The organism is Aeromonas sp. 160P, assembly GCF_055193095.1.
The window spans coordinates 870,001-927,671 of the sequence record NZ_JBUXKV010000001.1 but is presented as its reverse complement, the minus strand read 5'-3'; the positions used below and the strand labels follow the sequence as shown (position 1 = coordinate 927,671).

Annotated in this window: 44 protein-coding genes, 1 tRNA gene, 3 rRNA genes and 2 pseudogenes (2 of these 50 only partly in view); 13 read left to right on the top strand and 37 right to left on the bottom strand. The window is 56.6% G+C overall.

Annotated features, from left to right (window positions below):
• A protein-coding gene (locus tag ACY8FN_RS04405) for an acyltransferase (protein WP_463099331.1) crosses the window boundary here: on the top strand, nt 1-313 show its end. 662 nt of this gene lie to the left of the window's left edge; 313 of the gene's 975 nt are visible here — the last part of the coding sequence; the start codon falls outside the window, past its left edge; its stop codon occupies nt 311-313.
• Here ACY8FN_RS04405 and ACY8FN_RS04400 read toward each other — a convergent pair.
• Both ACY8FN_RS04400 and ACY8FN_RS04395 read right to left on the bottom strand, forming a co-directional pair.
• Nucleotides 229-741, bottom strand: coding sequence for a 2-thiouracil desulfurase family protein (locus ACY8FN_RS04400; protein WP_463099330.1), 513 nt, complete (start codon nt 739-741; stop codon nt 229-231). The two genes, ACY8FN_RS04405 and ACY8FN_RS04400, sit on opposite strands and share 85 nt — an antisense overlap.
• Nucleotides 738-1,388, bottom strand: coding sequence for an NUDIX hydrolase (locus tag ACY8FN_RS04395; protein ID WP_101345940.1), 651 nt, complete (start codon nt 1,386-1,388; stop codon nt 738-740). The genes ACY8FN_RS04400 and ACY8FN_RS04395 overlap by 4 nt, the downstream gene beginning before the upstream one ends.
• A 74-nt stretch (nt 1,389-1,462) precedes the next feature.
• Between ACY8FN_RS04395 and ACY8FN_RS04390 the strand changes: the two genes are divergently transcribed.
• Both ACY8FN_RS04390 and pncB read left to right on the top strand, forming a co-directional pair.
• On the top strand, nt 1,463-2,098 hold the full coding sequence (locus ACY8FN_RS04390; RefSeq protein ID WP_303842577.1) for a nicotinamidase: 636 nt from the start codon (nt 1,463-1,465) through the stop codon (nt 2,096-2,098).
• Nucleotides 2,099-2,187: 89 nt separating this feature from the next.
• Complete coding sequence (gene pncB / locus ACY8FN_RS04385; protein WP_463099329.1) at nt 2,188-3,366, top strand: nicotinate phosphoribosyltransferase; 1,179 nt, start codon at nt 2,188-2,190, stop codon at nt 3,364-3,366.
• A gap of 71 nt (nt 3,367-3,437) precedes the next feature.
• Here pncB and ACY8FN_RS04380 read toward each other — a convergent pair whose 3' ends face one another.
• From ACY8FN_RS04380 to rph, 9 genes are all read right to left on the bottom strand, one after another.
• Entirely contained in the window at nt 3,438-4,043 is a 606-nt protein-coding gene (locus ACY8FN_RS04380; protein WP_042018045.1) for a thiol:disulfide interchange protein DsbA/DsbL, read from the bottom strand.
• A 229-nt stretch (nt 4,044-4,272) separates the two neighbouring features.
• Nucleotides 4,273-5,262: a serine/threonine protein kinase gene (locus tag ACY8FN_RS04375; protein ID WP_463099328.1), complete on the bottom strand. Its 990-nt coding sequence runs from the start codon at nt 5,260-5,262 to the stop codon at nt 4,273-4,275.
• A gap of 117 nt (nt 5,263-5,379) precedes the next feature.
• On the bottom strand, nt 5,380-6,831 hold the full coding sequence (gene ccoG / locus ACY8FN_RS04370) for a cytochrome c oxidase accessory protein CcoG (protein ID WP_101319568.1): 1,452 nt from the start codon (nt 6,829-6,831) through the stop codon (nt 5,380-5,382).
• Nucleotides 6,832-6,986: 155 nt separating this feature from the next.
• Complete coding sequence (locus tag ACY8FN_RS04365) at nt 6,987-7,250, bottom strand: YihD family protein (RefSeq protein WP_033135400.1); 264 nt, start codon at nt 7,248-7,250, stop codon at nt 6,987-6,989.
• Between the two features lie 30 nt (nt 7,251-7,280).
• Nucleotides 7,281-8,435, bottom strand: coding sequence for a GGDEF domain-containing protein (locus ACY8FN_RS04360; protein ID WP_463099327.1), 1,155 nt, complete (start codon nt 8,433-8,435; stop codon nt 7,281-7,283).
• A 127-nt stretch (nt 8,436-8,562) separates the two neighbouring features.
• Nucleotides 8,563-8,952: a Cu(I)-responsive transcriptional regulator gene (gene cueR, locus ACY8FN_RS04355; protein WP_101319570.1), complete on the bottom strand. Its 390-nt coding sequence runs from the start codon at nt 8,950-8,952 to the stop codon at nt 8,563-8,565.
• On the bottom strand, nt 8,953-11,382 hold the full coding sequence (locus tag ACY8FN_RS04350; protein ID WP_463099326.1) for a heavy metal translocating P-type ATPase: 2,430 nt from the start codon (nt 11,380-11,382) through the stop codon (nt 8,953-8,955).
• A gap of 191 nt (nt 11,383-11,573) precedes the next feature.
• Nucleotides 11,574-12,227 (bottom strand): orotate phosphoribosyltransferase, encoded by a 654-nt coding sequence (pyrE, locus tag ACY8FN_RS04345; RefSeq protein ID WP_463099325.1) that lies wholly within the window; start codon nt 12,225-12,227, stop codon nt 11,574-11,576.
• Between the two features lie 75 nt (nt 12,228-12,302).
• Nucleotides 12,303-13,019: a ribonuclease PH gene (gene rph / locus ACY8FN_RS04340; protein ID WP_101319577.1), complete on the bottom strand. Its 717-nt coding sequence runs from the start codon at nt 13,017-13,019 to the stop codon at nt 12,303-12,305.
• 147 nt (nt 13,020-13,166) lie between these two features.
• On the opposite strand from rph, the gene ACY8FN_RS04335 reads away from it, so the two are divergent.
• Both ACY8FN_RS04335 and ACY8FN_RS04330 read left to right on the top strand, forming a co-directional pair.
• Nucleotides 13,167-14,030, top strand: a complete 864-nt coding sequence (locus ACY8FN_RS04335; RefSeq protein ID WP_068978233.1) for a YicC/YloC family endoribonuclease — start codon at nt 13,167-13,169, stop codon at nt 14,028-14,030.
• A gap of 184 nt (nt 14,031-14,214) precedes the next feature.
• The gene (locus ACY8FN_RS04330) at nt 14,215-15,477 is read left to right on the top strand and encodes a tyrosine-type recombinase/integrase (protein WP_463099324.1); all 1,263 of its coding nucleotides are present in this window, start codon (nt 14,215-14,217) and stop codon (nt 15,475-15,477) included.
• A 35-nt stretch (nt 15,478-15,512) separates the two neighbouring features.
• On the opposite strand, the gene ACY8FN_RS04325 is transcribed toward ACY8FN_RS04330, so the two are convergent.
• From ACY8FN_RS04325 to ACY8FN_RS04310, 4 genes and pseudogenes are all read right to left on the bottom strand, one after another.
• Nucleotides 15,513-15,758, bottom strand: coding sequence for a helix-turn-helix transcriptional regulator (locus ACY8FN_RS04325; protein ID WP_463099323.1), 246 nt, complete (start codon nt 15,756-15,758; stop codon nt 15,513-15,515).
• A gap of 50 nt (nt 15,759-15,808) precedes the next feature.
• The gene (locus tag ACY8FN_RS04320) at nt 15,809-17,470 is read right to left on the bottom strand and encodes a DUF927 domain-containing protein (RefSeq protein ID WP_463099322.1); all 1,662 of its coding nucleotides are present in this window, start codon (nt 17,468-17,470) and stop codon (nt 15,809-15,811) included.
• Between the two features lie 12 nt (nt 17,471-17,482).
• Nucleotides 17,483-17,680, bottom strand: a complete 198-nt coding sequence (locus ACY8FN_RS04315) for a helix-turn-helix transcriptional regulator (RefSeq protein ID WP_201985832.1) — start codon at nt 17,678-17,680, stop codon at nt 17,483-17,485.
• 217 nt (nt 17,681-17,897) lie between these two features.
• Nucleotides 17,898-18,092 (bottom strand): annotated as a pseudogene (locus ACY8FN_RS04310) (hypothetical protein); the annotation flags it as partial.
• A 72-nt stretch (nt 18,093-18,164) separates the two neighbouring features.
• Here ACY8FN_RS04310 and ACY8FN_RS04305 point away from each other — a divergent pair.
• Nucleotides 18,165-19,252 (top strand): IS3 family transposase gene (locus ACY8FN_RS04305; RefSeq protein ID WP_463099321.1). Its coding sequence is split into 2 segments (ribosomal slippage): nt 18,165-18,414 and nt 18,414-19,252, totalling 1,089 coding nucleotides; the frame shifts between segments, so codons are not numbered across the junction.
• Nucleotides 19,253-19,292: 40 nt separating this feature from the next.
• Here the strand turns inward: ACY8FN_RS04305 and ACY8FN_RS04300 are convergent.
• The 10 genes and pseudogenes from ACY8FN_RS04300 to ACY8FN_RS04255 all read right to left on the bottom strand — a co-directional run.
• Nucleotides 19,293-20,315: pseudogene (locus ACY8FN_RS04300) on the bottom strand (IS256 family transposase); the annotation flags it as partial.
• Between the two features lie 205 nt (nt 20,316-20,520).
• The gene (locus tag ACY8FN_RS04295; protein WP_236376646.1) at nt 20,521-22,419 is read right to left on the bottom strand and encodes a DUF262 domain-containing protein; all 1,899 of its coding nucleotides are present in this window, start codon (nt 22,417-22,419) and stop codon (nt 20,521-20,523) included.
• Nucleotides 22,406-23,746, bottom strand: a complete 1,341-nt coding sequence (locus ACY8FN_RS04290) for a DUF262 domain-containing protein (RefSeq protein WP_236376647.1) — start codon at nt 23,744-23,746, stop codon at nt 22,406-22,408. The genes ACY8FN_RS04295 and ACY8FN_RS04290 overlap by 14 nt, the downstream gene beginning before the upstream one ends.
• Before the next feature lie 2 nt (nt 23,747-23,748).
• Nucleotides 23,749-25,497, bottom strand: coding sequence for a restriction endonuclease subunit S (locus ACY8FN_RS04285; RefSeq protein ID WP_463099320.1), 1,749 nt, complete (start codon nt 25,495-25,497; stop codon nt 23,749-23,751).
• Nucleotides 25,497-26,999, bottom strand: a complete 1,503-nt coding sequence (locus tag ACY8FN_RS04280) for an N-6 DNA methylase (protein ID WP_463099319.1) — start codon at nt 26,997-26,999, stop codon at nt 25,497-25,499. The genes ACY8FN_RS04285 and ACY8FN_RS04280 overlap by 1 nt, the downstream gene beginning before the upstream one ends.
• Before the next feature lie 109 nt (nt 27,000-27,108).
• The gene (gene hsdR / locus ACY8FN_RS04275; RefSeq protein WP_463099318.1) at nt 27,109-29,574 is read right to left on the bottom strand and encodes an EcoAI/FtnUII family type I restriction enzme subunit R; all 2,466 of its coding nucleotides are present in this window, start codon (nt 29,572-29,574) and stop codon (nt 27,109-27,111) included.
• Nucleotides 29,575-30,339: 765 nt separating this feature from the next.
• A complete protein-coding gene (locus ACY8FN_RS04270) occupies nt 30,340-30,963 on the bottom strand; it encodes a recombinase family protein (protein ID WP_042878565.1) in 624 nt (207 codons plus the stop codon).
• A gap of 538 nt (nt 30,964-31,501) precedes the next feature.
• Nucleotides 31,502-32,341, bottom strand: coding sequence for a BglG family transcription antiterminator LicT (licT, locus tag ACY8FN_RS04265; RefSeq protein ID WP_463099317.1), 840 nt, complete (start codon nt 32,339-32,341; stop codon nt 31,502-31,504).
• Nucleotides 32,338-33,762, bottom strand: coding sequence for a glycoside hydrolase family 1 protein (locus ACY8FN_RS04260; RefSeq protein WP_463099316.1), 1,425 nt, complete (start codon nt 33,760-33,762; stop codon nt 32,338-32,340). Before ACY8FN_RS04260 ends, licT begins: the two co-directional genes overlap by 4 nt.
• On the bottom strand, nt 33,759-35,639 hold the full coding sequence (locus tag ACY8FN_RS04255) for a beta-glucoside-specific PTS transporter subunit IIABC (RefSeq protein ID WP_463099315.1): 1,881 nt from the start codon (nt 35,637-35,639) through the stop codon (nt 33,759-33,761). Before ACY8FN_RS04255 ends, ACY8FN_RS04260 begins: the two co-directional genes overlap by 4 nt.
• 565 nt (nt 35,640-36,204) lie before the next feature.
• On the opposite strand from ACY8FN_RS04255, the gene ACY8FN_RS04250 reads away from it, so the two are divergent.
• The 4 genes from ACY8FN_RS04250 (at nt 36,205) to ACY8FN_RS04235 (ending at nt 38,584) form a co-directional block, all read left to right on the top strand.
• The gene (locus tag ACY8FN_RS04250; RefSeq protein ID WP_463099314.1) at nt 36,205-36,441 is read left to right on the top strand and encodes a nucleotidyltransferase domain-containing protein; all 237 of its coding nucleotides are present in this window, start codon (nt 36,205-36,207) and stop codon (nt 36,439-36,441) included.
• Between the two features lie 40 nt (nt 36,442-36,481).
• Complete coding sequence (gene hepT / locus ACY8FN_RS04245) at nt 36,482-36,850, top strand: type VII toxin-antitoxin system HepT family RNase toxin (protein ID WP_463101129.1); 369 nt, start codon at nt 36,482-36,484, stop codon at nt 36,848-36,850.
• A gap of 169 nt (nt 36,851-37,019) precedes the next feature.
• Nucleotides 37,020-37,274, top strand: a complete 255-nt coding sequence (locus ACY8FN_RS04240; RefSeq protein ID WP_463099313.1) for a helix-turn-helix domain-containing protein — start codon at nt 37,020-37,022, stop codon at nt 37,272-37,274.
• A complete protein-coding gene (locus ACY8FN_RS04235; protein WP_463099312.1) occupies nt 37,274-38,584 on the top strand; it encodes a type II toxin-antitoxin system HipA family toxin in 1,311 nt (436 codons plus the stop codon). The genes ACY8FN_RS04240 and ACY8FN_RS04235 overlap by 1 nt, the downstream gene beginning before the upstream one ends.
• Before the next feature lie 390 nt (nt 38,585-38,974).
• Here ACY8FN_RS04235 and ACY8FN_RS04230 read toward each other — a convergent pair whose 3' ends face one another.
• The gene (locus ACY8FN_RS04230) at nt 38,975-39,880 is read right to left on the bottom strand and encodes a LysR substrate-binding domain-containing protein (protein ID WP_463099311.1); all 906 of its coding nucleotides are present in this window, start codon (nt 39,878-39,880) and stop codon (nt 38,975-38,977) included.
• A gap of 120 nt (nt 39,881-40,000) precedes the next feature.
• On the opposite strand from ACY8FN_RS04230, the gene ACY8FN_RS04225 reads away from it, so the two are divergent.
• The 3 genes from ACY8FN_RS04225 (at nt 40,001) to ovoA (ending at nt 44,441) form a co-directional block, all read left to right on the top strand.
• Complete coding sequence (locus ACY8FN_RS04225) at nt 40,001-41,128, top strand: S-(hydroxymethyl)glutathione dehydrogenase/class III alcohol dehydrogenase (RefSeq protein WP_463099310.1); 1,128 nt, start codon at nt 40,001-40,003, stop codon at nt 41,126-41,128.
• A 48-nt stretch (nt 41,129-41,176) separates the two neighbouring features.
• Nucleotides 41,177-42,013 carry an S-formylglutathione hydrolase gene (gene fghA, locus ACY8FN_RS04220; protein WP_463099309.1) on the top strand — a complete coding sequence of 279 codons (837 nt, stop codon included), beginning with the start codon at nt 41,177-41,179 and terminating at the stop codon, nt 42,011-42,013.
• A gap of 277 nt (nt 42,014-42,290) precedes the next feature.
• Nucleotides 42,291-44,441 (top strand): 5-histidylcysteine sulfoxide synthase, encoded by a 2,151-nt coding sequence (ovoA, locus tag ACY8FN_RS04215; protein ID WP_463099308.1) that lies wholly within the window; start codon nt 42,291-42,293, stop codon nt 44,439-44,441.
• A 79-nt stretch (nt 44,442-44,520) separates the two neighbouring features.
• On the opposite strand, the gene ACY8FN_RS04210 is transcribed toward ovoA, so the two are convergent.
• The 11 genes from ACY8FN_RS04210 to ACY8FN_RS04160 form a co-directional block, all read right to left on the bottom strand.
• On the bottom strand, nt 44,521-45,471 hold the full coding sequence (locus ACY8FN_RS04210; protein WP_463099307.1) for a bile acid:sodium symporter family protein: 951 nt from the start codon (nt 45,469-45,471) through the stop codon (nt 44,521-44,523).
• Between the two features lie 304 nt (nt 45,472-45,775).
• Nucleotides 45,776-47,221 (bottom strand): amino acid permease, encoded by a 1,446-nt coding sequence (locus tag ACY8FN_RS04205; RefSeq protein WP_463099306.1) that lies wholly within the window; start codon nt 47,219-47,221, stop codon nt 45,776-45,778.
• A gap of 175 nt (nt 47,222-47,396) precedes the next feature.
• The gene (locus ACY8FN_RS04200; RefSeq protein WP_463099305.1) at nt 47,397-47,735 is read right to left on the bottom strand and encodes a tRNA-binding protein; all 339 of its coding nucleotides are present in this window, start codon (nt 47,733-47,735) and stop codon (nt 47,397-47,399) included.
• Nucleotides 47,736-47,848: 113 nt separating this feature from the next.
• Nucleotides 47,849-49,294, bottom strand: a complete 1,446-nt coding sequence (locus ACY8FN_RS04195; protein WP_463099304.1) for an amino acid permease — start codon at nt 49,292-49,294, stop codon at nt 47,849-47,851.
• A gap of 103 nt (nt 49,295-49,397) precedes the next feature.
• The gene (locus ACY8FN_RS04190) at nt 49,398-49,853 is read right to left on the bottom strand and encodes a beta-galactosidase subunit beta (protein WP_463099303.1); all 456 of its coding nucleotides are present in this window, start codon (nt 49,851-49,853) and stop codon (nt 49,398-49,400) included.
• A complete protein-coding gene (gene ebgA / locus ACY8FN_RS04185; protein WP_463099302.1) occupies nt 49,850-52,936 on the bottom strand; it encodes a beta-galactosidase subunit alpha in 3,087 nt (1,028 codons plus the stop codon). The genes ACY8FN_RS04190 and ebgA overlap by 4 nt, the downstream gene beginning before the upstream one ends.
• 311 nt (nt 52,937-53,247) lie before the next feature.
• Nucleotides 53,248-54,213, bottom strand: coding sequence for a transcriptional regulator EbgR (gene ebgR / locus ACY8FN_RS04180; protein ID WP_463099301.1), 966 nt, complete (start codon nt 54,211-54,213; stop codon nt 53,248-53,250).
• 165 nt (nt 54,214-54,378) lie between these two features.
• Nucleotides 54,379-54,493, bottom strand: a 5S ribosomal RNA gene (gene rrf, locus ACY8FN_RS04175).
• Nucleotides 54,494-54,515: 22 nt separating this feature from the next.
• Nucleotides 54,516-54,591 (bottom strand) — tRNA-Thr (locus tag ACY8FN_RS04170).
• A gap of 106 nt (nt 54,592-54,697) precedes the next feature.
• Nucleotides 54,698-54,812, bottom strand: a 5S ribosomal RNA gene (rrf, locus tag ACY8FN_RS04165).
• Nucleotides 54,813-54,918: 106 nt separating this feature from the next.
• A 23S ribosomal RNA gene (locus ACY8FN_RS04160) occupies nt 54,919-57,671 on the bottom strand; it runs 137 nt beyond the window's last position.

The following is a 57,671-nucleotide window of genomic DNA, read 5'->3' as shown; positions in this document are numbered from 1 at the left end:
CAGCCTGATCAACGTCACCATCCGCTATCCGGACAACGCCGGGACCCCGTTCAAGGACTTCCTGATGGGACGGGTAAAGCGCATTCAGGTGCGGATTGAGGAGCTGCCGGTGGATGAGGCGCTGGTTGGCGACTACTTCAATGACAAGCAGTTCAAGCGCGGTTTTCAGGAGTGGCTAAACCAGCGCTGGCAGGAGAAAGACGAGGTGCTGGAGGGGTGGCAGCGCGGTCAGGCGCCGCAGCCGGTTGCTGCCGAAGGGATATCCAACAAAGAGGCATCCACAGAGAGCGCCGAAGCCAACTCAGCCAACTGATCTTCGGAAAAGACTGCAATACCGTGGCGGCGCAACAGTGCAGTGGTCTTGCCCTCGCCCGTCACAGAGACACCTTCAAAGCGGCCGTTATAGATACGGCCGCTGCCACATGAAGGGCTGCCCTCTTTCAGCAGCGCGAAGCGAATGCCCTGCGCCTGACAGATTTCCAGCGCCAGCTCGGCGCCGCGATCAAACTCGGCAGTCACATCCAGCCCGCTCGCCGTCACCACCCGCTCACCCTGCCGCTCAGCAGGAGGCCGCGGGGTCGGCAAACCGCCCGCCACTTCGGGGCAGAAGGCCAGCGCCCGCCCTTCGGCACCCAGCTCGCTCAGCCAGTCGCTGACAATCCCCTTGCTCTGGCCATCGTAACGCACTGGCTGGCCCAGCAAACAGGCGCTCACCAGCACACAAACGGGATTGGTACTCACGCTTCCGCTCCATGCATCACCTGATCGAACATCACGCAGCAGGGACTCTCCAACCGGTAAAGGATGGCGGGGCGCTGTTTGCCGGTGCGCTTGCGGCCGCTGTCCACCAGAATGTCGGCACGATGGATCCGCTTGCGAAACGCGGCCGTGTTCATGGGGGTTTGCAGGATGATTTCGAAGGCGCGCTGCACCTCGGAGAGGGTGAACTCGGGCCCCAGCAGTTGCAGCGGCAAGGTGCTGTAGCGACTCTTGATCCGCAGCCGCTCCAGCCCCTTGGCGATGAGCTGGACATGGTCGAAGGCGAGGCTCAGCCCCGGCAGGTTGCAGAGCGGATGCCAGCAGCCGTGGATCGCTGCCACTTCCGGATCGACCAAGCAGAGATAGACCAGGGTCGTGGACCAGCCGCGGGGATCCCGCTCCAGACTGCCGAGGGTGCAGACCTGCTCGCTGTAGCAGTGACCGAGTCCCCACTCCGCCAGCAGGCGGCGCTGGGCGGCATCCAGATCCCGATCCAGTGCCTCATCGATGCGCAAGCCGGGTAGCTGCCAACTGTGGGCAAAGGGGGGGCGATCACGGGTCTCGAGCAGCAGCTCGAGCCGCTCGTCATGCAACCGCAGCACCACCATATCCAGACTCATTCTCAGCATGCCGATCGCCCTGCTCGCCTTCCATTAATGTTTGGTAGATAATATCACACGAATAGTATGTGCAGGAGCCAATCATGGGAACCGTCGCCAGCCTGGATATTGATGCGCAGAAGGGCTTTACCCCCCTCTGCCCGAACGAACTGCCCGTCGCGGGCGGTGATGATATTGTGGCCGCGCTCAACGCTCAGGCCACCCTCGCCACGCTGCGGATCGGCAGCAAGGACGCTCACCCGGCCAATGCCGACTGGGCCGTCAGTGACCCCGCTGGCATGTTGCTGCCGCTGGATCTGCCCAACGCCGACCTCACCTGGCCGGTGCACTGCGTGCCGGGCAGCAAGGGCTTCGAGCTGCTCGACGGCCTGCCTGCCCCCATCGACTATGACTTCTTCGTCTGGAAGGGGGTCGAGCCGGATCTGCATCCCTACGGCACCTGCTTCCACGACCTGGCCGAACGGCGCAGCACCGGACTCATCGAATTCCTGCAAGCCCGCAAGGTCGGCACAGTGCTGGTCGGCGGCCTCGCCACCGACTACTGTGTCAAAACCAGCGTGCTGCAACTGCGCCGCGCCGGTTTCCGGGTGATCGTCCATCTCGATGCCTGCCGTGGCATTGCTCCCGCGACGGTTGCCAGCGCCCACACCCAGATGATCGAGGCTGGCGCCGAACTGGCCCAGACCCTGATCGATGTACAACGCCTGCTGGACGCCTGATATGCCCCCTATCCTCACCAGCCTGCTCGATACCGGCGCCTGCAATCTACCTATGCGACTGGCGTTCGCCCGCCTGCGGGGAGTCTGATATGCCACCCATACTAACCAGCCTGCTCGACACCGACGCCTACAAACTGCATATGCAGCAGGCGGTGTTCCATCGCTATCCGGATGCCGAGGTGGTGGCCGAGTTTCACAGCCGCAATGAAGAGGATCTGCTGCCCATGATGGGGCAGATCGAGGAGCAACTGCGCCTCGCCGGTTCCCTGCGACTGACCAAACCCGAGCTCGATTTTCTCGCCGAACGTCCCTTCTTCACCCCTGACTACCTCGACCACCTCCGTCGCAAGCCGCTCGATGCCTCTCTGCTCAAGGTGTTCGAGCAGGATGGCCGCATCAATGTGCGGGTCGAAGGGGCCTGGCAGGATGTGATCCTGTGGGAGATCCCGGTGCTCGCCATCATCAGCGAGATGCGTAACCGCTTCCGCTACCCCCAGTTTGGCGTCAGCCACGCGCTGGATCGACTCGACCAGAAGCTCGACAAGCTGGAGCAGGAACTGAGTCCGGAAGAGATGAGCGAATTCAACCTCATCGATTTTGGCACCCGCCGCCGCTTCTCCCATGGGGTGCAAGATGCGGTAGTAGGCCGCCTCAAGGAGCGACTGCCAGCGTTTCGCGGCACCAGCAACTACCTGCTGGCCCAGAAGTACCAGTTATCCGCCGTGGGCACCCAGGCCCACGAGTGGTTCCAGGCCCATCAGCAGCTCGGTTTTCCGCTCGAACACAGCCAACGCGCCGCCCTCACCAGCTGGCTGGAAGAGTTCACCGACCATCTTGGCATCGCCCTGACCGACTGCATCACCATGGATGCCTTCCTGCGTGATTTCGATTTCGAGCTAGCCAGCCGCTATCAGGGGCTGCGCCATGACTCCGGCGATCCCGTGGTGTGGGGTGAGAAGGCCATCAGCCACTACCAGCGCCTCGGTATCGACCCCACCGACAAGACTCTGGTCTTCTCCGATGGGCTCAATCTCGACAAAGCAGTACAGCTGCTGCGTCACTTCCGCGGCCGCATCAATACCAGTTTCGGTATCGGCACCAAGCTCACCTGCGATCTGCCCGGTGTCAGCCCGATGAACATCGTCTTCAAGCTGATGGAGTGCAACGGCGGCCCGGTCGCCAAGATCTCCGACAGCCCGGGCAAGACCCTCTGTCGGGATGCGGAGTTCATCCGCAACCTCAAGCAGGCGTTCCACGTCGGGGTCTGATTCAGACTGCCAGAAAACAAAAAGCCCGCCGGTTCGCACCGGCGGGCTTTTTTATCGACTCAAGGGCGATATCAGTCTTTCTTGGTCAGCAGGAACTGCACCAATTTGTTGAACTGCTCTTGAGATGTGATGGATTCAATCTTAACCATGTACTTGCCGTTCACCAGAAACGCAGGCACACCACGAATGTTGTAGCTCTGCATGTTGCGATCGAACTGGGAGACCATGCCGGAAACCGCGAAGCTGTCGACGGCACCGTCAAACTCCTCGGCCGGAACACCGTTGTCGACAAAAATTTTCTTCACATCGTCACGGCTGGTCGGATACTGGCGCTGTTGCATCTTGCTAAAGATGGCGGGAGTGACCTTGCTCTCTGCATTGAGCAAAGTAGCAACCGCATAGGCACGCTGCATCTCTGGCCCCATCTCGCCACCCATGAAGTTCACCGGGTTCTTCTTGAGGGGCACATCTTTTGGCAAACCAGCCTGCAGTTGCTCAACGATCGGTTCAAACGTCGCGCAATGCGGGCAGAAGTAAGAGAAAAACTCCATCACTTCTGGCTTGGCAGAGGCTGTCTGCTTGACCACATCGTAGTTGACGCCTTCCTTGAATTCGGGGGCGGCGTGAACCATGGGGACCATCAGCATGGCTGCGAGGAAAAATAAAACTTTTTTCATGATGTTTCCTGTTAAGGGATCACTGTGAGGCACGCCCGGCGAACCGAAGCAGTGCCAAGCCTATTGTTTCGCCATGCTGACGTCAATGGTCAGGACCGGAGATCGAGTCACACTTGCCACGCAAGATCCCTTCAATTTCACCAGTTTGGCATCAGGCTCAGCGGTGGCGCCTTCAGTGCCTCCAGCTGATCGTGCCGCAGGTGGGGCGATCTGCTGGCCACCGGATAAGTTACCACCCCGGCATAAGGGTCAACGGCGGTGCCTTCAATGCATCGAGCTGATCGTGCAACGTGGCGATCTGCTGGCGCCAGTAGTGCTCGGTGTTGAACCAGGGAAAGTGACGGGGAAACGCGGGATCTTCCCAGCGTCGCGCCAGCCAGGCCATGTAGTGGACGATCCGCATCGCCCGCAGCGGCTCAATCAGCGCCAATTCCCGCGAATCAAACTCCATGAACTCCTCGTAGCCTGCCAGCAGAGTATCGAGCTGGATCTGCTGCTCGTGACGCTCGCCGCTCAGCATCATCCAGAGATCCTGAATGGCAGGGCCGGTACGGCAGTCATCGAGATCGACAAACATGGGGCCGTCGCGCCACAGAATGTTGCCCGGATGACAGTCGCCATGCAGCGAGATCTGCGCCACATCCAGGGTCATGGCATCGCAAACGTGCTTGATCAGCTCGTCGAGCACCCCGAAAAATTGCTTGGCCAAGCCGCTCGGCAGCCACTCGCCAGACGCCAGCAGCTGACGCGGTTCGTGCAGCATGCTCTCCACATCGAGCCGCACGCGATGGTGAAACGGCTTGCTGGCACCAATCTGATGGATACGGCCAAGATAGCGCCCGACCCACTCCAGCTGATCGAGGTTGTCCACCTCAAACTGGCGACCACCGACGCTCTGCCAGATGGCGAACGGATAGCCCTGATGCTCCAGCAGGGTTTCGCCCGCGAAGGCGATCGGGGCGGCCACCGGGATCTCCGCATCACAAAGCCGGGCAGCATACTCATGCTCTTCGAGGATCTGGGCCCGGCTCCAGCGACCGGGACGGTAGAACTTCACCACATAGCGGCGACGCTCCTCATCCTGAAACTGGTAGACCCGGTTCTCATAGCTGTTGAGTTCGATGAGGCCGGAGTCGAGCCGCAGACCGCTGAGATCGAGCGCGTCCATGATGAGGTCGGGTGTGAGATCGGAATAGTTGAAACGCATGTCATCCACCATAAGAAAGGGGCGCCGTTGCGCCCCATTCTATCACTACTACCCGCTATTACCCTGCTCGCTGGTGACCGGACTTGGGTAACGCCGGTGCCGAGGGCAGTCCACGGCAACCGGCGGACATTACAAGCGGCTGATAAACTTGCTGCCCTGACGCAGGTTGCCCTTGCTGTCATCAGGCGCCGCCCCTTCCCGTTTCAGCACAAACTTGATGTCCAGGGTCGGCCGCTTCAGGTTGTAGGGGTCGACCGCCAGACTGACCGGCAGGGTGTAGATCTCGCCCGCCTTGAGGGTCACTTCACGGGGCCCGAACCACTGATACTCGGGCAAGCCCTCCACATCCAGCTGGTAGGTCTGGGGTTGCAGGGTCTTGTTGAGGATCTTGAGGGTGTAGGTGTTCTCGATCAGCCCCTCGCTGTTCTCACGGAACAGCTGGTTGCGATCCCGCAGGATATCGAGCCCCATCGGCATGATGGACATGGCGTTGTAGACAAACACCCCCAGCATCACCGCCATCACCAGCCCGTAGCCAATCAGCTTGGGTCGCGCCACATGGGTGGAGTCGTTGGCCAGCTTGTGCTCTGTGGTGTAGCTGATCAGCCCTTTCGGATAACCCATCCGCTCCATGGTCTGGTCGCAGGCATCGACGCAGGCGCCGCAGTTGATGCACTCGTACTGCAGACCGTCGCGGATATCGATGCCGGTCGGACAGACCTGCACGCAGAGGTCGCAGTCGATGCAATCCCCCAACCCCAGCGCCTTGGGATCCGCCTTGCGGGAACGGGCGCCACGGGTCTCGCCGCGCTTGCTGTCATAGCCGACGATGAAGGTGTCTTTGTCGAACATGGCGGACTGGAAACGGGCATAAGGGCACATATGGATGCACATGATGGCGCGCATCCAGCCCGCGTTGCCGTAGGTGATCACTGTGAAGAAGAGCACCCAGAACAGTACCCAGCCACCCGCCTGCAGGGTGAAGAAATCAGGTACCAGTTCAGTCACATCCTGAAAATAAGCGACGAAGGTCAGACCGGTTACCAGCGAGATGACCAGCCAGGCCAGATGCTTGGCACCCTTGCGAGCCAGCTTCTCTGCCGACCAGGGACCGGCATCCAGCTTGCGTCGTTTGTTGGCCGCCCCCTCCAGCTTCTCTTCAAACCAGATGAAGGTGAAGGTCCATACCGTCTGCGGACAGAGATAGCCGCACCAGACCCGGCCGAGAAAGGTGGTGACAAAGAACAGGGCAAAAGCGGCAATCATGAAGATCCAGGCCAGCAGGGTCAGATCCTGCGGCCAGATGGTGGCGCCAAAAATATGGAACTGCTGATGGCCAAGATCGAACAGCACCGCCTGACGGCCGTCATAACGCAGCCAGGGCAGCAGCACAAAGAGGGCGACGAAAAACCAGCCCATGGCCTTGCGCACCCGCTGCCATGTTCCGGTCTGGGCCCGCACATAGATACGGTTGCCGGGGTTGAACCTGTCGTCGCTGGCTTTGAACGTGTTGGGATTGTAGGTCCCGGTTACGCCCTTGTCGGTAACGTCCTTGATATCGATTTTGTCGTGGTCGGCCATTGCAAGACATCGCTCCCTTATTTGTTATGGAGCGGATTATATCTTAAACAGCATGCTAATTGTGTGGATTAGATGTATCTAATATTGGCGTTTGATCGCAATTTTCAGCAACAAAAAAGCGCACCACCCCGGGGTGGTGCGCTTCCAACAAAGGTTCACTTGATTCCGCGCGCCTTGAGCAGTGCCTCTTTGAAATCGGGCACATGATCCTTGGCCAGACCGGGGATCATCGCCTGCTTGTCGGATTCCCGCATCTTGAGGTGATAGATCAGCATGTCGTCGGTCAGCTCGGACAGAGGACCTTCAAATCCCGCTTCGTTGGCCAGTTTGGCTACAAACTGCACCAGGCTGAGATCCTGTTCCTTGATCCAGGCAGGCTGCAACAACTCCAGCAGCTCTTCGATACGATGACATTGCATAGACAACCTCTTTAATCTGTCACGTTAAACTCAGGCAACCTTACCCATCAAGGCTACTTCGATTCGATCCCGCCCATTATGCTTGGCCTGATAGAGGGCCGCATCCGCTTTCTGGATCAAATCGGCGATTTTCATGCTGTTATCCGGTATCAGTGTGGCAACACCAAAACTACATGTGACCCGACCGGAGACCAGCGACTTCTGATGAGGAATATCAAGCTCCTTGAGGGCCTGCCGCACATGATCCGCCACCTGCAACGCCCCCTGCATGCCGGTACAGGGCAGTAGCAGAGCAAACTCCTCGCCACCGTAACGGGCCGCCAGATCATCCTCCCGCCGCTCCACCTCGGCCAGCAAGGCGGCCACCTGCTGCAGACAGTCATCTCCCGCTTGATGGCCATAATGGTCATTGAACTGTTTGAAGTAATCCACATCCACCAGCACCAGTGACAGGGGCACCTTGGCCCGATGGCAGCGACGCCAGGTCAGCTCCAGACAGTCATCAAGATGAGCGCGATTGGCGATGCCGGTCAAGCCATCGAGACGAGAGGTGAGGCGCAGATGCTCGGAGACCACCTTCAGCTCGGCCACCAGTTCGGCGTTGGAGAAACGGTGATGGAGCGAGGCGATCTGATCCCGCCGCATCCGCCGCAACAGGGTCGGCAGAAAGACGAACAGATAACCCGCCAGCATGCAGGAGACGATCCGCTCCTGTTCGTTGCCATTGCCCAGCTCGAACAGCATCGCCATGCCCAGCGGCAACACGTCGCCATAGAGGGTGCGACGGCTACCAAACAGCATGATGGCGCTGCCGGTGAGAATGAGGCTGGAGAGCATCATCATGGCGGCCCGGTAGGTATCGGGCAGCGCGTTCATATAAAGCAGCACCCCGAGGGCCCAGGCGATGGAGGTGATGGTGGCGCCGATAAACAGCTCGCGCTCCAGCACCGGCAACGGAATCTGTTGCAGGCGGGATTGCCGCCAGTGCAGGTGCCAACCCCGACAGAGCAGCAGCAACAGCACCCCGGCCAACCAGCCCAGCGCCTCGCTGGCGGGCAGATAGTCATGAAACAGCAGACTCCAACCAAATGCCAACACGCCCAAACAGGGGAGACTGAAGGATGCGTGGGTATAGAGCTGGGCCATGATGGCCTGCTTAACCTGGTGTGTCACACTCTGGGTCAACTGAGTACTCCTGTACAAGAGCCGAGCAGTCTACCACTCCCCCCTGACCAGCAACAATAAAGCGCCGTTTATTAAGAATTTAATCAATCATCGGCGTTTTCTCCGACGCTGGCCAGTGAGTCCTTGCTCACCCCCGCTCCAGCTCGTCGAGGATCGGGCACTCGGGATTTTCGTCACCATGGCAGCAACAGACCAACCCTTCCAGCGAGCTGAGCATCGCCTGCAGACCGCTGATACGGGCCCGCAGATCGACGATCTTCTCCTGTGCCAGCTTCTTCACCTGGGCACTGGTGCGATGCTCGTTGCGATAGAGCGCCAGCAGCTCCTGACACTCCTCCAGATTAAAGCCGGTCTCCCGCGCCCGCTTGACGAAGCGCAGCTCCCGCAGCGAGCCCTCGGTATAGCTGCGATAGCCGTTGTCACTGCGCACTGGCGCCTTGATGAGACCGATACTCTCGTAGTAGCGGATGGTCTTGGCGGTCAGCCCCGTGGCCTTGGCAACCTTGCTGATGTTCATTTATGCCTCCTTACTGATCGGGTTGGATGCTGGCCCGTGCGCCGCCTTGGGCTGCCAGCGTTTCAATAACAGGGAATTGCTCAATACAGTGATGCTGCTCAGGGCCATGGCGGCCCCCGCCAGCTCGGGGCTGAGGTAGCCCAGCGCCGCCAACGGAATGCCGATGATATTGAACACGAAGGCCCAGAACAGATTCTGCTGGATGGTGCGCCAGGTGGCCGCCGAGATATCGATGGCATCGGCCACCAGCCGCGGGTCAGATCGCATCAGCGTGATGGAGGCGGTCTCCATCGCCACATCGGAGCCGGAGCCCATGGCGATGCCCACGTCTGCTGCCGCCAGCGCGGGGGCATCGTTCACCCCGTCCCCCACCATGGCCACCAGCCCGCGGGTTTGCGCCCGCAGCGCCTCGACTTTCTCCACCTTGCCCGCTGGCAGCACCGAGTCAAAGGCTCCGTCCAACCCCAGCTGGGCGGCGATGTGCGCCACCGGCGCTGGCGCATCGCCACTCACCAGCCAGCTGGCGATACCGCGCTGGCGCAGGGTAGCGATCGCTTCCGCACTCTCGGGGCGCAAGGTGTCGGCCAGTGCGGCGATACCGGCCACCACGCCGTCGATGGCGACCCAGACCCGGGTCGCGCCATCGGCGGGCTGTTCATTCTGTTGCGGCGCTTCAATGCCAAGCTGGGCCAGCAGGGAGCTATTACCGATGGCGACCCTGTGGCCAGCCACCTGACCAACAATACCGGCACCGACCCGCACCTCGACGGCTTCCGGCTGGAGTAGCGTTAGCTCTTTGCCGACCGCCTCGCGCATCGCCAGCGCCAGCGGATGTTCGCTCGCCTGTTGCAGGGCGGCGGCCAGACGCAGTTGCTCGGCAGTGCCGCTCCAGCTCGCCAGCACCGGCCGACCCTGGGTCAGGGTGCCGGTCTTGTCGAAGATCAGCGCTTTGATGGCGTGGGCCTTCTGCAGGGTATCCACATCCTTGATCAGAATGCCGTGGCGCGCCGCCACCCCGGTGCCGGTGACGATGGCAGCGGGGGTCGCCAACCCGAGAGCACAAGGGCAGGCGATCACCAGCACAGCCACCGCCGCCAACAGCGCCTGCGCGAAGTCGTTGCTGATGGCGTACCACACCAGCAGGGTAAACAGGGCGATGGCCATCACCACCGGCACAAACACGGCGGAGACCTTGTCCACCAGCTGTTGCAGCGGTGCCTTGCCCATCTGGGCGCTCTCCACCAACGCGATGATCTTGCTGAGGCTGGACTCCTCCCCCACGGTAGTGGCTTCGATCTCCAGCACACCGGAGCGGTTGATGGCGCCGCCCAGCACCTTGTCGCCCGCACTGCGCGGCACTGGCAGGCTCTCGCCGGTGAGGATCGACTCATCCAGCTCGCTGACACCGCTCATAATCCTGCCATCCACCGGCACCCGCTCCCCCACCAGCACCCGCAGCCGATCGCCGCGTAGCACCTCGTCGATGGCCACACTCTGCCAGCGCTCGCCATGCCAGACTGTCGCAGTTTCCGGCCGCAGCGCCATCAGCTCGCGAATGGCGGACTGGGTGCTGCGTCTGGCCCGCGCTTCTAGCAGTTTTCCCAACGAAATCAGGGTAATGATGATGGCGCTCGCCTCGAAGTAGAGCTTGCCGCTGGCGGCCATCCCCAAGTTAAGCAGCAGATAGAGACTGTAGAAGTAGGCGGCACTGGTGCCGGTTGCCACCAGCACATCCATGTTGGCCGCGCGGTTCTTGAGGGCAAGCCAGGCGCCGCGATAGAAGCGGGCACCAATCCAGAACTGCACCGGGGTGGCGAGCAGCAGCTCCAGCCAGGCGGGCAGATGCCAGGGGAACAGCCCGGCCATAGCCAGCATCCCCACCAGCAGCGGCAGAGTGAGCAGGGCGGAGACGATGACCCGGGTTTGCGCCTGACGGGCGCTGGCAGCCTCCTGCACTTCCCGCTCCAGCAACTGCTGGCGACGGCCGCTTGCCGAGCCCTGCGCCAGTTTGGCGCCAAAGCCGAGCGCCTCGATCCGTTCGCGCAGAGCGGCGGGACTCTGGGCGCCCGGCACCAGCACGATACGGGCCTGCTCGATGGAGAAATTGACCTCGGCGGATATCACACCGGGCAGTGCTGCCAGCATCTTGTTCAGTCGCGCCGAACAACCTGCGCAGGTCATGCCGCTGATCTGGAAAGACAGCGTTTCGCGGCCGTAGTCATAACCTTGACTCTTGATGCTGTCGAGCACCCCGGGCAGACGGTCGGGGCTGGCCAGCTCGATGGCCGCCTGCTCCAGCGCGAAGTTGACGGTCGCCGCGACTCCGTCGAGTTTGTTGAGGTTGGCCGCGATGCGGCTGGCGCAGTTGGCGCAGCTCATGCCGCTGAGCGGCAATTGCAGATGAATGAGGTGTTGCTGTTGAGTCGTCATGCTGTTCCTCCCCGGAACCCGTCGGCACCAAAAAACGCCGACCGGCAAACCCTAACCTTTACCTTAAGGGCAAGCTCAAGCAGTTCACAGCCGCTTTTTAAGAATGTGTGGGAAAAACGCGGATAAAAAATGGCGCCACCCTCGGCGAGAGGGGCGCCATCCTGTTTCACTTCATTTCGCTTCGGGGCTTATCAGATGCCGTACTGGGCGCGATAAGCCTTCATGGCCGTCCGTTGTTCTGCCAGCTCCGGCTGCTCGGCCTGCTTCTCCTCCAGATAGGCGATGAGATCGCTCATCTGGATGATGGCGATGATGTGGGCGCCGTAGTCACGCTCTACCTCCTGAATGGCGGAGAGCTCGCCCTTGCCCTTCTCCTGACGGTCCAGCGCGATCAGCACACCCGCCAGCGAGGCGCCGTTGGCCTGGATCAGATCCATGGATTCGCGAATGGCGGTGCCAGCGGTGATCACGTCATCCACCAGCATGATGCGCCCCTTGAGCGGGCTGCCCACCAGATTGCCGCCCTCGCCGTGATCCTTGGCCTCCTTGCGGTTGAAGCACCAGGGCACATCCACATCGTGTTGCTCCACCAGCTGCACGGCGGTGGCGGAGGCGATGGGGATCCCCTTGTAGGCCGGGCCAAACAGCACATCGAACTCGATGTCGGCATCCATCAGGGCGGCGGCATAGAAGCGGCCGAGGCGGGCCAGATCGCGGCCGCTGTTGAACAGACCGGCGTTGAAGAAGTAGGGGCTTTTACGACCGGATTTCAGGGTGAATTCACCGAATTTGAGGACCTGTTTCTCCAGGGCGAACTCGATAAATTGACGCTGGTAGGCTTTCATTCTGGCTCCTTGCTTGGCTTGTCGTTTACTGGTGTGGGGGTATAAAAAAACGCGGCCTGAGCCGCGTTTTTAAAATTATGAAAGTGACTGCTTCTGCAGCTCAATGATCTCGGCAATGCCGCCCTTGGCGAGCCCCAGCATCGCCAGCAGCTCCTCATGGGTGAAGGGCTCGGCCTCCGCGGTGCCCTGCACCTCGATGATCCGACCATCTTCGGTCATCACCACGTTCATGTCGGTCTCGGCGGCGGAGTCTTCGATGTACTCCAGATCACAGATGGCTTCGCCCTGATACATACCGACAGAGACGGCGGCGATCATCTGCTTGAGCGGGCTCTGCTTCAGTTTGCCCTGTGCCACCATCCAGTTCAGCGCATCCACCAACGCCACGCAGGCACCGGTAATCGCAGCAGTACGAGTGCCACCGTCTGCTTGCAGCACGTCACAGTCCACAGTGATGGAGTGCTCACCCAGCGCAGTCAGGTCTACCGCTGCACGAAGGGAGCGGGCGATCAGACGGGAGATCTCCAGAGTACGGCCGCTCTGCTTGCCAGAAGCCGCTTCGCGGTTCATCCGGGAGTGAGTGGAGCGCGGCAGCATGCCGTATTCGGCAGTGACCCAACCCTGACCCTTGCCTTTCAGGAAGCGCGGAACGCTGGTGTCGACGCTGGCGGTGCAGAGCACGCGAGTGTTACCGAACTCCACCAGCACTGAGCCTTCTGCATGTTTGGTGAAATTGCGGGTAATGGTAACCGGGCGAAGTTGCGCGGCACTGCGATCGCTGGGACGTGACATGGAATGGACCTCTGGGCTGGCTCAAATTGGCGAAGGAGTATAAGTCATTAGGCCCCAAATATCAGCCGCTAAAACCACGGCATCGGCTGACGAGCAGGGCCGGGCTGAGTATACTGGCCGCACACTTCATCAAGCCCGGAACAATCAATGATTCACAGCATGACCGCCTACGCCCGCAAGGAATTCAAGGGCGACTGGGGCACAGCCGTTTGGGAAATTCGTTCGGTAAACCAGCGCTATCTGGAAACCTACATTCGCCTGCCGGAGCAACTGCGCAGCCTGGAACCGGTACTGCGTGAGCGTTTCCGCGCCAAGCTGCAGCGCGGCAAGGTGGAGTGCAACCTGCGTTTCGAAGCCGCTCAAGCCGCTGCCAGCCAGCTGCACATCAATGAAGAGCTGGCCAAGCTGATCATCGACAGCGCCAACTGGGTAATGAAAGAAGCGGGCCAGGGCCAGCTCAACCCGGTCGACGTGCTGCGCTGGCCGGGTGTCATGGCCGCCGCCGAACAGGACATGGACGCGGTCGCCACCGAGCTGCTCGGCGGGTTCGATCAGACCATGGAAGATTTCCTCGCCTCCCGCGCCAGCGAGGGTGCCAACCTCAAGAACCTGATCCAGCAGCGTCTGGATGGTATTCAGGTAGAAGTGAAGAAGGTGCGCGTCCACCTGCCGCAGATCATCGAGTGGCAACGCCAGAAGCTCACCGACCGTCTGGCCGAAGCCAAGGTGGAGCTGGATCCGGCCCGCATCGAGCAGGAGATCGTGATGCTGGCCCAGAAGATCGACGTGGCCGAAGAGCTGGATCGTCTGGAGATGCACATCAGCGAGACCATCAAGATCATGAAGAAAGGTGGCGCCTGTGGCCGTCGTCTCGACTTCATGATGCAAGAGTTCAACCGCGAGTCGAACACCCTGGGCTCCAAGTCCATCAACGCCGAAGTGACCCAATCCGCCGTCGAGCTGAAGGTCCTGATCGAGCAGATGCGGGAACAAATTCAAAATATTGAATGATGGTTTTCTTTATCCATGCAGGATAAAAATAACATTAAAATCAAAGGCTTTTCTTGTTTTGAAAATCACAACATTCATCCAAACGCATTTTAGTTTGGGTAGTGGTGGGTAGTAGATTGGGGAGTTCAATCTCGCTATAGTTTTGCTAGCGAAATTGTACTCCCCAATTTTTTAAGGCTGGAAAATGGGCAAGCTGTACGACAAAACAGTCAAAAAACTGATCAAGGAAAAATCCGCCGTCCGGCATGCCGATGGTAACGGGCTATACCTGATGACCCCTGCTCGCGGTGAAGCTTATTGGATGCTGCGCTACACCACGCCCACGACAAAACTTCGGCGAGAGTACACCATAGGTCAGGTATCCGACTGGTCTCTGGCAGATGCCCGGGACGAAGCGGCCAAGCTGCGGCTGGCCATCAAGCGCGATGGTGCTGACCCGGTTCAGGTTCGCCTCAAGATCAACAGGAACCCGTTCAAGACACTGAATGACCTCTTTGAGGATTATCACCAGTTACGCAAACGCGAAATTGCCTCATATGAAAAAGAGCGCAGCCTCTATGAGCGCGAGATCGCCGGGCGCATCGGTCATCTTGAACTAGATAAAATCAGGCCGCTGGATATCAGTGAAATCCTGCGCGATATCACCAACGGATATGGCGGGAAACCACCAAGGCCGACCATTTCGAATGATGTGATGCGTATGCTCAAACGTACCTTTGAACATGGTATGAAGCTGGATGTCACTCGCTTTAATCCTGCCAGTCCATTCCGCCCCAGAGATGCGGGTGGGCCAGAGCGGGCCGCCAACTACCCAATGACAGAACCGGAGGTGATCGAGTTTTTCACCAAGCTTCGTGCGATCCCGGCCCAGTTCAGTCGTGAAAACTATCTGGCCTGTGCCCTACTGATCGCTACCTGCACCAGAAAAATGGAACTGCTGGCTGCGCCATGGAGCGAGTTTGATCTGGAGCAGAAGGTTTGGCATCTCCCCAAAGAGCGCACCAAAAAGCGCACGTCTATCGACATTCCACTCAGTGAACCTGCCATGTCCTGGCTGAAAGAGCTGAAAATTCGTAGCTGTGGCAGTGAGTGGGTTTTCCCGGCCAGGAGGATCAGCAAGCAGGCTCGAACACCCCATGTCTGCGAAAACACTCTGAATCATGCAATCAAAAAGTTGTTCGAACAGAACTTCTTCTCGTTTGATAAACGACGCGTTCATGACCTGCGCGGTACCGCGAGGACAATGCTCGGCAAAATGGGATTTGATGATGCCCTCGCCAAACGCTGCTTGAACCAGCAAGCGGGGAGTCGTGTTGATGAAATCTACAACCGCCATGCCTACTTTGCAGAGCGCACAGAGGCACACATAAAACTCGCTGAATGGTTGGCCCCCATCGTCAATGGCCCGGTCAACTACACTGGTGCCAAGCTTGATGAAGTCAGTTAATACAAGAGCCCCATAACAGGGGCTCAACTCTACCTCTAGGCAGCCTTGCGTTGCTCAATCCACCACAGCAGATCAGACAGTCGCCATGCAACACAGTGGATGCTCAATCTCACCCGCTTTGGCGCCAGCCCCTCCCGCTCCATCTTCCACCACAGCGTTCGAGTAACGCCAGTAATGGCTCGACGATCCGCTTCTCGGACCAGCCGCTCACATTGGCCAGAGCACTGAAGCACCTGAGCCCTTATTTCATCACTCGGAGCCGCAAATAGAGATTTATCCATGGTATGACACCTCAAAACAGCGCTGGGAAAAATGGGAAAGTGGGAAACATTCATTCATCGCCGTCCAACTCCTGCATTCCCGCATAAATGCGATCCGGCCATAGGGCAAAGAAGCGATAGAATTTCCCTTGAATCATGATCTTCACTGTCGCCCGTTCCGGTTCATTGGTAGCTAACCACTCTCGCTGCAGCAGCGGCATTACCTCCCGCATGTACTGGCCAGGCAAACCCAATTGCTGCAGAAACTGATTTTTATCGATCAGCCACTGCCGCTCGCCACTGACCTCGCGGGTATATCCCAGCGACGAAACGGTGCGATGTTGATCTAATGCCTGCAATCCCCTCTCCCATTTCGGCAACAGCTCTTTCAAACGAGCCAACACCTGATGCTCTTCCAGGTTCATCACATGGCCTCTGGCAGCCAGCCATTGCTGCCACACTGCTCGTACAGATGCGATGGATTCCTCCTCTTCCCAGGGCACCAGATAATTGCGTGATGCCAACCCCAAGGCCGTTGCAACCAGCGCAAATCGCCTTAGCACTCTGACAACCTGGGAGGACATTTGACTTGTACGCCAGAGATCGGTGAGTCGCTGGGTCTCCCCTGAAACATAGCGAGCCAACTCATCGGTGGATGTCAGCAGATATATCCACTCTTTAAACAGGCTTCCGTGATATTGGCCTGTCTGAAGCTTTATGTGATCGGCAAACTGCTGTGAGCTCTGAAGGTTGTGCAATTCATCAAATGCACCATACCTGCCAAAGGTCGGAATCTCGATCAATCGGGTCTGCTGACCGGCCAACGGCCTTTTGCCCAACGACGCAAAAATCTCAGACAGGTATATCTCCCCAGAGCTCAACGCCTGTGTGCGCCAATGGGTTGATCTGGCGAGACTACCATTCTCCGTGGCGCGCAGCTTGCTCGCCCCGGATACAAGGTGGTAGATGATGACATCCACGTCCTCAGGCTTAGCCATACCGATCTCATCCAGTGGCAGCAGCATGTCATGCTGTTCGGCGGCCACTGCCGCTAGGCCATTGGCGGTAGCAATCCACCCTCTCACAAACTGATGTCCTGCATAGACTGATGCGGCGACCGCCAACAGGGTCGTTTTCCCTGTGGATGAATGGCCCACCAGATGAAATAAGCCGCTTTCCAAACCCGCGGGATACAGAAGAGGAGCCATCAGGGCCACGCCCACAGCAAAAATCATCATCGGATTACCGATACAGTGTTCACCGATATTTGCCTGCCACTGAGCCAATGAACCTGAACATTGCGGCCTTACGTCACCCAGCTGGCCAGCATAAAAATAGGGTTCCCCAGCCGAACCCACAGACCAATCCGGTGTGACAAATACCCGTTCATGCCACCCTGTGCGTTCCACACAGATACCGGTGGGTGCCTTTGCCATTTCTCGAATCAAATAGAGCTGCAGGCGAGGCCAGCTCTGTGGATATGGTTCCAACCAATAACCCGCATCGACCAGTTTTTCGCGGATTTGTCGCGACTGCTCCCCATAGAGCACTCGGTTGAAAATCACTTCCTGCTGCACCACACCATCCAGATTTCGCCACTGGATCAAGGCGCCAAATCCCCTTTGATATGAGGCGTCCCGTGTTCTGGCCGACACCCGGATCCAACTACCAACACGTAACCATCGGTCCCGGTCCAGGCACTCCAATCCATCATCCGTCAATCGAAACTCCATCCCGCCTCCCTATCACAGCTCAGCCATCCAGCGACGCACGTCGGCGGCTCGGAATCGCACAGCTTTTCCAACTGGATTGGGTTTGATCGGGTGGGGAAAGCGCCCAGCTTTTACATATCGGCGCAATGTCGGCTGAGACAGTCTAGTGACCGCACAAACCTCCTCATAGGTAAGAAGATTGTCGGTCGTGAACTGAAAATGAGCATTCATATGTCCTCCCATAACATCGTGATGTGTCATGAGCGATCATAAGATGCAGACTCGTTCAGCCTCGCCTCTGTAACTGCCCGTTTTGGGCACTTACAGCGTTTTCTGGAAAATTTTTCGGATGTGAAATTTAAGATGGAAACAGGAAGGGGGTTGGTAGAGCCAGATGAAATGGAAAAAATTTGAGCCTGTAAATAATTCTGTGTAACTGCCCACTCCATTACAGGTGACCGTTCAGGCGATCACCGAACTCGATAATAAAGCGATTCAGGGCCGGCTTCCAATTCTGGATCGGCATGGTCCATTTCTTGGAGGCCTGCTGTATCGCGAGAAACGCCACTTTGAGCGCCGACTCATCGGTCGGGAAGAGCTTCCGTTGTTTGGTCGCTTTGCGCAGCACGCTGTTCAGTGACTCGGTAATCCCCCCGAAAACCTGGGGTGCTCATAAGTAGAATTTTCTCGTATCTTGAACGCAGGAGGTTCTAACATGAAAACATCACGCTTTAGCGATGCCCAAATCATCGCCATCCTCAAACAGGCCGAGTCTGGCTCACCCGTCCCTGAACTCTGCCGCGAGCATGGCATCAGTTCCGCGACCTTTTACAAGTGGCGCGCCAAATTCGGTGGCATGGATGCCTCTCTCATGGCTCGCCTCAAAGAGCTGGAGGAGGAAAACCGCCGCCTCAAGAAGATGTATGCCGAGGAGCGCCTCAAAGCCGAGATTATCGCCGAGGCCATAGCAAAAAAGTGGTGACGCCATCTGCCCGCAGGGAGATGGCTATCAAAGCCGTGTCGCTCTTTGCCATTTCTATCCGGCTAGCCTGCAACATCTTCAAGGTCAGCGAAGGCTGTTATCGCTATCAACCCATGCTCGCCGATGAAAACCAGCTTATTGCGGATTGGTTGCTGCGTATCACCAACAGCCAGCGGAACTGGGGCTTTGGCCTCTGCTTCCTCTACCTGCGTAACGTCAAAGGGTTTGCTTGGAACCACAAGCGGGTCTACCGGATCTATCGGGAGCTTGAACTGAACTTGCGCATCAAGCCCAAGAAGCGACTGGTACGTGAAAAGCCACAGGCTCTGGCCGTGCCTGCCCAGCCTAACCACTGCTGGTCGATGGATTTTATGCACGATCAACTGAGCGATGGCCGGTCAGTGCGACTGTTTAATGTGATCGATGATTTTAACCGCGAGGCGCTGTGCATTGAGGTCGATTTTTCATTGCCCGCTTCACGGATCAAGCGCGCACTGGAACAGGTGATTGAGTGGCGTGGCAAACCGGCGATGATCCGGTGCGATAATGGACCAGAATATATCAGCGAAGTGCTCAAGGCGTGGGCGGCGAAACAGGAGATCACCTTGGGGTATATCCAACCAGGCAATCCTCAGCAGAACGCGTACATAGAGCGGTTTAACAGAACGGTACGTTACGATTGGTTGGCTCATCATCTGTTTGGCACGCTGGAGGAGCTCCAAGAGTTTGCAACCCAATGGCTGTGGGTTTATAACCATGAGCGGCCCAATATGGCGCTGGATGGTTATACCCCGAAGCAGCATCTGGCAAAGGCTGCATGACCTCTACTTTTGAATGCCCCTAAAAATGGGGGGATTACCACTCGATCGCATTGGTGGTGTAGATCACCTTCCGGATCGCGGGGGGATAATCGAACAGCGTGATCAGATTAACCCAGTGACTCTGCCAGGAACGCGCTATCTGCGGGTACTGGCTATCCCAGCGTTCGCCGAAGGCCGCCAGCGCCTGCTTAGCCTCACGCTCCGTCGCAGACTGGTAGATCTGCTTCAGTTCAGCCGTCACCGCCTTGTAGTCCTTCCAGGAGACGTAGCGCAACGAGTTGCGGACCATGTGGACGATACACAGTTGCACCTTGGTTTGAGGATATTCCACGGCAATGGCATCAGGGAAGCCCTTGAGACCATCCACACACGCGATCAGGATGTCTTCCAGGCCGCGGTTCTTCAGCTCGGTCAGGACCGACAGCCAGAACTTTGCCCCTTCGGTCTCGGCCAGCCACAGGCCCAACAGCTCCTTGTGCCCCTCCATATTGATGCCCAGTGCCAGATAGAGCGACTTGTTGATCACCCGCTGGTTCGCGCGGATCTTCAGCACAATGCAGTCCAGATAGACGATGGGATAGAGCGGATCCAGCGGCCGGTTTTGCCATTCGTGGACCTGCTCGATGACGCGTTCGGTCACCTTCGATACCAGCCCCGCCGAGATGTCGGCGTCATACATCTCTTTGAACGCGTCCACTATATCCCGCGTACTCAAGCCCTTGGCGTAGAGGGCGAGGATCTGGTCGTCCATCTGGGTCAGGCGTGACTGCCCCTTGCGGACAAACTGAGGCTCGAAGGAGGCGTTACGGTCACGAGGCGCCTGGATGGTGACCTCTCCATGGTGGCCTTTTAGGCGCTTGGTGGAATAGCCATTGCGATTGTTGCCGGTCCCGCGGCCTTGTGGGGCGTGTTTCTCGTAGCCCAGATGCTCGTCCATCTCGGCATTGAGCGCGGTCTCCACGGTGAGCTTGATCAGCTGTTGGGTGAGTGTGCCGAGATCTTTTTCAGATTTGATGTCTTTGGCCAGCTCAGCGGCCAGTGCTTTGAGTTTGTCTTGGTCCATTTGCTTACCCACGAAGGTATCCTTTTGAAAAAGTTACTTATTCGTGGGCGGTTACACAATTGGATTTACAGGCTCAAAAATTTCACATGTGAAATTTTGGCGAGAGTTCAGTTAATACCTAAACAGGTGCAATCGCAGCAAGGTTGCACCTGTTCGTGACGAAAATCATGGAGCTTGCTCAGCAAGTACGGACATTGCAGATATATCAACGCCCTCGAAGTAACGTCAACATCGCACATTCATGGCTTTCTATGTTGTTGATGCCTTGCCCCTCCGGCCCCCACTCGTCATAGCTCATCATGATGGCTTGTTTCAAGCTCTCAGCACGGTTGCTATCACGATAAAAGGCTTTTTTATCTGCTGGGGAATAGTTACTAAGTCTCGAGTTGCTGCTTGGCGAGATAAGGCACAGGTTGCCAAACCGATGGACATCATCCCCCATTTTGTTTGCACCGGAGGGATCTGTTTGCGGAAAATAGTGCTCAACCGACGTTCGACTCGGTGAAAATTGGAAGCCATCAAAGTGCTTCTTAATCTCGGGATTATTAATCCCCTTACCATCGAATGATTGGCCAGCAGCAAGCTCACGCCACAAACGATAATCGAGCAAATTGAACACAAAGTTCTGTACACCGGTACCACGATGTAAAGCCTCGGCATTGAATTGTTCCTTTTCACCACAAATTTCAGTCAAGAATTCATGGCTGAGCTGCTCAAGCTCACTGAGATAAGTAGCTCCATCAACGTTCAGCTCGTCCAACGCCAGAGCATTCAAAATGGCTAGCGAACGATTGAGCCATCGCTTATACACATAGGCAGGATGCGAGACATGGAACATCGACAAGATCATCACCAGTTGTTCGTTAACATCCGAGCGTTCATCTTTGTCGAAGGAGTTGTTATAGCTAAAACTTGAATTCCGATCTCTGTCATAATACTCAAGTGTCAGCAGGCTCCACTTCTCATCCTGATCGCGCTTGATAATGTAGCGGTCAAATAGCGCTCTAAATTTCAGCAGATTAAAGGCAAATAGAATGATCTTCTCCCTATCACTTTTTATGATTTCAAACGCTTGAAGTAACTTTTTGTCATCTAGGGAGACTGCGTCATCCACAGTTACTTTTAGCACATGCAGTAGGAAGTTGGAAAAATCGATGATCGAGTCAAACCGCTGTTTCTTTGCTTTTTCATCATCGCCATCACGCTGATGAAAGCGCCGCTTCTTGATAATACTCAGAAGAGTAGGCTTATCGTCCGTGTCACAATTGGTGTCTATCGCACATTTGATCGACTCAAAATCTGCAGGAAATCCTAACCACTTTTCGCCAAATAACGCTTTGCGAGCCTCCGAGCTAAAGCCCAGTTGTACATAGCGACTCATATCGGCACAAGCATCCCATATTGCAGAAAAGCAGTTTCTTGCTGCAGCTTCACCGTTAAAAACTGACATCAAATTCGCTTTCAACACCTCGTGCTTTTCTAGCTGTTCTCCCCGGTTATTCATGATCTCAAAATAGTGATTGAGGTCGGTATCTTGTGGCACAGCAACTCGCAAAATCGTGACGTTCTTGAGCAGATGCTGGCAAAATTTGGAGATATCTATGGCTTGGGTCTTAAAGTAGCGTTCTATAATGGTAAACGCCGCTCTGATTGAGGGCTCCTCTGGTGCATCACTCTGAACTGGTTGATATAGGTTTTGCAGCGTTCTCGCTGATTTAGGACGACTGTCGAAATCAAGGTTAAGGTTGAGCGGGGTCAAATCCTGCTGACTGCAGTCAGCAATCTGTTTTAAATACGCCAATAAAATCGACAGCGTGGTGTGCCGTTGTTGACCGTCTATGGTTTCATAAACCGTCGTTCTATTATGCAAGCCATCATTATTGTCACGAACATACACCACCAAGCTGCCTAAAAAGTATTTAGACTCTTCTGGCTTGTCTGCATTATCGGCGGCTTGAGCAGCATCCGCTATATCTCGAACCAGCTGCTCTATCTCTGATGCACCCCAAGCGTAGTTACGCTGATAAATGGGAATGACATAATGACTATTGTCACCAAATAACTCTTCGATAGTCAGCAAGGCTAAATCGTTACTCGGTGGCATGAGCATCTCCCAGCATTTTAGCGATTGAGTCTTCTACAGGTTTAGCATTTTTGAAGCGAATATTCTCACAACGCGGTGGTTGAAAATTTAGTACTTGTTGTGGGTGAACAGCTTTGCCGAGAACTCTTAATAACCCCCAGGGTTCACGCGCATAACCATCAACGCTATCCATGCCGATTTTTTGATATTGCAGCCGTAAGTAGTAACTCCAGCAAAAACAGACTCTTGCTGCTTTATCTAACTCTTTCTCGCCAAACTTGTCGTAATAAGCCATCACCGCACACATAAAGAGATTTTTTATATACATATCCCCTTTGCGTGAACTGCCAGCATAATTGGTGTATTTTGTTAAAAACTCGCCAAGTCGCGCGTTGTCACGTTCAAACAGAGTGTGATGAAGGGCTTTGTAGTGCTGGATATACTCAAAAAAGCGCTTTCCGTTAATCATTACTTGATCAACTTGAAACGGATAAGGTTTGCTTTGCTTATCCCACTTCCTGGCAAGATCAGTATTGTAATGCTCAATAGCGAAATCCAGAGCGAGCATAGACTGTATATAGTGATAATCCGCTGTGGCCAGGTTAACGCCTTTGAACACCTCAAGATTATGGCGACTAAACTGAACGCCATAATCACCATCCAACCATCGGCGCAGACGGAACAAGAACTCGCCCATAATAATGTGAAGGTTAGCGGACTCATCATCTGGACTGACCCCTTGCTCCCACAGGCTGACGTGATGTAGTCGTTCGGCTTGCTTTGTAGCATCCATCATTTCGCGCAAATGGTATGCCTTTAGCAAATCATGGGGGGCAAGTGCCTTGCCTCTGGCATTTTGCGAGTCGAAAAACTGAAAAGCTTCGCTCAAATCATCGAGCGTCACTTCGATCAGTTCACACTTGTTAAGCACAAAGTGCAGCAGTGATTTACGTTCGTCATCCTTTAGCCCCACAAGGCGGTTTTCAATGACTTTGGCATTATGTTCAAGGTTGTTGATGCTGATCCTTGACGCAAAAGCGTGTTCCAATAGCGGAGTTGAAAACTCACAACTATGGTCAAGTAATGAACAAAGCAAAGTTAAGGTCAGCAGGCGCTGCTGACCATCAACAATATTAAGTTCACCTTTATAAGATGGCTTTAACGCATCCCTGTGCAACACCACGGTTCCAAGGCGGTAGCACTGTTTACTACGATGGGTTAACACATCATCGATCAATTGATTGACGTGTTTTTGTTGCCATTTGTAGGGGCGTTGATATGAGGGGATCTCGAGGTGCTGCTCAAGCAGCGCCCCGACCTTTTTAACTTGATAGTATACGGAGCCCATGATTAAAAGGCCTGCTCAACAAGCGAGTCAACCAATTTAAGCTGGGTCTGCTGGCTGGTTTGCAGACGGGATTTAAGTTGGTCGCAGAGGGCCATTAATCTGTCAACCATCAATATAACTCGAGACTGTTCTTGTGGTGGAGGTAACATTATTGGCAACTTGTTAAGAATGCCATGATTTAAGTTAACCATTGTGCTACCAACTGAGCTTCCAGATAAATACCCCCTAACCCATTTGCTTTGGAACATCAACAAGATATATTGCCGATTCACCTCAGCACTAAATTTCAGTACAAAACTACCTGTTCCGCAGAGCCAATTACTTTCTCGTTCTGTTACCAATGCACAACGCCCCATCTCGCCACGACGGGCCATAACAACATCACCACTTTTAATTCGGTAGCCATCTAATTGATTGGCTTTAGACATAGAAACCGTTATTTCTTTGTCTTCAATTATTTTACCATTAACCATATGTGACGGATTAATAAGAGGAATACCGTCAGAAATATATTCTGATGCGCTGATCATTGATCCAAAAGGACCTGTTGCAACCTCAGTAGATAAATTTGAGAAACGGCACCATTCCCATCCCTGCGGTAGCTCAAACGGCTTTTCGTTTTCACTAATCGCAGGTAGCGGTTTCTCTTTTTTGATTTTCTTCTCTTTGACCAGCCGCGCCTTTTCGGCAGCGATGCGTTCCAGCAGGGCTGAGGCGGGTTCATCGCTCGGGTCTTGCGGCACCAGTTTGCCCATCACCGCCAGTTGCAGGATGGTCTGTTTCAGGGCGTCGATGCTGGCCTCAGTGGTAAAGAGGGTATCGAAATGAGTGCTTAGCCGCGCCCAGCTTTGCGCCAACTCGTCGGCATCGGCACAGTCTGTCAGCGTAGCGAGCAGGGTCTCCACCAGCGTCTGATGGGCCGCCAGCTGTGATTCGCTGCGCAGCTCCAGCTGGTCGCAGAGGGCCATCAACTCATCTACCTTGGCAACGATGCGGTGCTGTTCTGCTAAAGGGGGCAATGGATGGACACTTTTTATTGCATCTTCCGTCCCCAATCTCGGCATTTTAACACCATACATTAGTGAGTTAACGTAACGCTGAAATGCAGGTGATTTAAGTAAGTATTTAAGATATGCAGGATGTAATCCATCACCTGGTACAATTGGTACAATTTCTGTAGTACATACACCATCAAGGTCAGCAATAATAACCTTGTTCAAATATGGCCGAAGCTTACCGTAAAGAACATCTCCACATTTAAATGTAGATTTATTGGACTTCGACTCTCTTTCCGCATAAAAAGCACGATAGAGAAGTTGGGATGTGTCTTTCTCTATATCCTCCAAGTCTAATAACCAAACGTCACCTTTGATATTATCAGGTTCAATGTTTGGTCGCCCATTATAATCAGCGATATCATTTAACCGTACCCAACCCCATGTAGTCGGCAGCTCAAAATATTGCTCTTCCTCGCTAATTTCTGGCAAGGCCTTGGGCTTTTTAATTTTGCCCTCTTTCACCAACTGCGCTTTTTCGGCGGTAATCCGTTCCAACAGCACGGAGGCCGGTTCATCACTGGGGTCTTGTGGCACCAATTTGCCGCGCACGGCCAGCTCCAGGATCAGCTCACGCAGCTTTTTGATACCAGTAAGTTCCAGCTTGCTGTTGCTGCCGCGCCCGGCACTGCTTTTGGGGCGCACCGCCGCAGTCCAGAGATCCAGGTGGTCGGTAATCAGATTCTCGATCGCCATTATGCCTGCCCCCCTTGCTTGGCCGCACCTTTGCCCAAGGCGTCGCCAAGAATGGCTTTTAGCTGGTCACGCAGGGTCTGGATCTCGGCCTGCTCTGTGGCATAGCGCGCCAGCAGCTCGTCGGGGTCATGGCTTATCTGCTCGCCGACATGGGGGTTTTTGATATCGAGGTTAAAGTTGCGCTCAATAATGGTGTCGATACTGACCTTCCAGGCTTGTTCGTTCTCAACCCGGGCAGCAAAGCCGTCCGCCTCATCGCCCCACCAGGCGATCTCGGCTTCAAACTCCTCGAACTTCATCGGCTTGGTCTTGCTGTAGCTCTTCACCCCAGCCGGATAGGGGTGCTCGTAGAACCAGACATCCTTGGTGGGCTGGCCCTTGGTGAAGAAGAGGATATTGGTCTTGATGCCGGTATAGGGGGCAAACACGCCGTTGGGCAGCCGCACTATGGTGTGCAGGTTGCATTCGCTGGTGAGCAGTTGCTTGATCTTGGTTTTGACCCCTTCGCCAAACAGGGTGCCGTCGGGCAGCACCACGGCGGCGCGACCGCCCTTGCCATTTGTTGCTGGGGCAAGGACTTCGATAATCAGCTGCAGGAACAGGTCGGCAGTTTCGCGGGTGCGCAGATCGGCCGGGAAGTTCTGCTCGATGCCATCCTCTTCGGTGCCGCCAAAGGGTGGGTTGGTGAGGATCACATCGATATCGCTATCCCAGCTCGACAGCGGCTTGTCGAGGGTGTTGCCGTGGCGGATCTGCACCGGCACCTCGATGCCGTGCAGCAGCATATTGGTGGTGCAAAGGAGGTGCGGCAGCTGTTTCTTCTCGACCCCCAGGATCTGCTGTTGCAGGGTCTGATGGTCGGCTGAGGTCTCGACATAGTGCTCTTTGACATGATCGAAGGCACAAGCGAGAAAGCCGCCGGTGCCGCAGGCCGGGTCCATGATCCGCTCGCCTAGCTTGGGGTCGATGCGGTTGACCATAAAGCGGGTAACTGCGCGGGGGGTGTAGAACTCGCCCGCGTTACCGGCACTTTGCAGGTCGCGCAGGATCTGCTCGTAGATGTCGCCAAACAGGTGGCGCTCGCTGCTGTCGGTAAAGTCGATCTCGTTGAGCTTGTTGATCACCTGCTTGAGCAGGGTGCCGTTTTTCATGTAGTTGAAGGCATCGCTAAATGCCTCTTTCACCACATAGCCACGAGGGTTGAGATCGATATTGGCAGGCTGGTTTTTCAGGCTGTCGAACAGATCGTTGTTAACGAAATCGAGCAGGGCATCACCGGTCAGCCCTTCGCTATCGGCCGCCCAGTTGCGCCACAGGAAGCGCTCAGGGATAGGGCTGCGGTAGTTATCCTGCTCAAACTCCAGCTCCTCTTCCTGGGCGTCGAACACTTTCAAAAACAGCAGCCAGGAGAGCTGGCCGAGGCGCTGGGCATCGCCGTCGATACCGGCGTCCTTGCGCATGATGTCCTGAATGGATTTGATGACTGAGCTGATGGATGACATGGGATTCTCTGCTTTTTACAAAAATGGTGACGAATAGAGGGGCGAATGCGTCTAAAACAAGCGGCCATCATTGGAATGGCCGCATGGTAGTTCAGAAGTAGTCAGGTCGTCAGGCGCTCTGCTGCTCACGGTAAATTTCTTGTTCCAGTTCGGTGATGGCCTGCTCGAACTGTTTGGCGCCACCAAACCCCTTCTTGGCTAACTCCAGCGGGCGACCCAACTCGGTAAAGGGGGCGACTTTTAGCGCATCCTTGGTCTCAATCTCGGTCACCCCCTGATCGGCATACTTGTCGAGCAGGCTGCTAAGCACCTGCTGGGCGGTGTCGTTGTACTTGGTGAAGTAGTTGCGCTTTTTGACGTTGTTGGCCCGCTCGCGGCGGGTCAGTGGCGGCTGATCGTATACCACGTGGCAGATAAGGTCGAACGGGTCGAGCTCCTTACCCACTTCCTGCTCCAACACCTCCCACAGCACGCCCGCCTGAGCCAATTCATCCATGATGGCTTGCTTGCGTTCGGCGGCTTGCCAGCGTTTGGTGAACGCATCGAGGGTGGCAAACTCTTTGAGCAGGGTCTTCTTGGTGTACTCCTTGAAGGATTCGGTCACCAACTTGCCATCGGCATCGTAATACTGCACCCGCTCGGCGATGACGCTGACCGCCACGCCGTTGACATAATACTTGCTGACCCCGGGCTCGGGGCCACCCAGCGGGCCTGTGCCCTGACATCCTGCGCCACTCTGGCCACCATCACTACCGGTTGTGTAACTGCCGGGTTGTTCATCTACCCCGGGGACAAACGGATCGTCATTGTCGCCGGGTTCATCGGTTGGCAGCGGATCGGCATCGCCGATGATATCGCCCATGCCTTCATCCGGATTGTTGATGTCTGCCGGTTTGACCACCATGACGCGTTCCGGCTCGCCGTCGAAACGGGGATCGGCAAACAGCTCGGTGGCCTTCTTGAAATCGAGAATGGTGAACCAGAGCTTGCCGTGCTTGTCGTCGATACGGGTGCCACGGCCGATGATTTGCTTGAACTTGGTCATGGACTGGATGTTTTGGTCCAGCACCACCAGCTTGCAGGTCTTGGCATCGACGCCAGTGGTCATCAGCTCGGAGGTAGTTGCGATGACCGGATAGGGCTTTTTCGGCTCAATGAAGTTCTCAAGCTGCCCCTTACCCAACTCATCATCGCCGGTGATTTTCATCACATAGCGATCGTCTTTGGCCATCTGATCCGGGTTGAGGTTTACCAAGGCACGGCGCATTCGGTCGGCATGATCGATGTCGTTGCAAAACACGATGGTCTTGGCCATCGGGTCGGTTTTCTTGAGGTAGTTGGTGATGGTCTCGGCCACCAGCTGGGTACGCTCGTCAATCACCAGAGTGCGGTCAAAATCCTTCTGGTTATAGATACGGTCTTCAATCAGGTTGCCCTGTTTGTCCATCTGCCCTTTGGTAGGACGCCACCCCTGCAGATCCACATCGATATCGACCCGCACCACCTTGTAGGGGGCAAGAAAGCCATCTTCGATCCCCTCTTTGAGGGAGTAGGTATAAACAGGCTCACCGAAGTAATCGGTGTTGGAGACGGTTTCGGTCTCTTTGGGCGTGGCGGTGAGACCAATCTGGGTGGCCGATGAGAAGTATTCGAGGATCTCGCGCCAGGCGCTGTCTTCGGCGGCACTGCCCCGATGGCACTCATCCACCACGATCAGATCGAAGAAACCGGGTGAGACCTGCTTGAAGGCTTTCTGTGACTCTTCCGGCCCGGTCAGCGCCTGATAGAGGGCAAGGTGGATCTCATAGGCAGGATCGACAGTACGCCCGGTGACCTTGGCCATAGCCGAGCCAAAGGGCTGAAAATCATTACGCTTGGTTTGTTCCACCAGCGCATTCCGATCGGCCAGAAACAGGATGCGCTTCTTGGCGCCCGCCTTCCACAAACGCCAGATGATCTGAAATGCGGTGTAGGTCTTGCCGGTGCCGGTGGCCATCACCAGCAATACCCGATCCTCACCTTTCGAGATGGCTTCTACGGTCTTGTTGATGGCCTGCAGCTGGTAATAGCGGGGAGATTTGCCGCTGCCATCCGAGTAATAGTCCTGACTGATGACAGGCAACTGTGCCTGGGTGTAACCCTTCCAGGTACAGAGTTTGTCCCAAAGCTGACCCGGGCTGGGGAAATCCTCCAGCGCGATCTCGGATTCCAGCTTGGCCGGATTGGTCTTGTCATGAAATACGAAGCCATCGCCGTTGCTTGCGAACACGAACGGCACATCCAGCAGGCGGGCATAATCGAGCCCCTGCTGCATCCCCTTGCCAATCTCATGCTTGTTGGCTTTGGCCTCGATCACCGCCAGTGGCAATCCCAGCTTGTGATAGAGCACGACATCGGCCGATTTGACCTTTTTGCGTGCCGCCATCTGGCCGCGCACCACCACTTTGCCATCCCGCAGCTTCACCTCTTGGCGGACCTGAGTCAGGTCATCCCACCCCGCCGCCTTGATGGCAGGCAGCAGGTATTTCGAGATGATGTCGGCTTCGGTGAGGGTTGCTTTGTTGATCTCGGCCATGAGAACTCTTCCGGTCGGGGGACAATATTGCTCAAGATTCTCTCATAAAATCAGCCGGGTTTTATTGATTTCAGACTCATAAAGCAACATGGGGTGCAGCTCTTGATGGCATGCCTTCGGGTCAAGGATACGTCTGGCAATGGCATAACTAGGTCGTAGTGAATGCTTGTTGAAGGGCATCGCTTGAGTTAGTCCCATAGCCAGTTAGCCGGCTTGGCTCCCTCTGAATGCACAGGCCAAGATTCCAGATAGATAGGAATCCGTCCCCCATATTTCAGCACACCAAGGTCCATCATCCCTTCAAACAAGATGACCAATATTCCAGATAGAAAAACGGCACGAAGTTTCCAGATAGATAGGAAGTCTTCGATCAGGATTCCACATAACTCGTTCTGAACAGGCATTCCACTATGTGGAAAATTCGCACCACTTTTCCAGATAGATAGTTATGTGGAAAGAAACTGGACGGGAACTGGCTGGGAATAACAGTGTTCATTCCATGGCTCCACATCCTGCGTGATTCCACGCAATCATGTTTGTCATGAGTGAACAAACTTCAATACTTTCAGTGCGTTGTTGATTTTTCCTGAGCAGAGTCCATGGTGATATGGATTTTTGTCACACGATCACCTGATTGCGAGGTCATCACCATGAACAGCATCGTCATCCTGAGCATCTTGTTTGCATTCCTGATAGGCTTTGGCGCCTTTGCTGCATGGCTGTATATCGAAAAGCGTCGTATGGGTGCTTCGGATAAATGACCCGCTATTTTGCTGAACGTACCTCTTTTGCCACGCACGAAATCAGATGGCGGGAGCAACCCAACATCTCCTGGATCACCGAGTAGCTGTGTCCGGTGCTCAACAACTGTGCGATGTGCTGACGCTTCTTTTCATCTTTCTGGCGACCGCGATATTTCCCCTCATCCCTGGCCTTGGCAATACCCTGCTGTTGCCTGCGTCGGCGATCTTCGTAGTCTTTGCGAGCGACGGCTGCCAGCATATCCAGCAGCATGCCATTTACAGCCTGCAAGATGGCGCTGGTGAACTCGGAGCGGCTGTCCCCCTGTAACGCCACCCAGGAAGTCGGAAGCTCCGGAGAAACGATGGAGAGCTGTTTCTGAGCCAGCAACTGCTTCAATGTTTGCCAATCCGTCTGATTGAGACGAGCCAGACGATCAATCTGTTCTACCAGCACAATGTCACGATCTGCAGCATCGCGGATCAGCCGCATAAGCTCAGGCCTGTCCAACGTCGCACCAGACTCATTCTCCACATAGAAACTGGCTATCTGATGGCCATGCTCTGCAGCAAAACCAATCAGCAGCTCTCGTGCCCGCTCAGCATCCTGCTCCACTGTCGATGCACGTAAGTACGCCCGTATGAACATTGAACCCCCATAAGTCTGTTTAAACTGGTTCCGAATTATTGGTTCAATATAAGTGGTTTCAATATGGTTTTCGAGAGGGTATTAGGTGGTTTTTATGGGGTATACCTTTTTGGAACCATCGCACGGCATCCAAACACGACCTTTCGGTAGCATGTTGATCTGAAGAAACAAACTCTAGTTGGACTACGCCACCGGCGTTGTTGAATAACAGAATTTTCCACTGGCTAAAAGCGACACGGGCCTAAACGTCGCACTTGGAAGCCGCACTCCAGTGTCACGGCTATGGTGGTGCACAGAAAGTTCTGCTGATTTTAATCATTGAAACTGCGCAGATATGCGTTTTTTCAACAACGCCTACGCCACCAAAAGATCTCTTTTTGATGGTCTTTGGGTGGTGTATATAGACTACGTGGATTAGCTAGGGATGCATGGTTTAGATAGCCAGCAAAAATATTAAATTCAGACGTCCATCTAAATAATAATTCCGAAAGATCAATTACTTTTTTGGGGCATTAGGGATCTAACCACCATCATTCACTTACACATCAAGACCGGCAATCCTCACCAGATGGACGGTTAGCCACAGCAGCTCGTTCCCGCCGAGGGTGATATCGAGCTGGGCTTTGACGTAATCGCGGATCAGCAGCGCGCAGCGGTAAGCATCCGGATACTCCTTAATCACCTGCACCAGCAGAAAACTGTCCCGCGCCCCGTCCAATTCCCCCTCCTGTAAACGCTGGAGGAAAAACTGCATATGGACCAGAAAACGCGAGTAGTTAATCGATTCTGTGTCTATCTGCTGCTTAAAGTGATACTGCACGATATTAAAAATATCCTTCAGCATTTTCACCGACTGCATGGTCTGCGCCACGTTGTCGCCCTCGCTCTGGCCGTTTACCAGATGAAAGGCGATATTTCCGGCTTCCTCTTCCGGTAGTTCAATACCGTACTGCTGGCGAATAATCGTCACTGACTCGCTGGCGACGCGAAACTGCTGCGGATAAAAGCGCCTGACTTCCGGCAGCAGGCGGTTTTGAATGGCGATACCTTTGCGGCTGCGTTCGATGGCAAAGGTCAGGTGGTCAGCAAGGGTAAAGAAAATCTGCTCGCGAACCTTGCTGGCAAGCTGCATATTGGCGCGGGAAATAATCATCGCGGCCATTTCGATAACCTCGTCCGAAATAGCAGAGAGCGCTTCGAGATAGCCGCTGTGCGCGCCAAGCGCCTGGATCACGAACAGCTTCTCAATCTTCTCCGGGGCAATCTCATCCCCGGGCCTGCTGCTGAAACCAATGCCTTTCCCCATGACGATAACCTCCCTGTTATCGTCATCCATAGAGAGTACCAGACTATTATTGAGCACCTTCTGAACAATCATCTCTGAGACTCGTCGTGGTTGCCGTTTTGCGCGATGAAATCCTTATACCACCAGAAACTGCGTTTGCGGATCCTTTGCAGACTCTTCAGGTCATCCTCGCCGCGATCGACATAAATAAAGCCGTAGCGCTTGGCGTATCCCTGATGCGTGCTGACCACGTCAATCGCCGCCCATGGGCAGTAACCAATCAGCTCGACGCCGTCGGCAATCGCCAGCCGCATTTGCTCAATGTGCGCCTGCAAGAAGGCGATACGGTAATCGTCATTTACCGTCCCGTCATGCTCCAGCTTATCCGGCGCCCCCATGCCGTTTTCGCTAATCAGAATCGGCAGACCGTAGCGCTCGCACACTTTACGCAGCGTCAGGCGCAGCCCCACCGGGTCGACCACCCAGCCATAGGGGGTTTTGCCGACCCACGGGTTTTCCGCCGGGCGATAAACCCCCTCTTCGCCCAGCATAATTTGCTGGTCGCCCGCGCGGGGCGCAACATCCGCACCGTCACCCCGGCTGGCAGCAATGGTGGCGGTCGAGTAGTAGTTAATGGCGATAAAGTCCGGCCGTCCCTGCTGCAAAATCAGCGCATCCTCTGGCTGAACTTCCGGCGCGAGGCCGCGATCCTGCATGTAAGCCCACGCAAGGGCGTTATAGCGGCCATGCGCCGCAATATCCAAAAAGCTCCAGCAGCGTAGCGTTTCCCAGTTATGCGCGGCGATAGCGTCCTCCGGTTTACAGCTTTCGGCGTACATCGAGGTGGTATTTATCGCAGGGCCGATACGTAGTCCAGGAAACTCGCGGTGGCACAGGGCGAAGATCTGCGCCTGGGCCAGCATCATATGGTGATTTTGCTGGTACAGCGACTTCTTGTCCGGTAGTTCGCGATCCGCGGGCACGCCAATCGCCCCGGGATGCAGGATCATGGTGTTCTGCTCGTTAATCGTCAGCCATAGCGGGACTTTATCGGCAAACTCGCTGAACAGCAGCCGGGCATAGTGGACGAACGCCTCTCCGGTTTTGCGGCTCCGCCAGCCGCCCTTTAGCTCCAGCGCCCAGGGCAGGTCGAAGTGGTACAGCGTAACGATTGGCGTTATCCCGTAACGTGTCAGGGCGTCGATCAGTCGGTGGTAAAAGGCCAGCCCGCCCGGATTCACCGGGCCGTCGCCGTCCGGGATCACCCGCGACCAGGCCACCGAAAAGCGGTAAGCCTTCAGCCCCATTTGCGCCATCAGCTCGACGTCCTCCTCCACGCGATTATAGTGGTCGCTGGCGATGCGGAAGTCCGCCGTTCCCGGTGGATGGCTGAGCATATCGACCACCGAAGGTCCTTTACCGTCTTCATCCCACGCACCCTCAACCTGATAGGCCGAGGTGGACGCGCCCCATAAAAAACCGTCTGGGAATCGGGCCTGCTGTTGATAGATCATGCTTGCACCTCCTTAGCAGATTGCACCATCAGCGGCTCGCCGTAATCAACCTGAGCGGCGGCGGTCAGGCGCAGAGAATGTTGCTCATCGCCGTTGACCACAATCACCGGAGTAATCAGGTCGTATCCGGCCTGCTCGATAGCGGGAATATCAAAGCGGATCAGCTCTTGTCCGGCCTCCACCTTATCACCCACCTTCAGCGCCGAGCTAAAGTGCTGGCCGTTAAGATTGACGGTATCGATACCGATATGGATCAGTAGCTCAAGACCGCTGGCGCTCTGCAGGCCAACTGCGTGGCAGGAGGGCAGAAACATCATCACTGTGCCGCTAAATGGCGCACGCAGTACCCCTTCCTGCGGATGGATCGCCAAGCCCTCGCCCAGCAGACCGCCGGAAAATACGTCATCATTCACTTCGCTTAGCGCCACCACCTGGCCGCGTAGCGGGCTTAAAACAGCAATCTCGCCCTCGCTTTTCGGGCTGACGACTGGTGGCGAAATCTCACCAACCTCTTCTTGATCATCAGGGATATCTTTAAAAGCGATAAACCAGGTCAGGGAAAAGGTCACCACGATGGAAATCGCGCAGGTCACCAGCGCATGGACGATGTTCATCGGATTTTCACCGATAAACGCTGGCAGCCCAGCCAAACCAGGCGAGACAAACGCGTAGCGCACCAGACCGCTAAACCCGGCGTACATCCCGGCGCAGCCGCCGCCGACCATTGCGGCAATCATCACACGGCGGAACTTGAGCAGCACCCCGTACAACGCCGGTTCGGTGATCCCCAACAGAGCGGTAAAGCCCGAAGAAGAAGCCAGTTGGCGCAGGTTGCTATTTTTGGTTTTTAACGCCACACACAGCGTCGCTGCGCCCATCGCCACGTTTGATGCCAGCATCCCCGGTCCGTTAATCATCTCGTAACCGCTTTTACTCAGCTGACCGGTAGCAATCGGCGTCATTGCCCAGGCTGTGCCGGTAATAATCAGGAAGGGCTGCAGAGTGCCCATCAGCATCGGGATTAACCAGCTGGCGTAGCTGTCAATGGCGGCCGCGCCCGCAGCGACCAGATCGTTAAGCAAAATGCCCGCAGGGCCAACAACCACCAGTGCCAGCGGCGCGGTGATCAGCAGAATCAGCATCGGCTTGACGAAAAACTTAATAATCGATGGCGAAACCTTTTCGGCAAAGCGCTCAACCCACGACATTAGCCACACCGTTAAAATGATTGGCAGAACCGACCCTGCGTAGTCGGAAAGCTGAACGTTGATACCGACAAAATCGACCGTTTTACCGGCCGCTAACATCTGGCCGATGCCCGGATGCAGCAGCACACCAGCAAGGGTCATCGCCAAAATCGGGTTACATTCAAACTTCAGCGATGCCCCATAGGCCAGCAGTACCGGCAGGAAGAAGAAGGCGGCATCAGCAATAATATTGAGCAGTTGATAGGTTGAGCTAGCTTCGCTTATCAGCCCCGCGAGCTTGAGAATGGCCAGCAGCGCTTTAATCATCCCCGCGCCGGTAATCGCCGGGATCACTGGGGTGAAGGTGGTCGAAATAACACTGATAATGTGCGCTACGATGCCGGTCGGTTTAGCGTTTTTGTCACTGCCTGCCAGACCTTGCTTCTCCGGCAACGCTTTATTGAGCAGGCGATAAACCTGCTGCACCTCATTACCGATAACGATCTGGAACTGGCCGCCTTTCTCGACCACGCTGATCACCCCGGGGATAGCGCCAATCTGCGCATCGTTAACCTTTGCGCGGTTATTGAACTCCATGCGCAACCGGGTCGCGCAATGGGTGAGCATACGGATATTCTCCGCACCGCCCACAGAGTGGAGGATTTTGTCTGCTGTTTCTTTATAGTTCATAGTGTTCCTCGGTGTTGAGGCAAAAAAAAAGACCAAAACAGAGACGCTCCCCTTTACGGGAGAGCATTTCTATTTTGGTCTTGCCTGCTTTCGCAGTAACACGCCATCATAAAAATGGGTTACTTGGGCGTATTGTCTAAACAGTTATGGAATACTTCAATCGCATCTGAACAAAAATGTGAGCAAAGTTGCGTAAATTCTCCAGTCAATATTACCCAAGCCATGTTGGCGCCATATCGTTACCTGATTCACCATAACCCTCAGCCAGCATCAAGAGCCTTTCTGGCATCGGAGGGTTTGCACATGACCCAATTCGACTGTAGTGGCATAGTGAACTTGGCCACCTGATTAGCGGCGATATTCTCACCCCATAGACTGACAGATTCCCCCCCTGTTTTGGCTGGCTCGATGAAGCCCATTGGAAGTTACGTAAAAAAGCCCAACCATGTGGCACCATACTAACCAGTACTCTGTCTCGAACGACCAAATGGCCGCACCAAATATGAAACCTGACAGCGATGTTCTTCACCAGCTGATCGCCCTCGCCAACGACTAGGATCTGGCGGTGGCCTTTGATCCGGTCAAACAGAGCGGCCCCCTGGGTGCTGCACTGGAAAACCGGTTGCGGCCCGAACTGCTGGCGCTGGAGTGGCAACGAGCTCTGGGGCTGGCGGCAGGGAAACTCTCGATCGTCGATATCAATCAGGCCCCGATCCCGCTGGCTTTTGCGGTAATCGATGCCAATCGTCCTCTCTATAGCCATGATGAGGGACGACGCTTGCAGGAGGAGGTGCAGAGATGAGCGATAACGCCTATATCGGCGCTTTGCGCATCAGGCCGAACTGTCAGAGATCCTGGCTATTCTGGCGCAGCATGCGCTTTCCAATCTGGAGTACCGCGCCGCCGAGCGAATCCTGCAGGTTTCTATCGAAGCGTGTATTGGAGTGGCAAAACACTGGGCCAAAACGCTGGCAAGTCATACCCCACAGGATGCCTATCAGGCATTCGAAATCCTGGCCCAGCGTGGTGAGCTATCCCCCGACACCTTGATCGGCTGGCGCAAGATTAGTGGCCTTCGCAATGCGCTGGTGCACGACTATCTGAATATTGACCCCGAGATCATCCGTAGCGTCATTGCTCAAGGCTACAGCAACCAGCTGTTCACGTTTGCAGAGCAAGGTCTCGACAGGTTGGCTGCCCATATTGATTGAAACTTCGACATCATCTACCTGTTTGCTGTTCTCTTACCCGCTATAAGGGATAAATGTTAAATACCGCCTATGGCGTGTAAATGATATTTACCCCCTATAACAGGTAAACATTGATATACCTGCCACAGCGTGTAAATTGAAAGAACGCACGCGACCAGGTAGTCGAATCATGAAAGTAACCAGCGCCAAGCAGTTCAGCGCCTGTATCAAGGATGCCAGGCTTTCTCAAAAGCTCTCTCAAGGCAAAGTGGCCGAGAAAGTGGGAATTAGGCAAGACACTGTCTCCAGCTTCGAGCTCAACCCTGAGTCCACCAAGCTGGAGACCCTGTTCAAGATCCTCGCAGCACTCGAATTGTCACTGGATATCAAACCCCGCAATGAGTCATCCGATAGCCCTGCGTCAGGCTGGAAGGAGGAGTGGTAATGGCCAATCTGGCTGTCTACATGAACGGCTATCGGGTGGGCACATTCACCAAAACTACCAGCGGCGCCCATCAGTTTCAGTACCATGAGTCCTGGCTGGCACAGTCAGGTTGCCGTCCCATCTCACTCTCCATGCCATTGCGCCATCAGGCCTACCGGGGCGATGAAGCCTATAACTTCTTCGATAACCTGCTGCCAGATAATACGGAGGTGAGGAACAGGGTTGTTGCACGCTATCAAGCGGCATCAACCCAGCCCTTCGATCTGCTCAGTTGCATTGGCCAGGATAGCGTAGGGGCATTACAGCTGGTTACCGAAGGAGACGATGTTCCAGATGTCAGGCGAATCGACTACAGGACCCTTTCCGATGACGAACTGGAACAGATCCTGACCAGCTACAAATCAGGAATCCCTTTGGGTATGGTCAGGGAGCAAGAGGAGTTTCGGATCTCTATCGCCGGGGCGCAAGAAAAGACTGCGCTGCTCTATCTCGATGGCAGTTGGTACTTGCCACTCAACGCAACACCGACAACCCACATTATCAAACTCCCCATAGGCAAGATTGAAAGCCACTCCTACTCGATAGACCTCTCCCAGAGCGTAGAAAACGAATATATCTGCACTCTGATTGCCAAGGAGTTTGGTCTACCCGTACCTCACTGCTTCATGATGCAGGTTGGCCAAGTAAAAGCACTGGCTGTGGAACGCTTTGACAGACGTTACGCTGCCGATCGCAGTTGGATCATGCGGCTTCCTCAAGAGGATTTCTGTCAGGTATTGAATGTTCCGTCAGCACGAAAGTACGAGAGCCATGGAGGACCGGGGATCACTGACATCATGAAAACCTTGCTGGGCTCTGCGACACCAGAACAGGATCGCTACCTGTTCATGAAATCTCAGGTACTGTTCTGGCTGCTGGCAGCAACCGATGGCCATGCAAAGAATTTCTCGGTCTTTATTGAACCGGAAGGGCGTTTTCGCCTGACCCCTTTTTACGACATTCTCTCCATGTACCCCGCATTTGGTGGTCGAGGTCTACACCCACGCGATGCAAAGCTGGCCATGGGCCTGACCGCGACCAAGGGCAAGAAATATGCGATAGAGCAGATATTTCCTCGCCATTTCTATCAGACTGCCAAAGCGGTTGGATTTGAGAAGGTGCAAATGGAAATGATCCTAAACGAAATGGCAAGTAGTCTGGATGAAGTGATCTCGGCCGTCCGTCAGCAGTTACCAGATACATTTCCCGCCCAGATTGCGGACTCGATTCTGGATGGACTCAGCACCAGAGCGCAGCGTTTAACTCGGTAGTCAACCAAGTGAAATGAATCCTGGCCAGAGACAAAATATAAGCACCAACCATTACCACCTCACATCCAGGCCCAGTTTTCCCTGTTTCCCACTTTTCCCACCTCTACTTGGCCAGCGTGGGGATGGTTCAGCATAAACAGGGGCTATCACCATTGCCTGGGTAGTACTTTGGGTAGTTTTTTCTAAAAAAATAATAAAAATCACATCATGCCTATGATTTTTATAGTTATTTACAATCCATCATGTAATCAAATTCAAAACATCGAGTGATGGGTCGCTGACTATCCGGTTGTTACCTGCAAAAGAGCCCTTGATTCCTCAAGGGCTCTTTTATTTTCAAGCCATCGCACCTGTCGCCCGCCGCCGGTGAGTCAACGGGCGAGGAGCGCCCTAGCCTATCGGCATCACCAGCACAGGTTGGTGAGGGTCGCTCAGCCGCTCGGCCAGATAGTCCACCAGCAGCCGCACCTTGGGGGAGAGGTGGCGATTGTGAGGATAGAGGGCCCAGATCCCCTCCGCCGGGGCCCGCAACTCAGGCAACAGCTCGATCAATTCGCCACGGGCCAGATGGTCGCTCACGTAGTAGTCCGGCAGCTGGATGATGCCGATCCCCTTGAGCGCCGCATCCAGCAGGGCGTGGCCGCTGTTGCACTGCAACAGGCCGCGCACCCGCACGCTGTGGGGGCGACCATCCAGAGTGAAGTGCCACTCGTCGCTGTTGCCCACCAGACAGGTGTGACGGGTCAGCTCGGAGAGGCTGTTGGGCATGCCGTGACGGGCGGTGTAAGCCGGTGAGGCGCAGACATAGGGCACCCGCTGCGCCAGCTTGCGCGCCACCAGCGTCGAATCCTTGAGATGGCCGAGCCGCAGCGCCAGATCGTAGCCTTCGTGCACCAAATCCAGCAGCTGGTTGGTGAGGTTGAGGGTTACCTCCAGCTGGGGGAAACGCACCATGAAGTCGTTTACCAGTGGGGCGATGCGGCTCTCGCCGTAGGAGACGGGGGCCGTGATGCGCAGCGACCCTTGCGGCACCGCCTGATGACGCCCCACCGCCAGCTCCGCCTCGTAGAGGTTATCGAGCAACTGACGGCAGTGGCGATAGTAGATCTCGCCAAGCTCGGTGAGCCGCACCTGACGGGTGGTGCGCAGCAGCAGCTTGGCCTGCAGCCGATCCTCCAGCTGTGCCACCTGACGGCTCACTTGCGCCACCGACACCCCCAGCTTGCGCGCCGCTGGGGTAAACCCCCCCTGCTCCGCCACGCTGACAAATTCACAGATCCCTTCCCAGCCGAACATTATTACCTATGTGTAAAAGTGATTTGAGATTTACCCTCATTATCACCAAATCGGCGGGAAACTACACTGAATGTCCGAACTCATCTCTGTTCACCCTGCTCAACAAGAAGGATGTCATTCATGGCACAGGTTCAAAGCATCAAGTGTAAAGCCGCCATCGCCTGGGGCCCGGGTCAGCCCCTCTCCATCGAAGAGGTCGACGTCATGCCGCCGCAAGCAGGCGAGGTGCGGGTGCGCATCGTCGCCACCGGCGTCTGCCACACCGATGCCTTCACCCTCTCCGGTGAGGATCCGGAAGGAGTCTTCCCCTGCATTCTCGGTCACGAGGGGGGCGGCATTGTCGAATCGGTCGGCGAGGGCGTCACCAGCGTCAAGGTGGGCGATCACGTGATCCCGCTCTACACCCCCGAGTGCGGCGAGTGCAAATTCTGCAAATCCGGCAAGACCAACCTGTGCCAGAAGATCCGCGCCACCCAGGGCAAGGGGCTGATGCCGGACGGTACCACCCGCTTCTCGAAAGATGGCCAGCCCATCTATCACTACATGGGCACCTCCACCTTCAGCGAATACACGGTACTGCCGGAGATCTCCATCGCCAAGGTGGACCCGGCCGCCCCACTGGAAGAGGTCTGCCTGCTCGGCTGCGGCGTCACCACCGGTATCGGCGCCGTGATGAACACCGCCAAGGTGAAGGAAGGTGAGAGCGTCGCCATCTTCGGTCTGGGCGGCATCGGCCTCTCGGCGGTGATCGGTGCCCGTCTGGCCAAGGCCGGTCGCATCATCGCCATCGACATCAACGAGAGCAAGTTCGAACTGGCCCGCAAGCTGGGCGCCACCGACTGCATCAACCCGAACGATTACGACAAACCGATTCAGGAGGTGATCGTCGAGCTAACCGACGGCGGCGTCGACTTCTCCATAGAGTGCATAGGCAACGTCAAGGTGATGCGCGCGGCGCTGGAGTGCTGCCACAAGGGTTGGGGCGAGTCGATCATTATCGGCGTCGCCGGAGCCGGTCAGGAGATCAGCACCCGTCCGTTCCAGCTGGTGACCGGCCGTGTCTGGCGTGGCAGCGCCTTCGGCGGGGTACGCGGTCGCAGCGAGCTGCCGAGCTATGTGCAGCGCTATATGCAGGGGGAGTTCCGCCTCGATGACTTCATCACCCACACCATGCCGCTGGAACAGATCAACGAGGCGTTCGATCTGATGCACGAAGGCAAGAGCATCCGCACCGTCATCCACTACTGAGCATGATCACCCCGCCCGCCATTGTGGGCGGGGTGCAGGAGTCCTTCGATGAATCTGGAGATTATCAGCGGCAACAAGAGCTTCGGCGGCTGGCACAAGCGCTATAGCCACGTCTCCGAGGTGCTGGGTTGCGAGATGCGCTTCGCCATCTATCTACCGCCTCAGGCTTTCACCGGCCAGAAGGTGCCCGTGCTCTACTGGCTCAGCGGCCTCACCTGCACCGATGAGAACTTCATGCAGAAGGCGGGGGCCCAGCGTATCGCCGCCGAGCTGGGCATAGCACTGGTAGCGCCGGACACCAGCCCCCGCGGCGACGGCGTAGCGGACGACCCTGGTTATGACCTCGGCATGGGAGCAGGCTTTTACGTCAATGCCAGCCAGAGCCCCTGGCAAGCGCACTACCAGATGTATGACTACGTCACCCGCGAGCTGCCCGATGTGATAGAGACCCACTTCCCGGTCTCGACCCGACGCGCCATCAGTGGCCACTCCATGGGGGGGCACGGTGCGCTGATCGCCGCGTTGCGGGAGCCCGGTCGCTATCGTTCGGTCTCGGCGTTCAGCCCGATCTGCCATCCAAGCCGCAGCCCCTGGGGCCAGAAGGCACTCGGGGCGTATCTCGGCAGCAATCCCTTGCTGTGGCAGGAGTGGGATGCCTGCCAGCTGCTGCGCCACCAGCCGGTCACGCCGCTGCCCACCCTGGTGGATGTGGGGCTGGATGATCCCTTCCTTGCCGAGCAACTGCACATCGATGCGCTGACAGAAGCGGCCGCCAGCAAGGGGTGGCCGCTGGAGCTTAACCGCCACGAGGGCTATGACCACAGCTACTACTTCGTGGCGAGCTTTATCGAGGCGCACCTGCGCTTTCACGCCCGCCACCTCTGATCAACCCAGGCCCGTCACGGGCCTGTTTGCTTGCCAGATATGATGAACGGGGCGGTTCAGCAGCCAACTCGACTCATCTCGCCACTTTACTCACCCCTCTCCGCATGCCGGGTTGGCGGGTCGTCCTGCGGCTCACTATGCTGACAATCCGTGTAATTTTTTGATTGCCGTACCGGTCTGTTGAGCCAATAGTGGTGCCTCGTGCGTACCAAGCTCTCCATAGCGGTAATGTCTTACCACTGTCTTGTCAGTCCTCACTGCCAAAAGGAATCAGAGCGTGACACAAGCAAGCCCTCACCATGCCACTGCCATCGGTCTGCCTGCATCGACCCGCACCCCGCTGCTGACCGGCAGCGATCCCGAGCAGAAACGGCGCGAGTTGCTCAGCTACTTCTGCCAGACCTTCGATCTCTACGATTCGCTGTTTGACTGCCTGGCTGACGAACGTGCCTGGTTCACCAAGGCGATCCCGCTGCGCCACCCGCTGATCTTTTACTACGGTCACACCGCCGCCTTCTTCATCAACAAGCTGCTGGCAGCCCGCCTGATCGACCAACGGCTAAATGCCCGCATCGAGGCCATGGTCGCCATCGGTGTAGACGAGATGAGCTGGGACGATCTGGACGAGACCCACTACGACTGGCCCAAGGTCACCGAGCTGCGCAGCTATCGGGCCAAAGTCCGTGCGCTGGTTTGCGACTTCATCCGGCAGATGCCAATCACCCTGCCCATCGACTGGCAGAGCCCGGCCTGGGTGATCCTGATGGGAATAGAGCACGAGCGCATCCACCTCGAGACCTCCAGCGTACTGATCCGCCAGTTGCCGCTGGCCTGGGTGCGGCAGCAGCCTTATTGGCCCGCCTGTACCGAAGCCCGCCACCGGATTGATCAGGTGCCCGCCAACAGCCTGCTGCCGGTGGCTGGCGGCAAGGTGCGCCTTGGCAAGCAGGACGCCACCTACGGTTGGGACAACGAATATGGCGAGCGCCACATCGAGCTGGCCCCGTTTCAGGCCAGCCGCATGCTGGTGAGCAATGCCGAGTACCTCGCCTTCGTGCAGGCGGGTGGCTATGGCCAGCAACAGTGGTGGGATGAGGAGGGGTGGAGCTGGCGCCAGTATGCCAAGGCGCAGATGCCCACCTTCTGGGTCGGTGACCCCACCGAACCAGCGCAACTGCAACTGCGGCTGATGACCGAACAGGTGAGCATGCCCTGGGACTGGCCGGTCGAGGTCAATCAGCTGGAAGCGGCCGCCTTCTGCCGCTGGAAAGCGGCCCAGAGCGGACTGCCCATCCAGCTGCCGAGCGAGGGGGAGTGGGCCCTGCTGCGCAATCAACTGACGGGCGATCAACCGAACTGGACGGAGGCTCCCGGCAATATCAATCTGGCTCGCTTTGCCTCCCCCTGTGCGGTAGATGCCTGCCCGCAAGGGGAGTTCTTCGATCTGGTGGGCAATGTCTGGCAGTGGACCAGCTCCGCCATCGATGGCTTCGACGGCTTTCGCATCCATCCGCTCTACGATGACTTCTCCACCCCCACCTTTGATGGCAAGCACACCCTCATCAAGGGCGGCAGCTGGATCAGCACCGGCAACGAGGCGCTCAAATCATCCCGTTACGCCTTCCGGCGTCACTTCTTCCAGCATGCGGGTTTCCGCTATCTGGTCTCCCGTTATCAGGAACCCGTTATCGTGAATCCTTATGAAACCGACACCCTGGTCGCACAGTACATCGACTTCCAGTACGGCCCGAGCCACTTCGGGGTAGCCAACTACGCCAAAACGCTTGCTGATCTTGCTGGCGATCTGTGCAGCAACCACCAGCGGGCGCTGGATATCGGCTGTGCCACCGGCCGCGCCAGCTTCGAGCTGGCCCGCCACTTCCAGCATGTGGACGGGGTGGACTACTCGGCCCGCTTCATCGATGTGGCGCAGGCCCTCGCCAGCCAGGAGAGCTTCCGCTATGCCATCCCGCAGGAGGGGGAACTGGTGGCGTATTGCGAGGCGCGGCTGTCGAGCCATGGTCTGGGTGCCAGCGAGATTGAACGCATCCACTTCAGTCAGGGGGATGCCTGCAACCTCAAGCCCAAGTACGACCACTACGATCTGGTGCTCGCCGCCAACCTGATCGACCGGCTACGCGAACCTGCCCGCTTCTTGCGCGATATTGCCCCGCGACTGCGCAGCGGCGGCCTGCTGGTGCTCACCAGCCCCTACACCTGGCTGGCGGAATATACCCCGCCCGCCAACTGGCTCGGCGGCATTCGTGAAAACGGCGAAGCGCTCACCACCTATCAGGCGCTGCAACGGCTGCTGGCGGCGGAGTTCGAGGAGCACTGCCCGCCGCGGGATGTACCTTTCGTCATCCGCGAGACCGCCCGCAAATACCAGCACACGGTGGCGCAGCTGACCGTCTGGCGCAAACGCTAGCACGCCGGTCGGCATGCAGATGAGAAGAGGGAGGCCCACCGGCCTCCCTCTTGTTATGGCAGTAAAAACGGCACGAATATCAATGCCCCTGCTCATGGTAACGGCGGGCCAGCACGGCGCAGACCATCAGCTGGATCTGGTGGAAGATCATCAGCGGCAGCACCATCACCCCGACGCTGGCGGCGGGGAACATGACGTTGGCCATCGGCACCCCGTTGGCGAGGCTCTTCTTGGAGCCGCAGAAGACGATGGTGATCTCGTCCGCCTTATTGAACCCGAGGCGACGGCTGATCCAGACGTTCCAACAGAGCACCAGCGCCAGCAAGACGCAGCTCAACAGCACGATACTGGCCAGATCGTACCAACTTACTTGACGCCAAATCCCCTGCACCACCGCCTCGCTAAAAGCCACATAGACCACCAGCAGGATGGAGCTCTGATCCAGCTTGCCGATCAGCGGACGGTGGCTGTCGACCCAACGACCGATGATCGGGCGCGACAGATGGCCCAGCACGAACGGCAGCATCAGCTGCACCATGATCGCCTGAATGGAGTGCCAGGTGTCGATCCCCTCCCCCTGCACGTGGATCATCATCCCCACCAGCACCGGCGAGAGGAAGATACCGAGGATGCTGGATGCCGAGGCACTGCACACCGCCGCCGACACATTGCCTCCCGCCATCGAAGTAAAGGCGATGGCCGACTGCACAGTGGCAGGCAAAGCGCAGAGGTAGAGGAAGCCGAGGTAGATAGCCGGGCTCAGCCAGCTCGGCACCAGCGGGGTGAGCAGCAGCCCGAGCAGCGGGAATAGAACGAAGGTGCTGAGCATCACCACCAGATGGAGCCGCCAGTGGCCGAGGCCCGCCAGCAGGTTCTGGCGCGACAGCTTGGCGCCATGCATGAAGAAAAGCAGTGCCACCGCCAGCTTGGTCAGCAAACCAAACCTGACGGCCACCTGCCCCTCGCAGGGAAAGAGGGAGGCCAGGGTGACCACAGCAATCAGCACAACAGTAAAGGGATCCAGACGCACAGGGGGTCTCCATCAGCGGGCATCCTGCCTTCGTGGCGGAAGGTCAGGAGCGGGGAGGACAAGAAACACAACAGGAGGTGTCTGGCACCTCCCGTTGAAACGAACCTCCAGCTTACCCCGATATCGAAGAGGCGCAACGTTGAGTGGCGTTGCACGGCGGTTAATTGTTAATCAATGCTTAACGCCTTTGCTTTATCGAATAGCGGAAGTTGACGATCCGCAGGCCCAATAACGCCAAACCGGCGAAATGGGGATAAAAAAACGGGCGACCCAGGCCGCCCGTCTCGTTTTTTCGCTCCGCCGATTAGCTCTGACTGGCCAGCTTGCCGTTGCCGCTTTTCTTGTCATTGCCGCCGAGCTTGCGGGCCTGACGCTTCTCGAAGCGGGAGATCCACCAGTAGGCCAGCGCCGAGAACACCGCGGTCATAAAGACGTTGATGAAGAAGGCGCGCACCAGATCCACCCCGCTCGGGAAGGCGGAGGCGCTCATGCTCACCACGAAGATGGCGATCAGCACCGACACCACCGCCATGCCGAACTTGCGCGAGCCCATACGGAAGTCGCGGGGGGTATCGTCATGTTTCCAGCGGAACACGAAGTAGGCCACCATGATGAAGATCGGCGGCAACATGGCGGTACCGGCGGTGAGGTTGATGGCGGTGTTCATCATCTGCTGCACCGACTCGGAGCCAAAACCGTTGACCACCAGCATCACGAACACGAACACAAACTGCCACCAGGCGGCGCGCACCGGCACCCCGTGCTTGTTGAGGCGGGTGGTCTTGTCGCCATAGACACCCTGCGGGATCTCGGAGAAGTGGATTTTCACCGGCGCCGAGGTCCACATCATCATGGAGCCGAACATGGCGATGAACAGCACGATACCGACCGCGCGGCCCACCAACGTCTCGGAAAGACCGAAGTACTGGGCCATGCCGGTGAAGATCTCCACCATGCCACCGGCATAGGTGAGGCTTTCACGCGGCACGAACACGTTCACCAGCAGGGAACCCAGCGCATACATGGCACCGATGAGAATACCGGCAGAGATAATCACCTTGATAAAGGACTTCTGGCCGCCCTTCACGTCATTGAGATAGGCCGCCGCGGTTTCAGCACCGCCCGCCGCCTGGAAGATCCAGCACATGATGCCAAGGGTCGCCCAGTTGATGGTGGGGGTCATGGCTGCCATGGTGATGGGTTGAGCCGCCACATGGTCACCGCCGAGCGCAGTCAGGGCACCCAACACATAGATGGCGAACAGGGCAAACACGCCGTAGGCCACCAGCTCGGCAATCTTGCCGAGCCAGGTCGCCCCCTTGGTGGAGATATGGGTCGCCGCCGCAAACAGCACGATGGAGATGATCGACGTCACCATGGGAGAGAAGCTGTACTCATAGCCCAGCATGGCGTAAGAGGCGTAGGCGATGACGTTGGGCAGCAACGAGATAAACCAGAACAGGTTAACGAACCAGTAGAGGAAGGAGCCCAGATAGGCCATCCGGGTACCGAGCGGTTTTTTCAGCCAGTCGTACATCCCCGACTCGGAATCTTTGTTGGCCGAGACAAACTCGGCAATGATGAAGACGAACGGCACAAAATAGACGAGCGTAGCCAAGAGGAAGATGGGGGCAGAACTGAGCCCCAGCTCGATGTTGTTGTTGACGATGTTGCGCACGTTGAACACGGCGGCAAAGGTCATCGACAACAGGGCAAACTTGCCGATGGTGCCGCGTACTGATTCAGACATGATGTCCTCCGGTGGATTCACGCCCCTTCACACGGGGGCGCTTTGACTCTGAATGTGTTCGGCGCCTACCAGCTGGCCGCGCCGTTTACTCTCTTGTTATGGTCAAACTGGCCGCTCGTGGCGGCTCTTCGCACACACAGGCGCAGCCCTGCTGCACCTGTGTTCAATCCGTGGATCAGACGATCGGGGTGCCCGGCGCCATCGGCACCCGCGGCTGCAGCAGTACGCTCTGGCTCTCGTCCAGAGTCTCGGCGCAGAGCAACATGCACTCGGATCGCTCGCCGCGCATCTTGGTCGGCTTGAGGTTGGTCAGCACCACCACCTCGCTGCCCAGCAACTCCTCTTCGCTGTAGTAGGGCACCAGACTGGTGACGGTCTGCAACGGCCGCTCGCCGCCCACGTCGATCTGGACGATATAGAGTTTGTCGGCCCCGGGGTGGCGCACCACCTCCAGCACCTTGCCCACCTTCATCTCGACCCGTTTGAATTCGGCAAACTCGATCGTCTCGCTCATTCCTTTCTCCTTGTGTTCGGTTCTTGTGCTCAATGGTGCAACGGGTAACGGGTGGCCGCAGCCACCCGGTTGATCTCTCTTGGCCACGGGGGCCGGTTTGGTCAGGGTTATCGTCAGGATGCCCGGACAGAAATCTGGCTGGTCGGCATGGCCTCTTTTACTCGCGCGTCAGCACTCAGGGAGGCTTCGTAGCGGTTGTACTTCCACCAGGCGAAGCCAAGGAAGATCACGATCCCGCCGACGTTGTAGAAGATGATGGTCATGATGTCGGCGCCGGTCGGGAAGGTGGAGGCGAGGAAGCCCACCGAGAAGATGGCGATCAGCACCGAGACCACGGCGATACCGGTGGTGCGCGAGCCCATCTTGAAATCCCGTGGCAAGTGATCCAGCTTCAGGCGCAGATTGAGGTAGGCCAGCATGATGAACAGCGGCGGCAGCATGGAGGCGGCAGCGGTCATGTTGATGACGGTATTCATCAGCTCTTGCGCGGTGTTGGAGCCCAGGGTCGGGATCACCATCAGCGGAAATACGATCAGGTACTGGATCCAGGCTGCACGGGCGGGCACGCCGTTCTCGTTCAGCTCGACCGTCTTCTTGCCGAAGATGCCAGCCGGGATCTCGGAGAAGAAGATCTTCACCGGAGTGGCGGTCCACATCAGCAGGGAACCGAACATGGCGGTGAAGGAGACCAGCCCCACGAAGCGGTTCATAAACACGGCGGGCAGACCGAAATGGGCAGCCAACCCCTCGAACACCTGTACCGAGCCGCCAGTGAAATGCAGGGTATCGCTCGGCACGAACACGTTGATCAGCAGGGAGGCGATGGAATAAAGCACCCCGATAAAGAGCCCGGCGATGATGATCACCTTCACGAACGACTTGGAGCCCCCTTTCACGTCATTGACGTAGACAGCGACCGACTCGGCGCCACCGGCCGCCATAAAGATCCAGGTGGTGATGCCGAGGAAGGCCCAGCTGAAATCGGGGATCATGGCCTCTACCGTGATGGGGTCGGCCGGTTGTACACCACCGACTAACGCCACACCTGCCAGCAGAATGTAGGAAAGAGTCAGCAGCAACATCAGGGACGAGGTCACCGATGTGATGGGGCCGAGCATCTTGGCGCCGTTGGTGGAGACATAGGTGGCAAAGGCAAACAGCACCATGCTCAGACCCGTGGTGGCCAGCGGGGTGAAAATGTATTCGTAGCCCAAAAAGGCATAGGAGGCGTAGGCGATGACCCGCGGCAGCAGCGAGGTGAAGAAGAACAGGTTCACGAACCAGTAGGTGTAGGCGGAGATAAAGGCCCAGCGCCCGCCGAGGGAGCTCTTCACCCAGGCATACACCCCCGCTTCGGAGTTTTTATTCAGTGACACAAATTCCGCAATGATCAGGCAGAACGGAATGAAGTAAAAAATGGTGGCCAGAAAGAACATCGGGGCCGAGGCCAGACCGATCTCGATGTTGTTGTTGATGACGTTGTTGAAGCTGAATACCGCCGCAAAGGTGAGCGACAGCAGACCAAACTTGCCTATCGTATTCCGTTTGGAATCAGACATGGTGCATCTCCAGACCTGTAGTTATTGCAGCGAAAGGACGGGGCATGGGTTGTAGGGTGAGCCCCGCCCTTCCGGCTTTTATCAGTGCAGAACCAGCGGCGTGTTATTTGTTCTTGAAGTAGCCGCCTTCGACGGTGACCTTGATGATCACCTTGCGTACCGGGCTGTCGCCTGTGAACCGGTAAGCCTCGTCGTTCTCGAAGATCACCACCTGACCGTTGCCGACCTTCTGGCGTTCGCGCACCTCACCGGCCAGCCACTCGCGATCCGTGGTGTCGTCATAGGCCTGCTCGACCCGCAGCTCGTTCTTGGCAGCCCACTCCACCGTCTCTGCCCCTTCCAGGTAGTAGTGGACGTCGAAGTAGCGACGCTGCCCCTCGAACAGTGAGGTGGCCGGGCTGGCCCCCTCCTGCAAGCGGTAGGTGAGAGAGTCACCGATGGAGTGGCAGATGCCGGGCTTGAGATTCGGCAGGTTGTTGATGGCCTCCACGCAGCGGCCCCACTTCTTGCCCTCCCGGTAGATGTTTTTGAACAGGGTCAGGTTGTCCAGGGTGATCATGCGAGGTTCCTCCCGCCGTTGATGGTGAGATCGAGCCCGGCCAGTGCAGCCGGATTGAGGTTGCCGCGGGCGATGGGCAGCAGGGTCAGGCCGAAGCTGAACGGCTCGAAGCGCACCCGCCAGGAGTCCAGCACCTCGGAGCCCCAGGAGTTGGAGCCGAGCCCCAGCACCTTGTGATCCAGATTGAGGGTGAGATAACCGCTAGGCTGCAGCTCGTTGATGTGCTGCGCCCCGTGGATATGCTCCCAGCTGTAGGGCCAGACGCTCAGGTTGATGGGGGCATCGGGTCGCACGTAGAGACCTGCACCGTGACGGTTGGTCAGGGTCGCCCAGCGCACCTGCTGGCGGTTGCCGTTGTCCTGCGGGAAGGGGTAGTGCTCCCACATCTCGCCCACTGTGCTGTTGAAGCGGTCGATCCAGTTGCTCTGGCGGCTGTCCTGATAGTTCTCGCCCGGACCCATGCCGTAGTAGTGCACCCGGTCGAGATCCTGACGAATACCCAGCTCGAAGCCGATCTTGGGAATGATGTCGTCATAGCCGCCGTAGGGCTGACCGGACAGTGCCACATGCAGCTGGCCGTTCGGGCTCAGGGTGTAGACGTAGCGGCAGCGCATGCCGAAGTCGAACACCGGCGGCGCGATCAGGCTCTCGACCGTTACCTCGACCGCCTCACCCAGCTGGCGCCAGCTCAGAGCGCGGAAGTGCTCCTGCATGATCTGCAGGTGGTTCGGGTGCCACAGGCTCTCGTACTCCTGCTTGTGGTTGTCGATCATCGGCTTGAAGAAAGTGAGGCGCGGCGAGCGCTCGATGAGCTCATTGCCATCCTGCTGCCAACTCACCAGCTTGCCGTCGAGGCGCGAGAAGCGCAGAGCGAAGCCGCTGCCGCTCAAGGTCAAGTCGAGGCGCTCGTCGGCAATCTGCAGCGCAGTAGCGTTGGGATTGGCAAAGGGCTGCAGCTGGCGAGTCGATGCCTTCAGCTGGAACTGGTACTGGCCCAACTCGTGCTCCGCCGCGCTGTAACGGGTGGCGGTGGCCTTGATGACCCGCAGCTGGACGAAGGTTTCCCGCCCATCGAGAGAAGGGAGCTCAAGCTGCAGTTCGGTGGTGGCACCGGGGGCAACCCCTTCCAGCCGGATTTGCTGGCTGGCCAGCAGTTCGCCCTCGGCCTTCACTTCGACCAGCAGGCGGATGTCGTCGAGATTGGAGAACCAGTAGCGGTTTTCCAGCTCAAGCCGACCGCTCGCCAGATCCAAGGCCCGCACCTTGACCGGGCAGATCACCTGCTTGTATTCGCGCAGGCCCGGCCCCGGGGTCTGATCCGGATAGATGAGGCCATCCATGCAGAAGTTGTAGTTGTTGGGGTAGTCGCCGTAGTCGCCGCCGTATTTGTAGACGGGGCGCCCCTGCTCATCCTGATCCAGAATGCCGTGATCGCACCACTCCCAGATGTAGTGACCCTGAATGTGGGGATGACGGTCGAACACCTGCTGGTATTCGCTCAGGCCACCCGGACCGTTGCCCATGGCGTGGGCGTATTCACAGATAATGCGCGGCTTCTCCATCGGGAACTCGCCGAAGCAATTCATCTGGGAGACGCGCGAATACATGGTGCTGACCACATCCACCACCTCGGCATCGCGATCCTCTTCGTAGTGCACCAGTCGGGTCGGGTCGATCGCCTTGCAGCGCTGGTACATGGCTCGGATGTTGCAGCCGTAGCCGGACTCGTTGCCCAGCGACCAGATGATGATGGAGGGGTGGTTCTTCTGGGCGTGTACGTGGCGCTCGATGCGATCCACGAACACCGGTTCCCAGAAGGTGTCATCGGTGATGCGACTGAGATCGCCGACGTTGGCAAAACCGTGGGTCTCCACGTCGGTCTCCGCCATCACGAACAGACCGTACTGGTCGCACAGCTCGTAGAAGCGCGGGTCATTCGGGTAGTGGGCGGTGCGCACCGAGTTGAGGTTGTGCTGCTTCATCAGCACGATATCGCGCTCCACCCGATCCATGCCGACCGCACGGCTCTTGAGGTGATCGTTGTCGTGGCGGTTCACCCCGTGCAGCTTGAGATAGTGGCCGTTGACGTAGAAGAGGCCATCCTTAACCTTGATCTCACGCACCCCGACCCGCTGCGGGATCACTTCCAGCAGCTCGCCCTGACCGTTGTAGAGGGAGAGTTGCAGCTGATAGAGGTAAGGGTCTTCGGCGCTCCACAGGTGAGGGTTGGCCAGATCCAGCGTGAAGCGGCAATCACACTTGCCGTCGATGGCGAGATGGTTGAGCGAACCGCTGGCGATCTCGCTGCCCTGATCCAGCAGCGACCAGACCAGACGGTGATCACGGGCAGCCGCCCCCAGATTCTCCAGTTGGATATCGCAGCTCAGGGTAGCGCTCTGGCCGGCAATCTGATTGTCATCGGCCAGCGCGGTGCGAATGAAAAAGTCCTGCACATGGGCGGCCGGTTTGCCTACCAGATAGACGTCGCGGAAGATCCCCGCCATCCACCACATGTCCTGATCTTCGATATAGGTGGAGTCGGCCCACTGCATCACCCGCACCGACAGCAGGTTCTCGCCGATATTGGCGTAGGCGCTGATATCGAACTCGGCGGTGAGGCGGCTGCCCTTGCTGAAACCGACGTAGTGGCCGTTCACATAGACCTCGAAGTAGGTCTCCACCCCGTCAAACTTGATGATCACCTGCTCACCGTCCCAGGCCGGGCTCAGCGTGAAGCTGCGCTGATAGGCGCCGGTGGGGTTGTTGGTCGGCACGAAGGGCACGTCGATGGGGAAGGGAAAACCTTCGTCGGTGTACTGCAGATTGCCATGCCCTTCCATCTGCCACATGTTGGGCACGGTGATCTGGCCCCACTCGCTCATGGGGCTGTGATAGAAGGCCTCAGGCACCTGCAGGGGGTGCGCAAAGTAGTGGAACTGCCACTGGCCGCTCAAGGAGAGAAAGCGGCGGCTCAGCTCGCGCTGCATAGTGGCCGCCAGCGCGTGGTCGGCATAAGAGAAGAAGTAGGCGCGCGGAGCCAGCCTGTTTTCACCAACGAATTGAACGTTTTCCCAGTTATTCACATGTCCTCCCGGAACAAGGCAACTTTGACTGGGTAAACTCTAGATAAACATTTACTAAATATCAGCGAATGATTGGTAAACTTTTAACCAGATCACATCCGGTGACCCACTTTGTGAGCTATCTCAGATTACTGGCTTAAAGCGCACAGACAAGAACAGATATGGCACGGTTATTGATATATTTAACTATGTTCTGATGGTAATTCACTGATTATAAAGGGGTTTATTTGATAGATGTGGGGAATGTAGGCGGGGTTGGCTACATCATGAATACCATGATGTAGCCAAGATAACGCAGGATTTTAGTAAAACTAACGAGTTGTGCCACGCAGAGTCAGATGACTCGGCACCAGTACCCGGAGGGGAATGTCACGCTCGTCACGCAGCCGTTCGACCAGCAGATTGACCCCCTGGGAGCCCATCAACTCGGAGTGGATCCGCACCGTGGAGAGCGGCGGGAAGGTAAACTTGGCGGTCGGGATATCATTGACGCTGATCAGCTCGATCTGCTGGGGAATCGCCAATCCCTTCTCGTGAATGGCACGCAGCACCCCGATAGCAATGGAGTCGGAGGCGACGAACAGCGCCTTGGGCCAATCTCCCGCCAGCATCTCTTTGGCCAAGCGGTAGCCGGAGGCACTGGAGAAGTCACCGCGATAGAGATCGCTCTCCTGCACGACCCCCAACCGCTGGCCATAATCCATAAAGGCCAGCTCACGCAGATCCGGGTTCTCATCCTGCCCACCGATATAGCCGATGCGCTGGTGCCCCTGTGCAATAAAGTAATCAACCACTTGCTGGCTGATCAGGGCGAGATCCACATCGACCGAGTCAAACTCCTCCATGGCGCGGGAATCGACAAAGACCAGCATGTTGGAGCAGGTTCGCAGCTGCGCCAGACGCTCGGCAGAGAGGCTCCCCACCACCAGGATACCATCCACCGCGGTCAGCTCGCGTCCTTCGCCACAGTTGTAGAGGTGGGTCAGTTCGATATTGAGGCGGGCACTCTGGGTCTCGATGCCATAACGGATGGCAAGATAGTAGGGATCATTGACCTCGGTACTCTGCGGGTAGGAGTAGACCACCAGAAAGTGCAGTTTGCTCTTGTGAACCCCCTTGCGGGCGCTGCTGGTCTTGTACTCCAGCCGTTCGGCAATCTCGAAGATCCGCTGCCTGGTCTCTTCCTTGACGCTCAGGGTGGGATCCTCGTTCAGTACCCGGGATACCGTGGCGAGCGAAACCCCCGCCTCCTGTGCTATTTCCTTCAACGTAGCCATCAATACCTCTCTGGCAGCATCACTTGTTAATCGGTAACGGCTAAAGAGTAACGGGCAATCCCTTGATAGCCCAGCGTTTTTACTAAAATGCCGGCAGCAGAGCGGATTTTTGGAACGCAGAAATGCAAAAAGGCCTCCCGAATGGGAGGCCTCTTCTAAATAGGTGCCTGACAGTGTCCTACTCTCGCATGGCGAATGCCACACTACCATCGGCGCTACCGCGTTTCACTTCTGAGTTCGGCATGGGATCAGGTGGTTCCACGGCGCTATTGCCGTCAGGCAAAAGCTTTATTACTTAATACTGGTGCTGATACCCAGAGTCGAACTGGGGACCTCATCCTTACCAAGGATGCGCTCTACCAACTGAGCCATATCAGCACACTAACCGGTAAAGAACACACTGTGTGCGTTATCTAAATCTTCCGTCCAACACAACCTTACGTTGTGTCGCGACCAACTACATCGCTGTAGTTGCTTAATTAAAGCCTGGCAGTGTCCTACTCTCGCATGGCGAATGCCACACTACCATCGGCGCTACCGCGTTTCACTTCTGAGTTCGGCATGGGATCAGGTGGTTCCACGGCGCTATGGCCGCCAGGCAAATTCTTAATCTAGAAAGCTGACGTGAATAACGACTGGGTCATTATCACTGAATTAGTAGTTCGTTCATTCGCTACAAGGCCAGAAACACTTCTTGGGTGTTGTATGGTTAAGCCTCACGGGTAATTAGTATGGGTTAGCTCAACACGTCGCCGCGCTTACACACCCCACCTATCAACGTTGTGGTCTCCAACGGCCCTTTAGGACCCTCAAGGGGTCAGGGATGACTCATCTCAGGGCTCGCTTCCCGCTTAGATGCTTTCAGCGGTTATCGATTCCGAACTTAGCTACCGGGCAGTGCCACTGGCGTGACAACCCGAACACCAGAGGTTCGTTCACTCCGGTCCTCTCGTACTAGGAGCAACTCCCTTCAATCATCCAACGCCCACGGCAGATAGGGACCGAACTGTCTCACGACGTTCTGAACCCAGCTCGCGTACCACTTTAAATGGCGAACAGCCATACCCTTGGGACCGACTTCAGCCCCAGGATGTGATGAGCCGACATCGAGGTGCCAAACACCGCCGTCGATATGAACTCTTGGGCGGTATCAGCCTGTTATCCCCGGAGTACCTTTTATCCGTTGAGCGATGGCCCTTCCATTCAGAACCACCGGATCACTATGACCTACTTTCGTACCTGCTCGACCTGTCCGTCTCGCAGTTAAGCTGGCTTATGCCATTGCACTAACCTCCTGATGTCCGACCAGGATTAGCCAACCTTCGTGCTCCTCCGTTACTCTTTGGGAGGAGACCGCCCCAGTCAAACTACCCACCAGGCACTGTCCGCGAGCCCGATTCAGGGCCCTGCGTTAGAACATCAAACATACAAGGGTGGTATTTCAAGGACGGCTCCAGCGCAACTGGCGTCACGCCTTCAAAGCCTCCCACCTATCCTACACATGTAGGTTCAATGTTCAGTGCCAAGCTGTAGTAAAGGTTCACGGGGTCTTTCCGTCTAGCCGCGGGTACACCGCATCTTCACGGCGAATTCGATTTCACTGAGTCTCGGGTGGAGACAGCATGGCCATGGTTACACCATTCGTGCAGGTCGGAACTTACCCGACAAGGAATTTCGCTACCTTAGGACCGTTATAGTTACGGCCGCCGTTTACCGGGGCTTCGATCAAGAGCTTCGCTTGCGCTAACCCCATCAATTAACCTTCCGGCACCGGGCAGGTGTCACACCCTATACGTCCACTTTCGTGTTTGCAGAGTGCTGTGTTTTTGATAAACAGTCCCAGCCATCTGGTCACTGCGACTCCCAACTGCTCCATCCGCAAGGGACTTCACTGTCAAGAGCGAACCTTCTCCCGAAGTTACGGTTCTATTTTGCCTAGTTCCTTCACCCGAGTTCTCTCAAGCGCCTTGGTATTCTCTACCCGACCACCTGTGTCGGTTTGGGGTACGATGACTTGTAATCTGAAGCTTAGAGGCTTTTCCTGGAAGCATGGCATCAATGGCTTCCGCACCGTAGTGCGTTCGTCTCGTGTCTCAGCGTTGTATCTCCGGATTTGCCTAGAAATACCGCCTACGCACTTTCACCAGGACAACCGTCGCCTGGCCCACCTAGCCTTCTCCGTCCCCCCATCGCAATTACAAGTCGTGCAGGAATATTAACCTGCTTCCCATCGATTACGCCTTTCGGCCTCACCTTAGGGGTCGACTCACCCTGCCCCGATTAACGTTGGACAGGAACCCTTGGTCTTCCGGCGAGGAGGTTTTTCACCCCCTTTATCGTTACTTACGTCAGCATTCGCACTTCTGATATCTCCAGCATACCTCTCGATACACCTTCGCAGACTTACAGAACGCTCCCCTACCACTCACACATAAGTGTGAATCCGCAGCTTCGGTGCCTGGTTTGAGCCCCGTTACATCTTCCGCGCAGGCCGACTCGACTAGTGAGCTATTACGCTTTCTTTAAATGATGGCTGCTTCTAAGCCAACATCCTAGCTGTCTGAGCCTTCCCACATCGTTTCCCACTTAACCAGAACTTTGGGACCTTAGCTGGCGGTCTGGGTTGTTTCCCTCTTCACGACGGACGTTAGCACCCGCCGTGTGTCTCCCGGATATTACTTACTGGTATTCGGAGTTTGCATGGAGTTGGTAAGTCGGGATGACCCCCTAGTCCAAACAGTGCTCTACCCCCAGTAGTATTCGTCCGAGGCGCTACCTAAATAGCTTTCGGGGAGAACCAGCTATCTCCGAGTTTGATTGGCCTTTCACCCCCAGCCACAGGTCATCCCCTAACTTTGCAACGTTAGTGGGTTCGGTCCTCCAGTTGATGTTACTCAACCTTCAACCTGCCCATGGCTAGATCACCCGGTTTCGGGTCTACACCTTGCAACTAGACGCCCAGTTAAGACTCGGTTTCCCTACGGCTCCCCTATACGGTTAACCTCGCTACAAAATGTAAGTCGCTGACCCATTATACAAAAGGTACGCAGTCACCCCGAAGGGCTCCCACTGCTTGTACGTACACGGTTTCAGGTTCTATTTCACTCCCCTCACAGGGGTTCTTTTCGCCTTTCCCTCACGGTACTGGTTCACTATCGGTCAGTCAGGAGTATTTAGCCTTGGAGGATGGTCCCCCCATATTCAGACAGGATGTCACGTGTCCCGCCCTACTCGATTTCACTTCAAGGTCGTTTTCATGTACGGGGCTATCACCCTGTATCGCTGGCCTTTCCAGGACCATTCCACTAACTTCCAAGAAACTTAAGGGCTAATCCCCGTTCGCTCGCCGCTACTAAGGGAATCTCGGTTGATTTCTTTTCCTCGGGGTACTTAGATGTTTCAGTTCTCCCGGTTCGCCTCGTTAAGCTATGTATTCACTTAACGATACCCAGCTTATG

What these genes read in the sequence shown, in the direction of transcription:
- pyrE (WP_463099325.1), bottom strand. Translation starts at nt 12,227, where the DNA reads ATGAAAGCCTACCAGCGTCAATTTATCGAGTTCGCCCTGGAGAAACAG.
- ACY8FN_RS04315 (WP_201985832.1), bottom strand. Translation starts at nt 17,680, where the DNA reads ATGAATGCTCATTTTCAGTTCACGACCGACAATCTTCTTACCTATGAG.
- pncB (WP_463099329.1), top strand. Translation starts at nt 2,188, where the DNA reads ATGCCACCCATACTAACCAGCCTGCTCGACACCGACGCCTACAAACTG.
- hsdR (WP_463099318.1), bottom strand. Translation starts at nt 29,574, where the DNA reads ATGGCCGAGATCAACAAAGCAACCCTCACCGAAGCCGACATCATCTCG.
- ACY8FN_RS04290 (WP_236376647.1), bottom strand. Translation starts at nt 23,746, where the DNA reads ATGGGCTCCGTATACTATCAAGTTAAAAAGGTCGGGGCGCTGCTTGAG.
- ACY8FN_RS04225 (WP_463099310.1), top strand. Translation starts at nt 40,001, where the DNA reads ATGGCACAGGTTCAAAGCATCAAGTGTAAAGCCGCCATCGCCTGGGGC.
- ACY8FN_RS04205 (WP_463099306.1), bottom strand. Translation starts at nt 47,221, where the DNA reads ATGTCTGAATCAGTACGCGGCACCATCGGCAAGTTTGCCCTGTTGTCG.
- ACY8FN_RS04190 (WP_463099303.1), bottom strand. Translation starts at nt 49,853, where the DNA reads ATGATCACCCTGGACAACCTGACCCTGTTCAAAAACATCTACCGGGAG.
- ccoG (WP_101319568.1), bottom strand. Translation starts at nt 6,831, where the DNA reads ATGGCCGACCACGACAAAATCGATATCAAGGACGTTACCGACAAGGGC.
- ACY8FN_RS04375 (WP_463099328.1), bottom strand. Translation starts at nt 5,262, where the DNA reads ATGGTGGATGACATGCGTTTCAACTATTCCGATCTCACACCCGACCTC.
- ACY8FN_RS04350 (WP_463099326.1), bottom strand. Translation starts at nt 11,382, where the DNA reads ATGACGACTCAACAGCAACACCTCATTCATCTGCAATTGCCGCTCAGC.
- ACY8FN_RS04280 (WP_463099319.1), bottom strand. Translation starts at nt 26,999, where the DNA reads ATGTCATCCATCAGCTCAGTCATCAAATCCATTCAGGACATCATGCGC.
- ACY8FN_RS04330 (WP_463099324.1), top strand. Translation starts at nt 14,215, where the DNA reads ATGGGCAAGCTGTACGACAAAACAGTCAAAAAACTGATCAAGGAAAAA.
- ACY8FN_RS04365 (WP_033135400.1), bottom strand. Translation starts at nt 7,250, where the DNA reads ATGCAATGTCATCGTATCGAAGAGCTGCTGGAGTTGTTGCAGCCTGCC.
- ACY8FN_RS04270 (WP_042878565.1), bottom strand. Translation starts at nt 30,963, where the DNA reads ATGTTCATACGGGCGTACTTACGTGCATCGACAGTGGAGCAGGATGCT.
- ACY8FN_RS04320 (WP_463099322.1), bottom strand. Translation starts at nt 17,470, where the DNA reads ATGGAGTTTCGATTGACGGATGATGGATTGGAGTGCCTGGACCGGGAC.
- ACY8FN_RS04335 (WP_068978233.1), top strand. Translation starts at nt 13,167, where the DNA reads ATGATTCACAGCATGACCGCCTACGCCCGCAAGGAATTCAAGGGCGAC.
- ACY8FN_RS04380 (WP_042018045.1), bottom strand. Translation starts at nt 4,043, where the DNA reads ATGAAAAAAGTTTTATTTTTCCTCGCAGCCATGCTGATGGTCCCCATG.
- ACY8FN_RS04230 (WP_463099311.1), bottom strand. Translation starts at nt 39,880, where the DNA reads ATGTTCGGCTGGGAAGGGATCTGTGAATTTGTCAGCGTGGCGGAGCAG.
- licT (WP_463099317.1), bottom strand. Translation starts at nt 32,341, where the DNA reads ATGATTGTTCAGAAGGTGCTCAATAATAGTCTGGTACTCTCTATGGAT.
- ACY8FN_RS04235 (WP_463099312.1), top strand. Translation starts at nt 37,274, where the DNA reads ATGGCCAATCTGGCTGTCTACATGAACGGCTATCGGGTGGGCACATTC.
- ACY8FN_RS04240 (WP_463099313.1), top strand. Translation starts at nt 37,020, where the DNA reads ATGAAAGTAACCAGCGCCAAGCAGTTCAGCGCCTGTATCAAGGATGCC.
- ACY8FN_RS04390 (WP_303842577.1), top strand. Translation starts at nt 1,463, where the DNA reads ATGGGAACCGTCGCCAGCCTGGATATTGATGCGCAGAAGGGCTTTACC.
- ACY8FN_RS04285 (WP_463099320.1), bottom strand. Translation starts at nt 25,497, where the DNA reads ATGGCGATCGAGAATCTGATTACCGACCACCTGGATCTCTGGACTGCG.
- ACY8FN_RS04295 (WP_236376646.1), bottom strand. Translation starts at nt 22,419, where the DNA reads ATGCCACCGAGTAACGATTTAGCCTTGCTGACTATCGAAGAGTTATTT.
- ACY8FN_RS04260 (WP_463099316.1), bottom strand. Translation starts at nt 33,762, where the DNA reads ATGATCTATCAACAGCAGGCCCGATTCCCAGACGGTTTTTTATGGGGC.
- ebgR (WP_463099301.1), bottom strand. Translation starts at nt 54,213, where the DNA reads ATGGCTACGTTGAAGGAAATAGCACAGGAGGCGGGGGTTTCGCTCGCC.
- ACY8FN_RS04255 (WP_463099315.1), bottom strand. Translation starts at nt 35,639, where the DNA reads ATGAACTATAAAGAAACAGCAGACAAAATCCTCCACTCTGTGGGCGGT.
- ACY8FN_RS04195 (WP_463099304.1), bottom strand. Translation starts at nt 49,294, where the DNA reads ATGTCTGATTCCAAACGGAATACGATAGGCAAGTTTGGTCTGCTGTCG.
- ACY8FN_RS04200 (WP_463099305.1), bottom strand. Translation starts at nt 47,735, where the DNA reads ATGAGCGAGACGATCGAGTTTGCCGAATTCAAACGGGTCGAGATGAAG.
- fghA (WP_463099309.1), top strand. Translation starts at nt 41,177, where the DNA reads ATGAATCTGGAGATTATCAGCGGCAACAAGAGCTTCGGCGGCTGGCAC.
- ACY8FN_RS04395 (WP_101345940.1), bottom strand. Translation starts at nt 1,388, where the DNA reads ATGCTGAGAATGAGTCTGGATATGGTGGTGCTGCGGTTGCATGACGAG.
- rph (WP_101319577.1), bottom strand. Translation starts at nt 13,019, where the DNA reads ATGTCACGTCCCAGCGATCGCAGTGCCGCGCAACTTCGCCCGGTTACC.
- cueR (WP_101319570.1), bottom strand. Translation starts at nt 8,952, where the DNA reads ATGAACATCAGCAAGGTTGCCAAGGCCACGGGGCTGACCGCCAAGACC.
- ACY8FN_RS04325 (WP_463099323.1), bottom strand. Translation starts at nt 15,758, where the DNA reads ATGGATAAATCTCTATTTGCGGCTCCGAGTGATGAAATAAGGGCTCAG.